Annotated in this window: 63 protein-coding genes and 1 riboswitch (2 of these 64 cut by a window edge); of the genes, 56 read left to right on the top strand and 7 right to left on the bottom strand. The window is 38.4% G+C overall.

Annotation, left to right across the window (positions count from 1 at the left end; all coding sequences use genetic code 11):
- The 4 genes from spoVAE to lysA form a co-directional block, all read left to right on the top strand.
- Positions 1-81, top strand: partial view of a stage V sporulation protein AE gene (gene spoVAE / locus WKH56_RS02630; RefSeq protein ID WP_013059069.1) — the end only. The gene continues 270 nt to the left of window position 1, outside the view; the window shows 81 of its 351 coding nt (coding positions 271-351); its start codon lies off the left edge, out of view; the stop codon is at positions 79-81.
- 6 nt (positions 82-87) lie between these two features.
- Positions 88-654 carry a stage V sporulation protein SpoVABEA gene (spoVAEA, locus tag WKH56_RS02625; RefSeq protein WP_014458304.1) on the top strand — a complete coding sequence of 189 codons (567 nt, stop codon included), beginning with the start codon at positions 88-90 and terminating at the stop codon, positions 652-654.
- Entirely contained in the window at positions 647-2,128 is a 1,482-nt protein-coding gene (locus WKH56_RS02620; protein ID WP_028411543.1) for a spore germination protein, read from the top strand. Before spoVAEA ends, WKH56_RS02620 begins: the two co-directional genes overlap by 8 nt.
- Positions 2,129-2,266: 138 nt before the next feature.
- Positions 2,267-3,586, top strand: coding sequence for a diaminopimelate decarboxylase (gene lysA, locus WKH56_RS02615; RefSeq protein WP_310884099.1), 1,320 nt, complete (start codon positions 2,267-2,269; stop codon positions 3,584-3,586).
- Between the two features lie 47 nt (positions 3,587-3,633).
- Here lysA and WKH56_RS02610 read toward each other — a convergent pair whose 3' ends face one another.
- Positions 3,634-4,509, bottom strand: coding sequence for a DUF1002 domain-containing protein (locus WKH56_RS02610; RefSeq protein WP_014458307.1), 876 nt, complete (start codon positions 4,507-4,509; stop codon positions 3,634-3,636).
- Positions 4,510-4,898: 389 nt separating this feature from the next.
- On the opposite strand from WKH56_RS02610, the gene WKH56_RS02605 reads away from it, so the two are divergent.
- A complete protein-coding gene (locus WKH56_RS02605) occupies positions 4,899-5,333 on the top strand; it encodes a peptidylprolyl isomerase (protein ID WP_013059064.1) in 435 nt (144 codons plus the stop codon).
- Between the two features lie 244 nt (positions 5,334-5,577).
- Positions 5,578-5,931, top strand: coding sequence for a GNAT family N-acetyltransferase (locus WKH56_RS02600; RefSeq protein WP_013059063.1), 354 nt, complete (start codon positions 5,578-5,580; stop codon positions 5,929-5,931).
- Positions 5,932-6,006: 75 nt separating this feature from the next.
- Here the strand turns inward: WKH56_RS02600 and WKH56_RS02595 are convergent, their stop codons facing one another.
- Both WKH56_RS02595 and WKH56_RS02590 read right to left on the bottom strand, forming a co-directional pair.
- Positions 6,007-6,528, bottom strand: a complete 522-nt coding sequence (locus WKH56_RS02595; protein ID WP_014458309.1) for a DUF309 domain-containing protein — start codon at positions 6,526-6,528, stop codon at positions 6,007-6,009.
- A 132-nt stretch (positions 6,529-6,660) separates the two neighbouring features.
- On the bottom strand, positions 6,661-6,759 hold the full coding sequence (locus WKH56_RS02590) for a YjcZ family sporulation protein (protein WP_170836726.1): 99 nt from the start codon (positions 6,757-6,759) through the stop codon (positions 6,661-6,663).
- Positions 6,760-6,957: 198 nt separating this feature from the next.
- On the opposite strand from WKH56_RS02590, the gene WKH56_RS02585 reads away from it, so the two are divergent.
- The 12 genes from WKH56_RS02585 (at position 6,958) to WKH56_RS02530 (ending at position 18,706) form a co-directional block, all read left to right on the top strand.
- Entirely contained in the window at positions 6,958-7,713 is a 756-nt protein-coding gene (locus WKH56_RS02585; RefSeq protein ID WP_013059060.1) for a segregation/condensation protein A, read from the top strand.
- Positions 7,710-8,282: an SMC-Scp complex subunit ScpB gene (gene scpB / locus WKH56_RS02580; RefSeq protein ID WP_310884098.1), complete on the top strand. Its 573-nt coding sequence runs from the start codon at positions 7,710-7,712 to the stop codon at positions 8,280-8,282. Before WKH56_RS02585 ends, scpB begins: the two co-directional genes overlap by 4 nt.
- Positions 8,283-8,399: 117 nt before the next feature.
- On the top strand, positions 8,400-9,548 hold the full coding sequence (locus WKH56_RS02575) for a D-alanyl-D-alanine carboxypeptidase family protein (protein ID WP_310884097.1): 1,149 nt from the start codon (positions 8,400-8,402) through the stop codon (positions 9,546-9,548).
- Positions 9,541-10,140 carry a nucleoside recognition domain-containing protein gene (locus WKH56_RS02570; RefSeq protein ID WP_013059057.1) on the top strand — a complete coding sequence of 200 codons (600 nt, stop codon included), beginning with the start codon at positions 9,541-9,543 and terminating at the stop codon, positions 10,138-10,140. The genes WKH56_RS02575 and WKH56_RS02570 overlap by 8 nt, the downstream gene beginning before the upstream one ends.
- Complete coding sequence (locus WKH56_RS02565; RefSeq protein ID WP_013084923.1) at positions 10,137-10,670, top strand: spore maturation protein; 534 nt, start codon at positions 10,137-10,139, stop codon at positions 10,668-10,670. The genes WKH56_RS02570 and WKH56_RS02565 overlap by 4 nt, the downstream gene beginning before the upstream one ends.
- A gap of 86 nt (positions 10,671-10,756) precedes the next feature.
- Positions 10,757-11,482, top strand: a complete 726-nt coding sequence (locus tag WKH56_RS02560; RefSeq protein ID WP_028411537.1) for a pseudouridine synthase — start codon at positions 10,757-10,759, stop codon at positions 11,480-11,482.
- Positions 11,483-11,680: 198 nt separating this feature from the next.
- Positions 11,681-12,202: a thiol-disulfide oxidoreductase ResA gene (gene resA, locus WKH56_RS02555; RefSeq protein WP_028411536.1), complete on the top strand. Its 522-nt coding sequence runs from the start codon at positions 11,681-11,683 to the stop codon at positions 12,200-12,202.
- 12 nt (positions 12,203-12,214) lie between these two features.
- On the top strand, positions 12,215-13,837 hold the full coding sequence (gene resB / locus WKH56_RS02550; protein WP_028411535.1) for a cytochrome c biogenesis protein ResB: 1,623 nt from the start codon (positions 12,215-12,217) through the stop codon (positions 13,835-13,837).
- Between the two features lie 11 nt (positions 13,838-13,848).
- Positions 13,849-15,027, top strand: a complete 1,179-nt coding sequence (gene ccsB, locus WKH56_RS02545; RefSeq protein WP_310884096.1) for a c-type cytochrome biogenesis protein CcsB — start codon at positions 13,849-13,851, stop codon at positions 15,025-15,027.
- A gap of 328 nt (positions 15,028-15,355) precedes the next feature.
- Positions 15,356-16,072, top strand: coding sequence for a response regulator transcription factor (locus tag WKH56_RS02540; RefSeq protein WP_013059051.1), 717 nt, complete (start codon positions 15,356-15,358; stop codon positions 16,070-16,072).
- Complete coding sequence (locus WKH56_RS02535; RefSeq protein ID WP_310884095.1) at positions 16,072-17,844, top strand: ATP-binding protein; 1,773 nt, start codon at positions 16,072-16,074, stop codon at positions 17,842-17,844. Before WKH56_RS02540 ends, WKH56_RS02535 begins: the two co-directional genes overlap by 1 nt.
- Positions 17,845-18,016: 172 nt before the next feature.
- Positions 18,017-18,706, top strand: coding sequence for a peptidoglycan DD-metalloendopeptidase family protein (locus WKH56_RS02530; RefSeq protein ID WP_048019799.1), 690 nt, complete (start codon positions 18,017-18,019; stop codon positions 18,704-18,706).
- Positions 18,707-18,737: 31 nt separating this feature from the next.
- Here the strand turns inward: WKH56_RS02530 and serA are convergent, their stop codons facing one another.
- The gene (serA, locus tag WKH56_RS02525; protein ID WP_275210733.1) at positions 18,738-20,312 is read right to left on the bottom strand and encodes a phosphoglycerate dehydrogenase; all 1,575 of its coding nucleotides are present in this window, start codon (positions 20,310-20,312) and stop codon (positions 18,738-18,740) included.
- 299 nt (positions 20,313-20,611) lie between these two features.
- Positions 20,612-20,755: riboswitch (FMN riboswitch) on the top strand.
- A gap of 154 nt (positions 20,756-20,909) precedes the next feature.
- Between serA and WKH56_RS02520 the strand changes: the two genes are divergently transcribed.
- Positions 20,910-21,485 carry an ECF transporter S component gene (locus tag WKH56_RS02520; protein ID WP_028411530.1) on the top strand — a complete coding sequence of 192 codons (576 nt, stop codon included), beginning with the start codon at positions 20,910-20,912 and terminating at the stop codon, positions 21,483-21,485.
- A gap of 81 nt (positions 21,486-21,566) precedes the next feature.
- On the opposite strand, the gene WKH56_RS02515 is transcribed toward WKH56_RS02520, so the two are convergent.
- Positions 21,567-21,815: a ferredoxin gene (locus WKH56_RS02515; protein WP_013059046.1), complete on the bottom strand. Its 249-nt coding sequence runs from the start codon at positions 21,813-21,815 to the stop codon at positions 21,567-21,569.
- A gap of 257 nt (positions 21,816-22,072) precedes the next feature.
- On the opposite strand from WKH56_RS02515, the gene WKH56_RS02510 reads away from it, so the two are divergent.
- The 10 genes from WKH56_RS02510 (at position 22,073) to WKH56_RS02465 (ending at position 31,497) form a co-directional block, all read left to right on the top strand.
- Positions 22,073-23,122 (top strand): YpbB family protein, encoded by a 1,050-nt coding sequence (locus WKH56_RS02510; RefSeq protein WP_048019801.1) that lies wholly within the window; start codon positions 22,073-22,075, stop codon positions 23,120-23,122.
- A 23-nt stretch (positions 23,123-23,145) separates the two neighbouring features.
- A complete protein-coding gene (locus WKH56_RS02505) occupies positions 23,146-24,663 on the top strand; it encodes a RecQ family ATP-dependent DNA helicase (protein ID WP_310884094.1) in 1,518 nt (505 codons plus the stop codon).
- Positions 24,663-25,268, top strand: a complete 606-nt coding sequence (locus WKH56_RS02500) for a CPBP family intramembrane glutamic endopeptidase (protein ID WP_047749868.1) — start codon at positions 24,663-24,665, stop codon at positions 25,266-25,268. The genes WKH56_RS02505 and WKH56_RS02500 overlap by 1 nt, the downstream gene beginning before the upstream one ends.
- Positions 25,269-25,356: 88 nt before the next feature.
- A complete protein-coding gene (locus WKH56_RS02495; protein ID WP_275210735.1) occupies positions 25,357-25,812 on the top strand; it encodes a DUF2663 family protein in 456 nt (151 codons plus the stop codon).
- A 54-nt stretch (positions 25,813-25,866) separates the two neighbouring features.
- Complete coding sequence (locus WKH56_RS02490) at positions 25,867-26,241, top strand: hypothetical protein (protein ID WP_028411525.1); 375 nt, start codon at positions 25,867-25,869, stop codon at positions 26,239-26,241.
- 20 nt (positions 26,242-26,261) lie between these two features.
- Positions 26,262-27,029: a metallophosphoesterase gene (locus tag WKH56_RS02485; protein WP_310884093.1), complete on the top strand. Its 768-nt coding sequence runs from the start codon at positions 26,262-26,264 to the stop codon at positions 27,027-27,029.
- Positions 27,030-27,136: 107 nt separating this feature from the next.
- On the top strand, positions 27,137-28,048 hold the full coding sequence (locus WKH56_RS02480) for a MerR family transcriptional regulator (RefSeq protein ID WP_028411523.1): 912 nt from the start codon (positions 27,137-27,139) through the stop codon (positions 28,046-28,048).
- 127 nt (positions 28,049-28,175) lie between these two features.
- Positions 28,176-28,778 (top strand): genetic competence negative regulator, encoded by a 603-nt coding sequence (locus tag WKH56_RS02475; RefSeq protein ID WP_025750420.1) that lies wholly within the window; start codon positions 28,176-28,178, stop codon positions 28,776-28,778.
- A 357-nt stretch (positions 28,779-29,135) separates the two neighbouring features.
- Positions 29,136-30,401 (top strand): Glu/Leu/Phe/Val family dehydrogenase, encoded by a 1,266-nt coding sequence (locus WKH56_RS02470; RefSeq protein ID WP_375166608.1) that lies wholly within the window; start codon positions 29,136-29,138, stop codon positions 30,399-30,401.
- Between the two features lie 124 nt (positions 30,402-30,525).
- Positions 30,526-31,497 (top strand): YpdA family putative bacillithiol disulfide reductase, encoded by a 972-nt coding sequence (locus tag WKH56_RS02465; protein ID WP_028411522.1) that lies wholly within the window; start codon positions 30,526-30,528, stop codon positions 31,495-31,497.
- A gap of 19 nt (positions 31,498-31,516) precedes the next feature.
- On the opposite strand, the gene WKH56_RS02460 is transcribed toward WKH56_RS02465, so the two are convergent.
- Entirely contained in the window at positions 31,517-32,488 is a 972-nt protein-coding gene (locus WKH56_RS02460; protein ID WP_028411521.1) for an asparaginase, read from the bottom strand.
- Between the two features lie 198 nt (positions 32,489-32,686).
- On the opposite strand from WKH56_RS02460, the gene prsW reads away from it, so the two are divergent.
- The 10 genes from prsW (at position 32,687) to WKH56_RS02410 (ending at position 42,026) form a co-directional block, all read left to right on the top strand.
- A complete protein-coding gene (gene prsW / locus WKH56_RS02455) occupies positions 32,687-33,337 on the top strand; it encodes a glutamic-type intramembrane protease PrsW (protein WP_028411520.1) in 651 nt (216 codons plus the stop codon).
- Between the two features lie 145 nt (positions 33,338-33,482).
- Entirely contained in the window at positions 33,483-34,415 is a 933-nt protein-coding gene (gene sleB / locus WKH56_RS02450; RefSeq protein ID WP_028411519.1) for a spore cortex-lytic enzyme, read from the top strand.
- Between the two features lie 17 nt (positions 34,416-34,432).
- A complete protein-coding gene (gene ypeB, locus WKH56_RS02445) occupies positions 34,433-35,782 on the top strand; it encodes a germination protein YpeB (RefSeq protein ID WP_014458333.1) in 1,350 nt (449 codons plus the stop codon).
- 154 nt (positions 35,783-35,936) lie between these two features.
- The gene (locus WKH56_RS02440; protein ID WP_310884091.1) at positions 35,937-36,602 is read left to right on the top strand and encodes a flagellar brake protein; all 666 of its coding nucleotides are present in this window, start codon (positions 35,937-35,939) and stop codon (positions 36,600-36,602) included.
- Between the two features lie 68 nt (positions 36,603-36,670).
- On the top strand, positions 36,671-36,847 hold the full coding sequence (locus tag WKH56_RS02435) for a YpfB family protein (RefSeq protein WP_013059030.1): 177 nt from the start codon (positions 36,671-36,673) through the stop codon (positions 36,845-36,847).
- 162 nt (positions 36,848-37,009) lie between these two features.
- Positions 37,010-37,684, top strand: a complete 675-nt coding sequence (cmk, locus tag WKH56_RS02430) for a (d)CMP kinase (RefSeq protein ID WP_028411517.1) — start codon at positions 37,010-37,012, stop codon at positions 37,682-37,684.
- Positions 37,681-38,268 carry a lysophospholipid acyltransferase family protein gene (locus WKH56_RS02425; protein ID WP_033579748.1) on the top strand — a complete coding sequence of 196 codons (588 nt, stop codon included), beginning with the start codon at positions 37,681-37,683 and terminating at the stop codon, positions 38,266-38,268. Before cmk ends, WKH56_RS02425 begins: the two co-directional genes overlap by 4 nt.
- 162 nt (positions 38,269-38,430) lie before the next feature.
- Positions 38,431-39,567, top strand: coding sequence for a 30S ribosomal protein S1 (rpsA, locus tag WKH56_RS02420; protein WP_028410732.1), 1,137 nt, complete (start codon positions 38,431-38,433; stop codon positions 39,565-39,567).
- A gap of 16 nt (positions 39,568-39,583) precedes the next feature.
- Positions 39,584-40,633, top strand: coding sequence for a type 2 isopentenyl-diphosphate Delta-isomerase (gene fni / locus WKH56_RS02415; RefSeq protein WP_310884090.1), 1,050 nt, complete (start codon positions 39,584-39,586; stop codon positions 40,631-40,633).
- A 178-nt stretch (positions 40,634-40,811) separates the two neighbouring features.
- The gene (locus WKH56_RS02410; protein ID WP_310884089.1) at positions 40,812-42,026 is read left to right on the top strand and encodes an MFS transporter; all 1,215 of its coding nucleotides are present in this window, start codon (positions 40,812-40,814) and stop codon (positions 42,024-42,026) included.
- 29 nt (positions 42,027-42,055) lie between these two features.
- Here the strand turns inward: WKH56_RS02410 and WKH56_RS02405 are convergent, their stop codons facing one another.
- Positions 42,056-42,193: a YpzI family protein gene (locus WKH56_RS02405; RefSeq protein WP_013059024.1), complete on the bottom strand. Its 138-nt coding sequence runs from the start codon at positions 42,191-42,193 to the stop codon at positions 42,056-42,058.
- 120 nt (positions 42,194-42,313) lie between these two features.
- Here WKH56_RS02405 and WKH56_RS02400 point away from each other — a divergent pair, with 120 nt between their 5' ends.
- The 17 genes from WKH56_RS02400 to trpE all read left to right on the top strand — a co-directional run.
- Positions 42,314-42,919 carry a YphA family membrane protein gene (locus tag WKH56_RS02400; RefSeq protein ID WP_028411513.1) on the top strand — a complete coding sequence of 202 codons (606 nt, stop codon included), beginning with the start codon at positions 42,314-42,316 and terminating at the stop codon, positions 42,917-42,919.
- Between the two features lie 297 nt (positions 42,920-43,216).
- The gene (der, locus tag WKH56_RS02395; RefSeq protein WP_014458340.1) at positions 43,217-44,527 is read left to right on the top strand and encodes a ribosome biogenesis GTPase Der; all 1,311 of its coding nucleotides are present in this window, start codon (positions 43,217-43,219) and stop codon (positions 44,525-44,527) included.
- Between the two features lie 17 nt (positions 44,528-44,544).
- Positions 44,545-45,576 carry an NAD(P)H-dependent glycerol-3-phosphate dehydrogenase gene (locus WKH56_RS02390; RefSeq protein ID WP_013059021.1) on the top strand — a complete coding sequence of 344 codons (1,032 nt, stop codon included), beginning with the start codon at positions 44,545-44,547 and terminating at the stop codon, positions 45,574-45,576.
- A 314-nt stretch (positions 45,577-45,890) separates the two neighbouring features.
- Positions 45,891-46,094 (top strand): DUF2768 domain-containing protein, encoded by a 204-nt coding sequence (locus tag WKH56_RS02385; RefSeq protein ID WP_028411511.1) that lies wholly within the window; start codon positions 45,891-45,893, stop codon positions 46,092-46,094.
- Positions 46,095-46,118: 24 nt separating this feature from the next.
- A complete protein-coding gene (locus tag WKH56_RS02380; protein ID WP_028411510.1) occupies positions 46,119-46,841 on the top strand; it encodes a hypothetical protein in 723 nt (240 codons plus the stop codon).
- 229 nt (positions 46,842-47,070) lie between these two features.
- On the top strand, positions 47,071-48,549 hold the full coding sequence (gene spoIVA / locus WKH56_RS02375; protein ID WP_013059017.1) for a stage IV sporulation protein A: 1,479 nt from the start codon (positions 47,071-47,073) through the stop codon (positions 48,547-48,549).
- 375 nt (positions 48,550-48,924) lie between these two features.
- Positions 48,925-49,197, top strand: coding sequence for an HU family DNA-binding protein (locus WKH56_RS02370; protein ID WP_013059016.1), 273 nt, complete (start codon positions 48,925-48,927; stop codon positions 49,195-49,197).
- A gap of 148 nt (positions 49,198-49,345) precedes the next feature.
- Entirely contained in the window at positions 49,346-49,912 is a 567-nt protein-coding gene (gene folE / locus WKH56_RS02365) for a GTP cyclohydrolase I FolE (RefSeq protein WP_013059015.1), read from the top strand.
- A gap of 25 nt (positions 49,913-49,937) precedes the next feature.
- Entirely contained in the window at positions 49,938-50,168 is a 231-nt protein-coding gene (gene mtrB / locus WKH56_RS02360; RefSeq protein WP_028411509.1) for a trp RNA-binding attenuation protein MtrB, read from the top strand.
- Positions 50,169-50,449: 281 nt separating this feature from the next.
- Positions 50,450-51,241, top strand: coding sequence for a heptaprenyl diphosphate synthase component 1 (locus WKH56_RS02355; protein WP_310884088.1), 792 nt, complete (start codon positions 50,450-50,452; stop codon positions 51,239-51,241).
- A gap of 4 nt (positions 51,242-51,245) precedes the next feature.
- Complete coding sequence (locus WKH56_RS02350; protein ID WP_013059012.1) at positions 51,246-51,950, top strand: demethylmenaquinone methyltransferase; 705 nt, start codon at positions 51,246-51,248, stop codon at positions 51,948-51,950.
- A gap of 81 nt (positions 51,951-52,031) precedes the next feature.
- Entirely contained in the window at positions 52,032-52,997 is a 966-nt protein-coding gene (gene hepT / locus WKH56_RS02345; RefSeq protein ID WP_028411507.1) for a heptaprenyl diphosphate synthase component II, read from the top strand.
- 115 nt (positions 52,998-53,112) lie between these two features.
- Positions 53,113-53,562 carry a nucleoside-diphosphate kinase gene (gene ndk / locus WKH56_RS02340; protein WP_013059010.1) on the top strand — a complete coding sequence of 150 codons (450 nt, stop codon included), beginning with the start codon at positions 53,113-53,115 and terminating at the stop codon, positions 53,560-53,562.
- Positions 53,563-53,773: 211 nt separating this feature from the next.
- On the top strand, positions 53,774-54,556 hold the full coding sequence (locus tag WKH56_RS02335; protein WP_033579750.1) for a CheR family methyltransferase: 783 nt from the start codon (positions 53,774-53,776) through the stop codon (positions 54,554-54,556).
- A gap of 134 nt (positions 54,557-54,690) precedes the next feature.
- Complete coding sequence (gene aroC / locus WKH56_RS02330; protein ID WP_310884087.1) at positions 54,691-55,863, top strand: chorismate synthase; 1,173 nt, start codon at positions 54,691-54,693, stop codon at positions 55,861-55,863.
- The gene (aroB, locus tag WKH56_RS02325) at positions 55,863-56,945 is read left to right on the top strand and encodes a 3-dehydroquinate synthase (protein WP_028411504.1); all 1,083 of its coding nucleotides are present in this window, start codon (positions 55,863-55,865) and stop codon (positions 56,943-56,945) included. The genes aroC and aroB overlap by 1 nt, the downstream gene beginning before the upstream one ends.
- 283 nt (positions 56,946-57,228) lie before the next feature.
- Positions 57,229-57,671: the start of an anthranilate synthase component I gene (gene trpE, locus WKH56_RS02320; RefSeq protein WP_028411503.1), read on the top strand. 1,072 nt of this gene lie beyond the right edge of the window; only the first 443 of its 1,515 coding nucleotides appear in the window; the start codon lies at positions 57,229-57,231; its stop codon lies beyond the right edge, outside the window.

Below are 57,671 nucleotides of genomic sequence, written 5' to 3'. Positions count from 1 at the left end.
TTTGAACTTACCTCCGCTGGAATTTCAGCAGCTATTTTATTTGCTTTTATTATCGCGTTAATCTTTAAACCGAAAGGATAAAAGATTATGAAAAAAAGAAGGATCATTATTGTAACCGATGGCGATGAATATGCGCGCAAAGCAATTGAGCATGTAGCTAAATCGGTTGGTGGCAGGTGCATTTCGAGGTCATATGGAAACCCTACTACGTTAACAGGTAGTCAAACGGTAGATTTAATTCTTCAAGCACCATATGATCCCGTCTTTGTGATGTTCGACGATAGCGGTTTCTTAGAGGAAGGACCTGGGGAAATTGCTTTGCTGCATGTAGCAAAGCATCCTCAAGTAGAAGTTCTTGGAGTGATTGCCGTTGCATCACGAACTCATCAAAGCGAATGGACAAGAGTGGATGTGACCATTGATCGTTTTGGGGAAATATCGCATTACGGCGTGGATAAAAGCGGAATTCAAGAGTTAGAAGTCGGACGAATTAATGGAGATACAGTTTACTGCTTGGATCAGCTCGATATTCCCTTAGTTGTAGGAATAGGAGATATCGGCAAAATGGCTAGGATGGATGATGTCAAACTGGGATGTCCTATTACTGAAAAAGCAGCAAGGCTTATTTTAGAAAGGAGCGGTTCGTTTGGGTAAGCTAGCAGAGAAGAAAACAGCTATTTTTTCAAAAGTGCAAAAAAACGATCAGTGGTTCAAGGAAAACGCTAGTATGAACACAAGCTTTGATGTGGGCGTACGTAAACTGCTTATTTTGGATCGAGAAGTTCATATTTACTACGTAACGGGGCTGTGTGATAGTTCATTTATTATTGAAATTGCAAAAGTACTCATTCAAATTAATGATAATGAAGTTGAACGGGCAAAGTTAAAGGATATTGTTGAAAACCGTCTTATTCATCAGCAAGTCAAGCCTTTAAAGACGCTGGATGATGGAATGGTATCGGTTTTATCAGGACTGCTATTCGTTTTAATTGACGGTGAAGAAGTTGGCTTTGAAGTCGATGTGCGTACATATCCTGGCAGATCCCCTGAAGAAGCGGATACAGAGAAAGTGATTCGCGGAGCAAGAGATGGATACACTGAAAACATCATTATCAATACAGCGTTAACAAGAAGACGAATTCGTGACGGAAGATTTCGTTTTGAAATTATGAAGGTAGGCGAACGATCAAAACTGGACGTAGCGATTGGGTACATAAATGGCGTAGCTGATCCAGGGCTGGTTAAACTGATAAAAGATGAACTGGAAGCAATTGATATAGATGGTTTGCCGATGGCTGACAAATCAATTGAAGAGTTCTTAGTCAAACAAGGAATTAATCCTTTTCCAATGGTACGCTATACAGAACGACCGGACACAGCAGCAGCTCATGTGCTAGAAGGGCATGTGATCATTATTACCGATACGTCTCCAAGCGTTATTATTACGCCAACTACGCTGTTTCATCACGTGCAGCATGCGGAAGAATACAGGCAGGCTCCTTCTGTCGGTACGTTTATCCGCTGGATACGGTTTTTAGGAATTCTTGCTTCTCTTTTCTTATTACCATTATGGCTGTTATTTGTACTTGAGCCAGACTTGCTGCCGTCAAAATTGCAGTTTATTGGACCAAACGAAGCAACAAATATTCCAACTGTTGTTCAAATTTTCCTAGCTGATTTTGGGATTGAATTTCTGAGGATGGCGGCCATTCATACGCCGACGCCGCTTGCCACGGCGATGGGCTTGATTGCCGCTGCGCTTATTGGGCAAATTGCTATTGATGTAGGTCTTTTTGTTCCGGAGGTTATTTTGTATGTAGCTATTGCAGCAATTGGTTCATTCGCGACGCCAAGCTATGAGTTAGCGGTAGCAAATAAAATGCTGCGATTGTTTCTGTTAATTTTTGTGGCGGCCTTTCATACTCCAGGGTTTCTTATTGCGACAACGTGTATCATTCTCTACATGGCGCGACTAAAATCATTAAATACGCCTTATTTGTGGCCGTTTCTTCCATTTAATCCGCAGGCTTTGTGGCAGATTCTCATCCGCACACCGGTTCCTGGAGCGAATCCGCGACCTAGTATTGTGCATCCGCAGGATAAAGACCGCCAGCCTGCAAAACCTTAAACAAAATATGTGGTTGAAACCTGTATGAAGATGTGATAGATTTGTTTTAAATATGGAGAATAATAAATATTTAGACAGTTAGCAGCGAATTGCCGTTAACTGTCTTTTTTACACTATACACAGGAACGGGGTCTAAACATGTTTTTACACGGAACAAGTCGCATAAATAAGCAGGGGCATCTGGAAATTGGTGGAGTTGATACGGTTGAATTAGCATCTAATTTTGGGACACCACTTTACGTATATGACGTGGCTTTAATTCGGCAGCGTGCTAGAGGATTTAAAGAAACATTTGAAAAGCATGGGGTGAAAGCACAGGTCGCTTATGCAAGCAAAGCTTTTTCGACAATTGCAGTGGTCCAAGTCGTTCATGAAGAAGGTCTTTCGTTAGACGTTGTTTCGGGGGGAGAACTGTATACGGCTTTAGCAGCTGACTTTCCAAAAGAACGGATTCATTTTCACGGAAACAATAAAAGCCGAGCAGAACTAGAAATGGCCGTCAAAGAAGATGTAGGATGCATTGTAGTTGATAATTTTTATGAAATTGCATTGCTTGAGGAAATAACGGAACAGTATCAAAAAAAGATGCCTGTTCTTCTCAGATTAACACCTGGAATTGAAGCTCATACACATGATTATATCTTGACAGGGCAAGAAGACTCGAAGTTTGGATTTGATCTTCAAAACGGTCAAGCAGACGAAGCTGTGCGTCTTGTGCAAAATAGCAAGGGGCTAGAACTTTTAGGGATTCACTGTCATATAGGATCGCAAATTTTTGAAACAACGGGATTTATTATGGCGACTCAAAAGCTTTTTGCAAAAATGAAAGAGTGGAAACAACGTATAAAATTTGTTCCGCAAGTATTAAATTTAGGCGGGGGTTTTGGCATTCGTTATACGGAAGAAGATCAGCCTATCCCTGTTTCTCAGTATGTGGAAGTTATTATAGAAGAGGTCAAAAAGCAGTCCAAACAGTTAGAAGTAGAAATTCCTGAAATTTGGATTGAGCCCGGGCGCTCTCTTGTAGGAGATGCTGGAACGACCCTGTATTCAATCGGTTCTCGTAAACACGTACCGAATGTACGTGAATATGTAGCGATTGATGGAGGCATGAACGACAATATTCGTCCCGCACTGTATCAAGCGAAATATGAAGCGGTCATTGCCAATCGAATGAATGATGAGAGTGATGAGCTCGTATCCATCGCAGGTAAGTGCTGCGAATCGGGGGATATGCTGATGTGGGATGTACATCTTCCAAAAGCAAACCCAGATGATTTATTAGCGATGTTTTGTACAGGCGCATACGGTTATTCTATGGCAAGTCACTATAACCGTTTGCCAAAGCCAGCTGTCGTGTTCGTAGAAGATGGAGAAGCACAGCTAGTCGTAAAACGCGAAACGTATGAAGACATTGTAAAAAATGACGTGAAATACAAAGTGACGGTAAAAAAGTAACGAGTGATTAACGTAAAAAAAGAGCCTCTTGTTCAAGAGGCTCTTTTTTATGAGAATAACGATTTAATAGCATCAATAATATCAACAAAGAATTGCTTTAATTTATCAAGAAATGATTGGCCTTCTTCTGACTGAAGAAATGTTGTTACTTTTTCCTTTGTCGCAGAAAGCTGGTCTTTTACTTGGTTCCAATCGATGTTCATATCTTTTAACCGATTGAAAAAGTCAACCAGTGTATTAAGCTCTGAATCTGTTAATTTAATACCTAAATCATCAGCCACGCGCTGAATTAACGTGCGTAAATCGTCCTTTGTTTGAGGATTTTCTTTAGCAATTTCTTCTTTAATCGTTGCCATAAACTGCGCTGCTTTTTCTTTACCGATTTTTTCACCAAGTTCAGATGTTTGGACCATCTCTTCGTTGGCTGCTTTTTTTACTTCTTCTGGGATTTTTTGATCTGTTTGAACTTCATATGCTTTCATAATACCTGTTAAAGCGGCTGTACCAGATACTTCAAATGGAGCAGTAATCTGGATTTTTGCATCTTTAACGCCGGCGGTCATTAAAGCATTAATATACATGTCATCTGTAATACCATTAATATTTTGAGTTGATACGCTTAAACCAGAATCTTTTGAGCCAAGGGTAATACTAGAAGATGAAATAGCACGAGATCCAATAGTAGCCTTTGGAATAAAGTCACCTAAGTATTCATGCTCTTCTTGGTTTGTCACGGTTACTGTTTGAGCATTGCTTGGTGCATCAAGGTCATTTAATACCTGTTGCTTCTGAGAGCTGGTTAAGTCCTGACCTAATGTAATAATCACATCGCCCGGAGCAGCATCTGCAAAACTTTTTAAGGGTGCGGTTAGGAATAGAAGAAGACCTAATGTCACCATCATTGCTTTTATCGTTAATTTCAAACCTTTTTCCTCCTTTAATCCCATACTTGCCCTATTATAATACGGGCAGGTCTGAAGTAACAGAGTCAATTCATCATTTTCCCATAAATCAGTCTAGAGGCGTAGATTTCTATATAAAATGAAATCTATGTATCTCCATCACTGTATTAGACGGATGATACTATAAAAAGTTTCATCTCACAACTACTATTTTTTATTTAGAGCCCTACGAGAAGAAAGTGAAAAAGTGCATTCATTGAATTCATGAGCTTGTTTGTAGTAGAATAGAGTGAGTTTATAAATGTAAGTGTTCTGCCTCTAGGTGGCATTTACAACTTTTACGTTTTGCCGCTTTGACGGGGAAGATAGAGCCTGTAGCGGTACTAATACATATATTGGAGGTCATTTATATGAAAAAAGCAAGTATTTTAATGGAAAATGGTGAAAAAATTCTAATCGATTTATTTCCGAACGAAGCACCAGGAACAGTAGAAAACTTTGAAAAATTAGCTAATGAAGGATTCTACAACGGCGTAACGTTCCACCGCGTTATCCCTGGATTTGTTTCTCAAGGAGGAGACCCAACTGGTACAGGTGCTGGCGGCCCTGGCTATTCAATTAAATGTGAAACAGAAGGAAACCCTCACAAACACGAAGCGGGTTCTCTATCAATGGCGCATGCTGGTAAAGACACAGGCGGCAGTCAGTTCTTTCTTGTTCATGAGCCACAGCCTCATTTGAACGGTGTTCACACTGTATTTGGAAAAGTAACAGAAGGACTTGATACAGTGTTGAAAATGAAAAATGGCGACGTAATGAAAGAAGTAAAAGTCTGGGAAGAATAAGAGCATACTGCTATAAATGGATATCAGCTAATAAAACGTCATAACAACCTTTTACAGGGGGTTACGGCGTTTTTTCTTCGCGCAACAGCTCAAAAAGCGTAATAGATTAGGTTTCTCATACACGCGTGACATATGACAAGCTTTTGTGTAATATTGCTATTTACTTATAAATTTTGTATGATAAAAGCAGTAAAAAACGCAGCGCATTAATTTGTAGGAAAGTTTGAGGACGAGGGAGAATCGTATGCTTATTCGCTATAAACGAAACTATGAAAAAATTGCCATGGGTCTTCTATCGTTTGTACCTACGGAAAAAGATTTAAAAAAACTTCAACAAACGATGAAAGAATATGAGCAAAACGAACATTGGCAGCTGTATCTTTGGAAGCAAGAAGAAGATATTATTGGAATTGTTGGCATTTCCATGCTCGATAAAAGTTTGATTGAGGTTCAACACGTCAGTGTAAACCCTTCACACCGCCAACAGGGCATTGGCAAAAAAATGATTAAAGCTCTTAAAGAAATGTATACGACTGCACAAATTAAGCCGAGTGAAATCATCGCTCCTTTTTATGAAAAGTGTCAGGCGGATGAATAAAGAAAAGCATGATTAGTTGAGGTGCGAAAGCGTCTTTCACATCTTAGTCATCATAAAACAACAGGTAGCTTCTAGCTACCTGTTGTTTTGTTTTGCCAATAAGTTCGCTTGTCTTTCCGCAATCACATCTGAACGATCTCGTGTACTGTGACGATGAACAATCGCATCATTTTGCAGATTAGAAGCTGATAACCAGACAAGCTGTTTATCAGTGCTTCTTTGTTTGCAAGCTCGTAATAATGCTGGATCTTCAATAGGTAAGTTAATGCTTTTATATGGCTGATAGGTATCGATTAAAGCTAATTGTTTGCGAAGAAGTTTAAGCAGTGAAGGATAATTAAGTCCAAGCTGTGCAATGTTTTCTTCTTCCTTCGTTAAAATTGCCAGCGCCTTTTGCATCGTTCTTTTGGCTCCGGCGAAATTTTGACGTCGATGATGATAGAGTGAAACAGCAATTTGAATAAGGCCAACCCAAATAATATTGCGGTGTCCTCTTTCGTCTTTTTTCCAGTGTTCTTCTAGCAGTTCATGACATTCAAAGTAATCCCGGTCGCCATGAAAATGAACTAAATAATCAATATAGGCTTGTGAATACAATCTTGTTCCCTCCTGGTAAGACTCTATATGTAGTGTATCACAAAAATTAGCTATTCATCAGCGCTGTGCCTTTAAAGAGACAAACGTGCTCAAGGTATGGCGAACACGTTTGTTTTTATTCAATATGTGTGGTTAGAAGCGTAAGCAAGAACAACCAACAATAATTAATAAAATAAACAGTACAACAATTAAAGCGAAACCGCTACCGTATCCACAAGATTTTTCACCCATGCGAGTTCCTCCTTCAGCCATTTGAAAATGTTATTACCTTGACATCATATGTATGTTTAAACTTTTTGTATGGGCAAATGACCTATTTTTACGTTAATTTGTATTGGACATGTGTCTATAATCCTCTATACTAATGATAGTAACGTTATATAAAGCAGCAGAAATGATAAGCAATTGAAAAGTGTTGGTGAGATAAAAGTGGAGTACAGTGTAAAAGTAGATGCGTTTGAAGGACCTTTAGATCTTCTTCTGCATTTGATTAACCGATTTGAAATTGATATTTACGATATCCCAGTAGCGACAATTACTGAGCAATATATGATGTTTATACATACAATGAATGAGCTTCAGCTAGACGTTGCCAGTGAGTATCTAGTCATGGCAGCAACTTTGCTTCAAATTAAAAGTAAAATGCTTCTGCCTACGTATGAAGAAGATATGGATGAAATTGAAATGGTCGATGAAGAAGATCCGCGTGAAGAATTGATGCAGCGCTTAATTGAATATCGAAAGTTTAAAGAAGCGGCAGTAGAGCTTCAAAAGCTGGAAGAAGACCAAAGTCATGTGTATACAAAACCTCCAAGTAATGTGCAAATAAATGCAGAAGAACGTACGCAGCCTCAGGACGAAGGATTGGATATATCACTGTATGATATGCTAAGTGCTTTTCAAAAGTTAATGAAACGAAAGCAAAACAAAAAGCCTATGCAGACGAAAATAGCAAGACAAGATATTCCAATTGACAAGCGCATGAGTGAAATTGTGAATGAATTAAAAGCCTTTAAAGGAAAAAAAAGTTTTTATCAGCTGTTTCCTTATCAAGAGCGTGATCATATTGTTGTAACGTTTTTAGCTGTGCTGGAATTAATGAAAGAAAATGAAATCGTTGTGGAACAGCAGCACAATCTAGACGAGCTTTATGTATCGTATCGAGAAAGGAATGAAGAGGAATGACAACGAATAATTTACAGGCTATTATTGAGAGCTTACTGTTTGTTTCTGGTGATGAAGGTCTGTCTATTAGCCGGTTAGCTGAGATTATAGAAAAGCCTCATGAAGACATTCAAGGTGCTTTGGAAAGCTTAGAGCAAGAGTGTAAGTCCAGAGGAGTTACACTTGTTGAAATAGGCGGGGCCTATCAGCTTGTTACAAAAAAAGAGCATGCACCATATATTGAGAAGCTCGTAGAAGCTCCTGCTAATCAATCATTGTCACAAGCAGCGCTTGAAACGTTAGCTATTGTAGCGTATAAGCAGCCAATTACAAGAGCTGAAATCGAAGAGATTCGCGGAGTGAAAACGGAAAGACCTCTTCAAACTTTAATTGGAAAGGTTTTGTTAAAAGAAGTGGGACGAGCGGAAGGCGCAGGGCGTGCCATCTTATACGGAACGACAATAGAATTTTTAGGCTATTTTGGGCTTAAAAGTATCGAAGAGCTGCCGCCGCTTCCAGAAGATTTGTTACAAGAAGGAACCGATCAAGAGGCAGATTTATTTTTTCAATCGTTTCAAGAAATGAAGTGAAACCGTAAAAGAACATAGAGTTTTTCTATGTTCTTTTTTATATGGACAAATCTTTTCATTCATAACCAAAAAAGACGAGCATAAACTTGTACAAACAGGTAGAGGGACGGGGATGACATGAAAAGAAGCAAAAAAAGTATCATCTATCTATTTATTGTATTGCTATGTCTCAGCGGTTGGCCTTCCGTATCATCTGCAGCAGGGAGTGTAAGTGCTCATAGTGCTATTTTGATGGAACAGAAGTCAGGAAGAGTGTTATACGCTAAAAATGCAGATCAAGTTAGCCGAATTGCTAGCATCACAAAAATTATGACAGCAATACTGGCGATTGAATCTGGCAAAATAAATAAAAAAGTTACCGTGAGCCACAACGCAGTTGGCGTTGAAGGTTCTTCTGTGTATTTAGTTGAAGGTGAAAAAATAAAATTAAAAGATTTAGTGTATGGCTTGATGCTTCGCTCAGGTAATGATGCTGCTGTAGCTATCGCAGAAGCCGTTGGAGGAAGCGAAGATGGATTTGTTTATTTGATGAATAAAAAAGCAGAAGAAATTGGCATGACGAATACAACATTTCAAAATCCGCATGGATTAGACGATCATGAAAATCATCGCTCAACAGCGCACGATATGGCTCTGCTTATGCGCTATGCAATGAATAATAAAATTTTCAAAGAGATTTCAGGAACAAAAGTCTATCGAATGAAGCACCCTGAAGAGAAATGGGATCGAGTGTGGAAAAACAAAAATAAACTGCTGACAACACTATATGCATACTGTACTGGCGGAAAAACAGGATATACAAAATTAGCAAAACGAACGCTTGTGACAACTGCTACAAAAGATGGAATGGATTTAATCGCCGTAACGATTAATGCGCCAGATGATTGGAACGATCACATTTCCATGTATGAAAATGCATTTGATAAATATGATATGACCAGTTTAGCTGCAAAAGGCGAATTGGCAGATATAAAAGATTCTTTCTATAAAGATCAGTTGTATATTAAACGAAATGTCGTCTATCCTCTTACAAAGAAAGAACAGAGCTCTGTAGAAGTGAAAACAACGTTAATTCAGCCTAAAAAGCAGTGGGAAGAAACAGGGAAAGTTCCCAATCTTGTAGGGAAGCTCGATATTTATAGAAGTGGAGAAACGATTGACAGTGTTCCTATTTATTTCGAAAAGCAGGCCGAGCAGCAAGAAGGTTTCTTTGATCGAGTGAAGCGATTAATGTTTATTCAGTCTGGAGCCAAAACAGATGGTTAATATTATTTGGATGTTGCTGACCATTATCGGAATTGTTTTTGCAATTATAAATGGGAAAATTGGTGATGTAAACAAAGCAATTTTTCAAGGAGCAGGCGAAGCGGTGACCATCAGCATTGGGTTAATCAGCGTGCTGGTCTTTTGGTTAGGTATGATGAATATTGCTCAAAGTGCAGGGCTTCTCGACAAGTTAGCGAAACTATTTCGACCCATTATTACTAGACTTTTCCCTGATGTTCCAAAAGATCATCCGGCCTTAGGATACATATTATCCAATATGATGGCGAATATGTTTGGGCTGGGGAATGCGGCAACTCCTCTTGGTATTAAAGCGATGGAGCAGCTTAAAAAACTGAACGGCGACAGAGACGAAGCAAGCCGTTCTATGATCACACTTTTAGCACTTAACACAACCAGTTTAACGCTTATACCGACCACAGTTATTGCCATTCGAATTACGTATAACTCGGCTAATCCTACTGAAATTGTGGGTACTACGCTTTTAGCAACTGTTGTAGCTACAATAGGAGCTATCATCATCGATCGCTTCTTTTATTATCGACGTACGCGAAAAGGAGGAAAACGAAAATGACGATGCTTAATCAAGTATCATTGATGTTTATTCCTCTTATCGTAGGATGTATTTTACTTTATGGAACCTACAAAAAAATTCCTACGTATGAAAAGTTTGTAGAGGGAGGGAAAGACGGATTACAAATTGCTTTTTCCATCATTCCTTACTTAGTCGGCATGTTAGTGAGCATCTCTATTTTTCGAGCTTCAGGAGCCCTTGATTTTTTCTTATCTGTTTTAAAACCTATGCTGCAAGCAGTCGGCGTTCCGGCTGAAATTGTACCTTTAGCTCTTATTAAACCGATATCTGGAACGGCTGCCCTTGGTATCACAACGGATCTAATTTCTACATATGGACCTGATTCTTTTATCGGTCGTTTGGCATCGACCATGCAGGGAAGTACAGATACCACGTTTTATATTTTAACGGTTTATTTCGGAGCAGTAGGTATTAAAAAAATGGGAGATGCGCTGAAGGTTGGTTTACTGGCGGATTTGGTAGGGATTATTGCATCAGTTGTGATCGTAATCCTTGTATTTGGCCGGTAAGAAATCGAAAATTCTACCTCTGTGTGGCAAATAGACTTGTGTATTACTTCGTAAACAAGTAAGATGTTACAAGAGGTGAAGTGTTAATGGAACGATTACAAAAAGTGATTGCTCACGCAGGTGTAGCATCAAGACGTAAAGCTGAAGAATTAATCGGCCAAGGCCGAGTGAAAGTAAATGGAAAAGTTGTAAAAGAATTGGGCACGAAAGTAGGTCCTAACGATAAAATTGAAGTAGACGAAGTGCCGGTAGAAAGCGAAGCGCCCGTTTATTTTATGCTATACAAACCAAGAGGCGTGATTTCAGCTGCTAACGACGACAAAGGAAGAAAAACAGTCGTTGACTTCTTTCCACATGTAGAAGAAAGAATTTACCCGATTGGACGTCTGGACTATGATACGTCGGGTCTACTTCTTTTAACAAATGATGGTGAATTTGCTAATCAGCTAATGCACCCGAAATTTGAAGTGGATAAAGTGTATGTGGCTAAAATTAAAGGAATCCCAAGTCGTGAAAGCATCAGACAGCTGCAGCGCGGAGTGATGCTTGAAGACGGAAAAACAGCACCAGCTCGTGCAAAAGTTCTTTCCATTGATAAAAGCAAGCAGACGGCAATCGTAGAACTGACGATTCACGAAGGGAAAAACCGTCAAGTACGTCGCATGTTCGATGCAATCGGACATTCTGTATTAAAGTTAAAACGTGAGCGCTACGGACCTTTAGACTTACGCGGATTAAATGCAGGAGAAGCACGCGAGCTTACGGCTCATGAAGTCAAACAATTATATTCAATGTCTCAAACAGGTAAGTAATTTTCACTTACCTGTTTTTTTTATGAAAAATGTCGTGAATTAGAAAATCAAGCAAGGTTTTTTGAAAAAATGTCGAACTTGTAGAATGAGAGGAAGACTTCACAGAAACGTCGAAATATTATCGGAAAGCCACTACCAAAAAAATGATATAATGGTAGAAAAAAAGCGTATTGAAAGCGGTTAAAAGGAGTTCGTGCTATGAAAAAAAAGCGCTTGATTATTCGAACAGTTATATTAGCAGTTTTACTGTGCGCGGTTGGATATACCCTTTATGCTCAATTTTTTGCTGATAAACAAAAGGTATCGGTAGGAGATGAGGCACCTGACTTTATATTAAGAGATATTAATGGAGAAACTCATCAGCTATCAGATTACAAAGGCAAAGGAGTTTTTTTGAATTTTTGGGGAACATGGTGCAAGCCCTGTAAACAAGAGATGCCGGCGATGGAAAAGCAGTATGCAGCATATAAAAAGCAAGGCGTTGAAATTTTAGCTGTTAACGTTGCAGAAACGAATATAGCGGTAGAGCAGTTTGCTAAACAGTATGGGCTATCTTTTCCAATTTTGATGGATAAAGATTCACAAGTGTTGGGTGCGTACGGGATAGATCCTCTTCCGACTACGTTTTTAATTGATAAAAACGGAAAGATTGTAGACAGCTTTATTGGCGGATTAGAAGAATCTAAAATAAAAGAATATATGGAAGAAATTAAACCATAGGGAGTGTTGACAATGAAACACGTAAAATGTGAATGTGGACACGTTAACCCGCATGGTACGATTTTGTGTGAAGCCTGTGGTAAACCAATTGCAGAAGAAACAACTGAAAAATTAGTAGATATGCGTTATGAAGGAAGCGCAAGGCGATCGCAAACGTACAATAAAACAGTTATCGATAAAATATGGAATTTTTTCTCTTCTGTAAAGGTAGGCATTTGGATCATTATTGTGACGCTTGTTGCGTCTGCAGTCGGAACCATTTATCCTCAAGAAGCTTACATACCTCCTAATGTGACAGCAGGTGAGTATTATCAAAAGGAATATGGATGGACAGGAGAGCTTTATTATAAGTTAGGTTTTCATCATCTCTATGAATCGTGGTGGTACTTGCTTTTAATTGCTGCTTTAGGAATGTCGTTAGTCATTTGCAGTTTAGATCGAGTAGTGCCTTTGTACCGAGCTCTAAAAAAGCAGAGCGTAACAAAACATCCAAACTTCTTAAAGAGACAGCGTTTATACAGCACTTCATCATCGTGGACGGATCAAGATTATGAACATGTAAAAAGCATGCTGAAAAAAAGAAGATACTCTATTCGCGAAGAAAAGGGCAATCTGCTGGCTGAAAAAGGACGCTTCTCAAGATGGGGTCCATACGTTAATCATATCGGTCTCATTATCTTTTTACTAGGTGCTATGCTTAGATTTGTACCAGGTATGTATATAGATGAAGTTCTTTGGATCCGTGAAGGTGAAACAAAAGTTATTCCTGGGACGAACGGAGAGTATTTTTTGAAAAACCATCGTTTTACTGTGGAAACGTATGATAAAGATAGCGAAAGCGCCGTGTTTCAAGAAGCAATTGATCGCGCAGGGAATAATAAAGTAGCCAAAAAATATGAAGCGGATGTTAGTCTGTATAAGCGCGAAGGAAAGCTTATACCGGGAGCAGATCCAAAGCTAAAAAAAATAAAAGATTCAGAGATTCGTGTGAATCAGCCGCTTAAGTTTGAAGGATATGCCATGTACCAAGTGGACTTCAAGTTAAATGAGTTTAGCTCTATGTCTTTCCATTTAACAGATAAAAATGCAAATAAAAACGTTGGTTCACTTACAGTAGATTTACATAATCCAAAAGCAACATATGATTTAAAAAACGGATATAAAGTCAAGCTCATGAGCTACTTTCCAGACTTTTTCTTTGATGATGAAGGAAACCCAAATACAAAAACAAGAGTGCCTAACAACCCGGCTTTTGTATTTAAAATGATTACGCCTCAGCATAAAAAAGGCGAAGTTGCTTTTGTTGGAATTAGAGAGAACTTGGAACCACTAGGAAATAACGATTATAAAATGACCTTTGCTGGTGTGGAAACGAAAAATGTAACGGGATTAACCGTTCGCAGAGACTATACGCTTTGGTTTTTAGGGATTGGCGGAGCCATCTTTATGATTGGTGTGATTCAAGGGATGTATTGGAATCATCGCCGCATGTGGATTCAAAAAGTCAATAATGAGATATGGTTGGCCGCACATACAAATAAAAACTGGTATGGTCTTAAAAAAGAATTAAATGGTTTATTAGAATCCACATCCCTCACACAGCTGAAGGACCAAAATGATAAAGAAACAAAATAGGAGGAAAAAGCATGGATTACGCGAGTATAAGTAGTAATTTACTGTATGTGGCGTTTATTGCTTATTTAGTTGCAACCTTTTTTTTCGGAGGAGCTATTCGAGATAAGCGAGCAGCTCAAAAGAAAACAAAGTGGGCAACGTTTGGAATTGCGGTTACCATCATCGGTTTTATTGCACAGATTGGCTATTTCATTACAAGATGGATTGCATCAGGCCACGCTCCTGTTAGTAATTTATTTGAATTTACGACGTTTTTTGGCATGATGCTTGTTGGCGCATTTATTGTTATTTACTTTATTTATCGTCTTAGCATGCTTGGACTTTTTGCCTTGCCGGTGGCTCTTTTAATCATTGCTTATGCAAGCATGTTTCCAACTGAAATTACGCCGCTGATACCAGCTCTCCAGACGAATTGGCTGCATATTCACGTTACAACCGCAGCTACGGGTGAAGCCGTGCTTTCCATTAGCTTTGTTGCAGGATTGATTTATTTAATCAAAAAAATTGATCAATCCAAGCGAAATAAAAAAGCATTTTGGCTGGAATTCATCCTGTATACGCTTATTAGTACGCTTGGGTTTGTAGCGGTGACGCTGGCTTTTAATGCGGCTCACTACGAGTCATCATTTAATTGGGTTAATAAAAGTGGCGAACAAGAGCAAGTCGTATATCATATGGTTCCGCTAGTGGGGCCTCATCAAAGTGAGTGGACAGACGGGAACGACATACAGCCGCTTGTTGATATGCCGGCTATTATCAATGCTAAAAAATTAAATACGGTTATTTGGTCGTTAGCCGGTGGGTTTGTCTTATATTGGCTGATTCGTCTTATTTTACGGAAGCGAATTGGAGCCGCACTGCAGCCGCTTGTGAAGCAGGTAAACAGCGACTTGCTTGATGAAGTAAGCTACAGAGCAGTGGCGATTGGATTTCCTATTTTTACATTAGGAGCACTTATTTTCGCTATGATTTGGGCTCAGATGGCCTGGACGCGCTTTTGGGGATGGGATCCCAAAGAGGTGTGGGCGCTGATCACCTTTTTATTTTATGCCGCTTTTCTTCATCTTCGGCTGTCTAAAGGGTGGCACGGTGAAAAATCAGCTTGGCTGGCAGTTGGCGGATTTGCCATCATCATGTTCAACTTAGTGGCCGTGAACCTAGTTATTGCAGGTTTACATTCATATGCGTAACCTTTAAAAATAGAATAGAGGCTGAAATAAAGATATTTTAGTTGAAGAAGATCCGAACGATGAGTTGAGATTCTTGATGGAGAATCACATTCGTTCGGATTTTTTTATTTGCATGGTGAACGGAGGCTTCATATATGTAGTTGCTTCTAGCTCCTGTATTTTATCTGTCCATCTGTAGATTGGATGGATTTCGATATGTCTCAACCTCTTTTTTGAGGAAAAAAGCTATTTTTCATAAAGGTGTTCACGAATTGTCACATTGTTTGGGTAACATAAGTAGAACTCGCCGGTTTTTTTTTGTACACTAAGACTAGGAGGTTGAAAATACATGCAAAACGAACAAAGATTACTGCTAGTAGACGATGAAGATCGCATTAGACGATTGTTAAAAATGTACTTAGAAAAAGAAGGATACATCATTGAAGAAGCAGCCGACGGGCATGAAGCAATCGAAAAAGCGTTACACATAGATTATGATTTGATTGTATTAGATTTAATGATGCCTGGCATAGACGGTATTGAGGTCTGTAAACAAATTCGCGAGAAAAAAGCAACTCCTATTATCATGCTTACAGCTAAAGGTGAAGAAGTAAACAGAGTCCAAGGGTTTGAAGTAGGTACAGATGATTACATCGTTAAGCCGTTTAGCCCAAGAGAAGTGGTTCTTCGCGTAAAAGCACTGCTTCGACGTTCTTCTCAAGCAACGTTTATTCAGCCAGAAACGAGCGTGAAAAACCTTATTGTCTTTGATCACTTAACGATTGATAATGATGCACATCGCGTTACAGCAGACGGAAAAGAAGTTAACTTAACTCCAAAAGAATATGAATTATTGTGCTACCTTGCAAAAACGCCAGATAAAGTATACGACAGAGAGCAGCTGCTGCGTGAAGTGTGGCATTATGATTTCTTTGGAGATCTTCGTACGGTAGATACGCACGTCAAGCGTTTGCGTGAAAAGTTAAATCGCGTATCGTCACAAGCGGCGAAAATGATCGTAACCGTTTGGGGAGTAGGGTATAAATTTGAGGTTGAAAATAACTGATGTTTTGGAGAAGTGTAGTTGGTAAACTATGGTTTACTATCCTATTGCTCGTTACGCTTGTTTTATTTATTTTGACCATTTTACTGCTTCAGTTTTTTGAAAATTATCATGTTGTAGACGCAGAAAACCGTTTAACTAAAACGGCTGCTAAAATCTCTACCATTGTGCAGGAAACAGAGGATGAAAAGCTAGGACTATCCATTGCTCGTGAACTTGCAGATCAAGCAAGTGTAGTTATTGTTCAGGATAAAGATTTCTATTGGCATTCCACACATCCTGATAAAGAAAATAAGAAAGCTATTTCGGCCATTGTTAAACAAAACGATCAGCTAAATCAAGTGGTTGAAAAAGGTAAAGTAATACGGGAAAAAATGTACATGACCACAAAGAAAGACACGAGTGATGAGCCTTTAATGTTTGTTGTCGGTGTACCTTTAATGAAAGATAATAAACCGACAGGCGGCGTTTATTTGTATCAATCTCTTTCTGAAATTGAAGAGCCCGCTCAATATACGACTAAGTTCATTTTATTGGCTGCAGGTATTGCTATTATTTTAACTACTATCTTTGCTTTTTTCTTATCCACTCGAATTACAGCACCTCTTAGAAAAATGAGGCAGGCGGCATTTGAAGTAACCAAAGGGAACTTTGATACAAAAGTACCTATTTTAACTCACGATGAAATTGGAGAGTTAGCGATTGCTTTTAATCAAATGGGCAGGCAGTTAAAGTTTAATCTCAATGCGCTCAATCAGGAAAAAGAACAGCTTTCAAGTATTTTAAGCAGTATGGCAGACGGTGTTATTACGTTTAGTAGAGACGGATCGATTTTAATTACCAATCCCCCAGCGGAGCATTTTCTTCAGACTTGGTATTACGAGCAGGATGTGAACAACCAGCAGGTGCCTGAGCTTCCAGCAAACGTCGTGCATTTGTTTCAAACGGTAGTAGAGACTGAAACGGAGCGAAGTGCAGAGTTGAAAATTCAAGGGAAAACGTGGGTCATTTTAATGTCACCGCTCTATAATCAAACGAAAATCCGCGGTGCTGTAGCTGTACTGCGAGATATGTCTGAAGAGCGTAAACTTGATAAATCAAGAAAAGATTTTATTGCAAACGTGTCTCATGAATTGCGTACACCTATTTCTATGCTTCAAGGTTATAGTGAAGCTATTATTGACGATATTGCAAGTACGGATGAAGAAAAGAAAGAAATTGCACAGGTGATTTATGATGAATCACTCCGTATGGGCCGGCTTGTAAATGAACTTTTAGATTTAGCGCGAATGGAAGCGGGACATGTGCAGCTTCACTTAGAATCTGTAGCAATGGTTGAATTTACAGAACGTGTTTTGCGCAAGTTTCAAGGGTTAGCTAAAGAAAAACATATTAAACTGTCTCTTAATGGAAAAATAGAAGATGAATTTGAAGCGATGATTGATTCAGACCGTATGGAACAAGTGCTGACAAACTTAATTGATAATGCCATTCGTCATACGGATGACTACGGAGAAGTAAAGCTGAATCTTGATAAAAGTCAATCCGAAATCCATCTTTCTGTTCAAGATACGGGAGCAGGGATTCCAAAAGAAGATCTTCCGTTTGTATTTGAGCGATTTTATAAAGCTGATAAAGCCAGAACGAGAGGAAAGTCAGGAACTGGTCTTGGGCTTGCGATCGCTAAAAATATCGTGGAGGCACACCAAGGGATTATTGCGGTTGAAAGTGAATTAAATGAAGGAACAACTTTCTTTATCAAACTGCCAAAGTAAACACATGCTAAATAACAGTTTGTCTTCGGCTGAAATAATAAGAATAGCAAAGAGATGTGATTCATTGGAGAATCACATCTCTTTATTTTTTTCTATAAACAAGTCTAAAAGAGAAGGAATTGGCATATAGTATGTTTTGTGTGCAATGATCTACATAGGAGGTTCTTTCTTCATGATTGACGTGTTAAGAAGAATATTGGTTGTATTAGTGATGGGATTGTGTATAGGTCTTTTATTTTTGGGCGGGCAAATGGTAAAGGCAGAAGAGAAGCAGTGGGAGTGGCCGGTTGAAGGAGTCTTAACTGATATATTTGGTTCTCGTCACGCCAAACACTTTGGAATCGATATAGCAGCACCTGTTGGTACACAGGTGTATGCTGTTGCAAAAGGAGTGGTGAGCCGCTCTTATTATTCAAATACATACGGGCAAGTTGTTTTTATCAAACAAACGAATGGATACGAAACGGTCTATGCTCATCTAGAGAAACGACTTGTTGCAGAAGGAAATTCTGTAGCCCCAGGTCAAAACATTGGATGGGTTGGCAATACAGGACGATCTTCAGGTGCACATTTGCATTTTGAAGTTCATCAAGGAAGTTGGAATCCGGATAAAACCAATGCGGTAAACCCACTCGCCAAATTGGACAAGCAAAAACTATCGGCATACGTAAAAAACGATTTAGCTGCCACGGTTTTTCAGCAGTTACATCAGGCTTCTGATAACTGTATTCTTATCCATCAAGGAGATACATTATCTGAACTTGCGGCCAAATATGAAGTCGATGTGGAGCAGCTAAGAAAGTGGAATCATTTAGAGAACACCGCTTTAAATGCAGGACAAGTGTTAAAAATAAGTCCATAAAAAAAGAGCCGCTAAGGCTCTTTTTTCAATGTCACAACTCAATGCGCTGTATGGTCACAATTTCGCTTGTTTGTTTTAATGAAGTGATGACAGAATCATCTAAAAGTTTATCAAACGTGAGCATCATAATGGCTTCTCCGCCTTTTTGCTTACGGCCCACTTGCATGGTAGCAATGTTAATACGTAAATCTCCAAGTACTTTCCCTACATTTCCAATAACTCCGGGCTGATCACTGTGACGGATATAAAGAAGATGTCCTTCTGGATAAAAATCAATATCAAACGAATCAATATTAACAATTCGAGGTCCATATCCTGCTATATAAGTGCCCGTAATCGTAAATGTACGCTGTTCGCCTGTTACTGTAACGTCAATTATATTAGAATATCCTTGCGTATCTTCCGATGTTTTTTCACCAAATGTAATTCCTCGTTCTTTGGCAATCATAGAAGCATTGACTTCGTTAACAGGTGAGTCAATACGATGGGTTAAAAAGCCTGATAACAAGCTCCGTGTAATATAAGTGGTTTCTAAATCCGTCACTGTACCTCCGTAGGAGATCGAGATATGCTGAACGGGTTCTCGCATGCATTGAGATAAAATAGCTCCCATTTGTTTAGTAAGGCTCGTAAACGGCTGAATTTTTTCAAAAACTTCTTTAGAAAGCGTTGGTAAATTAATGGATGAACTTACAGGATTACCTTCTAGAAAATGCAGAACGTCATGTGCCACGTCTTCAGCAACGTTAAGCTGGGCTTCTTTTGTAGAAGCTCCTAAATGGGGAGTTGTAATAACTTGATCAAAATGTAACAAAGGGTTATCAATCGGCGGTTCAACTTCAAATACGTCAATAGCTGCACCTTGAACATGGTCAATTTCTAAATAATGAACTAAGGCTTTTTCATCAATGATCCCGCCGCGTGCGCAGTTTAATAAAAATACACCCTTCTTTGTTTTGGCTAATGTTTCATGATTGAGCAATCCCTTGGTTTCTTTCGTAAGCGGAGTGTGTACGGTAATTACATCCGCTGCTGCTAGTAATTCATCCAGGGATAATAGTTCTACGCCTAGCTTTTCAGCTCGGGAAGAGGTTAAAAAAGGATCGTAAACGTGAACGCTCATATTGAAGGCTTTTGCGCGTTTAGCAAGCTCTGAGCCAATTCGTCCAAATCCGATAATGCCCAGGTGTTTGCGATTAAGCTCTGTTCCAACAAATGCTGAGCGGTTCCATTCGCGCGCTTTGACTGAAGCATTTCCTTGGGGGATATGCCGAAACAAGCTAGCCATCATAGCAAATGTATGTTCCGCCGTTGAAATGGTATTTCCGTTCGGCGCGTTAATAACGACAACCCCTCGTTTGGTTGAGGCTTCAATATCAATATTATCGACACCTACTCCAGCGCGAGCAACAATTTTTAAATTCGGCATTTTTGCCAGCAAATCCTCTGTAACCGTCGTAGCACTCCGTACTAAAAGCGCATCGTACGTATGCAAATCATTCTCAACTTCTTCAACTTTTTTTCGCGTAAGATTCACATGAGGAGCTTCAAGTAGTGGAGCAAGACCTTCATTGCTAATTGAATCAGCTACTAATACGTTATACATGACGTGAACATCTCCCTTGGATTTTACTATCATCAAATATTTGATAATTTACCATGTTAAAAAAATTCTGTCAATTATATTTTTTAAACTTTACAATTAGTTATCAAATACACAATTGTAAACGTAAAATTGAAACTATAAATATGTCATAATGTTGTTGGTTATGCACTTATTTCCTTATTTTACATATAAAACAGTAATGAAGTTTATAAAAGACATCAATTTAATAGGAATTAAAAAAACTTCTTTATTTACTTTTAATTCGAGATAACATATAATAAATTCATAATTAAATATTGGTCTATCTTCGGGGCAGGGTGAAATTCCCGACCGGCGGTAAAAAAACAAATTGTTTTGAGCCCGCGAGCTTATATGTAATACATACGAGCAGATTTGGTGAAATTCCAAAGCCGACAGTACAGTCTGGATGGGAGAAGGTGGAGGTTCAGCGTTCAAAACCTAATGTGATGAACGTTTATTAAATATGCCTGCCATGTCTCCTCTCAACGAATCATTTGTTGGGAGGTTTTTGCGTGGGGATATGAAGTTGAACCTTTCTTCTTTGAAGAGTGGATCACAAAGAAGGAGAGAGGCAAGATGCAACAAAGTAAGAAAACTCAAAAGCTGGTTATACTAGGAATGTTAAGCAGTATTGCTTACATTTTAATGATGATTAATTTTCCGATTCCTGGATTACCTCCGTTTTTAACAATTGATTTTAGCGAAATTCCTGCACTCGTAGCAGCACTTGTATTTGGACCTATGGCTGCTGTTATAGTAGAAGGAATAAAAAATTTATTGAATTATTTAATTCAAGGAAGTGCTACAGGGGTTCCGGTTGGTCAAGTGGCGAACTTTGTAGCTGGTTTACTGTTCGTTCTTCCTGTATCATATATGTTCCGTCGATTTAAAACAGCTAAAGGCGTAACGATAGGTTTGGTTACGGGTACGGTTGTAATGACGGTACTCATGGCTGTCTTAAATTATTATGTCTTTTTACCAGCGTATACAATCTTCTTACAATCGCCAGAAATGTCTAGTGAACAAGCGCGTCAATATATCGTTGCAGGTATTTTGCCGTTTAACTTAATAAAAGGAGCAGCAACAGGGGTTATTTTTGTCTTATTGTTTTCAAAAATGAAGCAATGGATCACGCGCCGCGTTGCTGTTTAATTCAATCGCTCTCCCGGGGAGAGCGATTTTTATATATAAAAAAACCTGCAGCATGTACTATACTACAGGTTTGTTCAATACTTATTCGAATTTATTAGCATCGCCTTCGAATTTTTCATCCGCTACGCGAATTGAATCCGTAGGGCAGCCTTCCATTGCATCCATCATATCATCTTCTAGATCTTCTGGAATTTCTACTACACCTTGGTTATCATCTAATGTTACGAATGCAATACCTTCATCATCATAATCATAAATGTCTGGTGCTGCTGCTCCGCAAGCGCCGCATGCGATGCAAGTATCTTTATCAACAATTGTATATTTTGGCATAACAAGACCTCCTGTAAAGTGTTCGAAAATTTCTTATTATATAATCTCTTCGCGAATCAAGAGTGAAATTTCTCCTTATTCATTGTAAAATGATTTATAAAACTTTTCAATAGAAAAGTCACTGAGAATGCTTATCAAATCAAGGTTTCTTCACTTATCCAAACGTTTTGATACATAAAGGAAAGAGCTAAAAAGCCTTTATCTCACATGCTATTGGTCACTTTTGGTACAATGAATGAGAAAGGAAGTTGACACCTTTGAATTATATTCAAGTTAGCATTTTATTTTGTATAAAACAGTTAAAAGGTGAGCGAACCGCCTATGGTATTTATCATTTATTAACAGGTAAAAAGTCAGCGCAAACAATTCAAGACGGAAAAATTTTTGGAATCTCTTTTCTTTTTCAGTCATTTCTTTACTTAGATAAACGGTCTTTTGAAACCTGCGTTGCATATTTAAAAGAACAGCAGTATATCGAAGAAACTGAAAATCAAAAGTATGTGATGACAGATAAGGGACGAACACGCCTTGAAGATGAACTGACGGCTCGGCCCTTTCATCCAGCTTTAGACGGATGGAAATTCGCAAGCAGTACTCAGTTATTTTTAGCAAGAATCACTTTGTTCATTCAGACCTTATCCAACCTACAGTATTTTCAAAAAGGGTTTTTACCCATCTCCAAAAATCCTGAGGTCATTCAATGGGTCAAAACGTATATTATGTCTCAAAAGCAAACGCGTCAAGAGTTAGCCGCCGAGCTATTCAAAGAGCTCCGAACGTGCTTGAAAGATTGTACGGAACGGGATGCGTCTCTTTTTGTTTTGCAACTGACTGGATACGAAAGAGTAGGCTTTACAAAAAATCAGTTAGCATATCAATATGAACTCGATGAGCATTATGTGCATATTCAACTTTTAGGGGTTATTCATCATATCATTGAAAAAGTGAGTCAAAATAATGAAAGCTTTCATGTACTTTCTTCTTTTTTGCATGATCTATATTTAGAATTGCCTTTGACAAGCTCGACGTTAAAAACGTATAGCTGGCTTCAAAAAGGAAAGGCGCTTGAAGAAATTGCTTATATAAGGCGTTTAAAAGAAAGTACAATTGAAGATCATATTGCAGAATTAGCTCTGTTTGTTCCATCTTTTTCAATCGATGCATACGTATCGCCTAAGCAGCAGGAAGAAATTATCTCGGCTTTTGAAAGTTTGCGTACAAATAAATTAAAGGCGATAAAGGAAGAAGTAAAAGACGACGTTACCTATTTTCAGATTCGTCTCGTATTAGCAAAACATTTTACCTGATACTAAAAAAAGTGGTGTTTGATGTGAAGATAGAACAACTTCTACAGAAACAATTTGGCTATAGCCAATTTCGACTAGGACAAAAAGAGATTATTCAAGATATTTTAACAGGTCATAATGTGTTAGCGGTTCTTCCTACAGGAACAGGGAAATCATTGTGCTATCAGCTCCCCGCTTATGTGTTGAACCGACCGGTGCTGATTGTATCTCCTTTAATTTCACTGATGGAAGATCAAGTTCAACAACTAAAGGCAAGTGGAGAAAAGAGAGTTATTGCCTTAAATAGTTTCCTACAACAAGAAGAAAAAAGACGGGCGCTAAAAGATTTAGCTTTTTATCGTTTTATTTATGTATCTCCTGAAATTTTGCAAAATGCTGTTGTGGTAGAAGCATTAAAACAGGCAAAGGTAGGCCTTTTCGTTGTGGACGAGGCGCACTGTATTTCTCAGTGGGGACATGATTTCCGTTTGGATTATCTTCAGTTAGGAGATATATGGAAGGAACTTGGCAGTCCGCTATGTCTGGCACTAACAGGAACTGCGACTAGGGAAGTAGTGGAAGATATTAAGCGCTACTTATCGCTGCCTGCTGTCAACGAGCACATCTATTCCATGAATCGAAGTAATATTGCGATGAAAGTTGATTTTGTTGCAAGTATTGAAGAGAAAAAAGAGAAGTTGCTGATGTACGTTAGTGAACTGCAAAGTCCAGGAATTATCTATTGTTCCAGCCGATCTTGGACAGAAGCATTAACACAGCTTCTAAAGGAAAATGGGATACAGCGAGTGCAGTATTACCATGGGGGAATGGAACCGAATGAAAGAATGCTTGTTCAACAGCAATTTTTAGAAAATCAGCTGGATATCATTTGCTGCACAAGTGCATTTGGAATGGGGGTTAATAAATCGAATGTTCGCTTTGTTATTCATTTTCATACACCTACGCAGCTAGAAGCATACGTACAGGAAATTGGAAGAAGTGGACGCGATCAGCAAAACAGTATTGCGATTTTGCTTTATGCTGAAGGAGACGATGATTTTGCTCATTCTTTACTTGAAATTGAGCTTCCTTCTTCAGATATCATCTTATACTGCCTGTCGTATTTACGAAATCATGATCAGGCCATTCCTTTAAAACAAGTAGAGTCTCATTTTCTTTATACAGTGGGTATTCAAGAAACACATTGGCGATTTATTCGTTATTATTTGTACAGAGAAAATGTAGTGGAAAATGAACATGTTGAACCTAGGAAAATCCCTGAATCGCTGCATGAAACGATTGTTGCAGCTGTAAATAAACGTCTTCGAAACAAACATGACAAGTACCGTGCGATGAAGGAGTTTATTGAGGCAAAAGAATGCCGTCGTCAGGTGCTGCTTGGCTATTTCAATGAGCTGGGAAAATCAGAGCTTCAGAATTGTTGCGATTGCTGCGGATTGGATTTAGAAGCCTATAAAAAAACAAATGGTGAGCAAGAGCAATGGACATTTCAAGGCTGGGAATTAGAATTAGCTCGTTTGCTTCGTCAAGGAGAGATATAATGGCAAAGTCACAGCAAGAGCTTATTTCATCCATGACGGATGCAGAGCTGGTTAAAAATTTATATGTAACGCAGCTGCTCATCTGCTTTATTGCTTTAGGCATCGGTTTTTTCACATTTGATTCGTGGCATTCCTTTTTACAGTTTTTTGAGCTGGATTGGGCTTCTATTTTATTGTACGGGGGAGGTACAGCTCTCTTGGTAGTAGGAGGAGATATGCTTCTAATGAAGTGTGTACCCGAGCATTTATATGATGACGGAGGGATTAATGAACGTTTATTTGCTAATCGTTCCATTCCTCATCTAGCCCTTATTTGCCTAATCGTTGCATGTTCAGAAGAAATATTATTTCGAGGGGTTATACAAGTTCAGTTCGGCCTTTTTTGGGCGAGTATCGTATTTGCACTCGTTCACATTCGATATTTAAAAAAGTGGTTTCTTTTTATTTCGGTTGTGGTTTTAAGCTTTTTAATAGGGTTGCTGTTTTGGTGGACTGAAAATTTGTATGTCACGATTTTCACTCATTTTCTCATTGATTTTTTATTAGGCCTGCAGATACGAAAGTCAAAAGGGAAATCTGTACAGCCAGAAGAACTCATGCAGTAAAGGTTAAGGAAACAGCCATTATTTTCAGTGTTATCCACATAATCTTTTATATTCACTCATATGTTGTACTAGCATACGAGGGGGTGGAATGTTGGAAAACAAGTTGATAGACTTTGAAAGCGATGAAACACTTCAATATATATTAGCGAGCGTTATCAAAAGAAAAGAGACGGTTAATAAGCTGAAAGCTAAAGAGAAAAGATGGAAGCTTTTGTTTTTAGCCAGCTTAACGGCTGTTATTAGCTACTTTTTTTTCATATTTCAAAGCGGTTTTTTTACGACGTTTAGCGAATTTTTCTCATTTTTGTTGGGTAACATAGGGCATTTGATGTTTCTATTGTTCACCGTCTCCCTTTATTTTTATACTGTACAGCTGCAGAAAAAAAGCGAGAAAGCGGAAAAGACTTTTCAAGACTTGCGCTGTGAGATTATTAAAAGAAGCAAAGAGCTATGGGCGACGCCTGAAACATGGGAGAACCGAAAAGAAACGTTCCGCTGGATGCAGTCCACTTATGGAATTAATTTATATCATGAAAATAAATAGAATCGCATGAAAAAGCCTCTTTTTACATAGAAGTTTAGTGAAGGGGGTTTTTTTGTGAGAGATTGGTTTAACTTGCTGGCTGCGTGGTTATGCAGTTATTATATCAGCAGTTTAACGGCTGTAGGCTCAAAAGCTTCGTTAACCTATTTACTTATTCAAATGATTTTACATCCGTTAGATGTGTTTGGTATTATAATCTTATTTTTCACGGCTCTTTTTTGTCTGTCGGCGGCAGTTCGTAAAGTGTTTCTGCAAAGTCGGTTGTTTCTAAAAGGTTATAAGGTAAAATGGCATGAATATCTTGTTTCATGTCTATGTGTGATAGGAGTTTTATCGTTAAGTACAGTTGCGCTTTATCAAGTAGTAGGTTTGTTAACAATTGCGACAATTTATGCCCTTTCTTCTTTAACAGAAACACACCGTGTATAAAATGAAAAGAAGGAGAATATATGGTTATTTCTTTAATTATTTTAGCGTTAGGCATAGGCCTGCTGATTTTTATGTTTTCGGAAGCCCATCGTACATATGTAGAAGAAAGAACAATTCATTTATCAACATTTCCCGGAAATCAGCAGCCTTTACGCCTGTTTTTTATATCGGATGTACATAAGCGAACAGTTTCGTCGAAGCTGTTGGAAAAAATACCTGGTGAAGTAGATTTTGTGATCATAGGCGGTGACTTACTAGAAGGAGGAGTACCTTTATTGCGTGCTCGTCAAAATATTCAAAAGCTTAAAACGCTTGGACCGGTCTATTTTGTATGGGGAAATAATGATTACGAAGTAAGTCAAGTGCAACTGAAGCAGATGCTTAAGGATGAGGGAGTTATTACCCTTAAAAACGAGCATGTCTCTGCAGTTTCTAAACATGGTACTACATGCAATTTTGCGGGAGTAGATGATTTATCCGAAGGTGAGATGGATCTAAAGCTAGCTGTTTCTTCCATTGAACCTGACCAGCTTACCATTCTTCTAAGCCACAATCCTGATGTTATCTATTATGTAGATGAAGAATCAAAAGTAGATTTAATTTTGAGCGGACATACACACGGAGGACAGATACGCTTATTTAATTTTGGTATGTATGAATTAGGAGGGCTGAAAGAGAAAAGACAGATTCCTCTTTTTGTTAGTAATGGATATGGTACAACCTCCCTGCCTCTCCGTTTACAAGCTAGAGCACAAACGCATTATATCACTTTAAAAAGGAAAGAATAGCCTTGAACAAACTCTTTACATAGCATATACAAATTTTACACACAGGATAACTTATCCTATAATTCAATTAATAGAAACAGTTCACGAAGAGTAGTTGGAGGTTACGTATGGCTCACGAAGGGAAGTATAATATTAAAGCCATCTCAAATATGGTCGGGATCCAGCCGGGAACTTTGCGTGCATGGGAACGACGCTATCAAATTTTAAATCCTGTCCGCAATGAATCGGGGCATCGGTTATATACAGAGGAAGATTTGCGGAAATTAAAATGGCTCACGGAAAAAGTGAGCGGAGGTTTTACGATTAGTCAAGCGGTTTCGTTATTAGAAACGGAAAGTAGTACAGTAGGAGCGTTTGAAGAAGAAGGAGAAGTAGATTCCCCTCAGAAAATTAGGGATGAGCTGTTAACGATGCTTCTATCTTTTGAAGAAGGAAAAGCACAGGATTTAATTAATCATGCGTTTAGCCTGTATTCGGTAGAAAAAGTGGTTATTGATATTTTGGGTTCTCTACTCGTGACGGTTGGAGATATGTGGGAAAAAGGGCAAATCACAAGTGCTCATGAGCATTATACGACTCAAGTATTAAAAACGCGTATCAGCATGATTTTTTATTCGCTGCCTTCAAATGGCTTATTGCCTAAAGCGATTGCTGTATGTGGGCCTAATGAGACACATGAAGTTGGACTTCTAGTCTTTACGCTATTTTTACGCCGTAAAGGGTTTGAGGTTATTTATTTAGGAAGCAGCATTGAAGATAAAGATGTTGAGCTAATTGTTAAAGAAGTAGACCCAACGTTTTTATTTATGTCATGCACAATGATGGAAAATGCCGAGAAAACACTGAATTTGACGAACCAAATGATAAAGAAATTCCCGCATCTTAAAGTAGGATTAGGCGGTTATGTGTTTGATGGTTTAGATAGCAAAAGAAAAGGCGAGGCTCAGCCGTTTATTTTAGGAAATACAAAAGAAGAGTGGAACAGCTGGCTAACAAAAAAATTAGCAGAAATTGATTGAGAATAGCTTGTCTTTCCTTTCATAAACCTGTAAACTCGTAAGTAAACATCACGAACCGTTTTCCAAAAAATACATATACTGCATTATCGAACCATGTGGTTATGAGTGCAAGCGGGGAGGGACGCTAATGAGGCTTGAACGATTAAACTATAATAAGCTAAAAGTTTTTTTGACCTACGATGATTTAAAAGAAAGAGGGTTAACAAAAGAAGATCTATGGACAGATACATTCAAAGTAAAACAGCTCTTTCGTGAGATGATAGAGCAAGCTTCTCAAGAACTGAACTTTGAACCTACAAATTCTCTTTCGGTAGAAGTTTTTTCACTTCAAGCACAGGGAATGGTTGTATTTGTGACAAAGCAGTATGAAGAAGAAACCAGCTACGGTGAGTTCGATGAAGACGAGTTCGAGGACTTCATTGAAATGCAGGTCATGCTAGATGAAAGCGAAGACATGTTTTTTGAGTTTGATTCATTTGAAGATGTCATTCAGCTGACCAAGCGCATGTCAAACTTTTACGATACGGATAGCGTGCTCTATTCATTCGAAAAACGTTTTTACGTGCTGTTGGATTATCACATGCTGTCACCGGCTGAAGTTGGGAATATGATTGCGGTTTTGGCGGAGTATGGAAATCCCTCTACAATTACAAAGCACCGCGTAAATGAATATGGAAAAATATTAGTAGAAAAGAGAGCTCTGGAGTATATTAACTCTGTCTTTTCTTAACTGTTTAATTGAAATAATTACACCCGTGAAGGATAAAGCACTTTTATTAAAATAAGAGTGGCTGCACTTTCAGCTTGTACAAAGTTGTTGAAAGTGCTCTTTATCACCGGGTGTTTTTTATTTTTTTAAGACGATTAACGCATACTAGGAAAGAGGCAGACTTAAAACATTGTAGCATACCTTGTAAAGTTATTGGAAGCGTTTTCTTAGAAGAACACAAAAAATACTAAAAGTTCGATATTTTCCTTTGCAATGTAAAACTAAGGGTGTATACTATGTCATGAAAGAAGCACCATTCAATTAAAAACGAATAATTTTCGATACATTTTAGGAGGTTTACAGATGGTAGCCGACAAGATGCAAGACAGTAAAAATAGTCAAGAAGAGAAGCATAATGTTTTAAAATCTACACAAACAGTGATACATAAAGCGTTAGAAAAACTAGGCTATCCTGATGAAGTGTATGAACTATTAAAAGAGCCATTACGAATGATGACAGTAAAAATTCCTGTTCGTATGGATGACGGATCAGTTAAAATTTTTACAGGTCACCGAGCGCAGCATAACGATGCAGTTGGTCCTACGAAAGGTGGAATTCGTTTTCACCCAAACGTAACTGAAAAAGAAGTAAAAGCTCTATCTATATGGATGAGTTTAAAATGTGGAATCGTTGACCTTCCTTACGGTGGAGGAAAAGGTGGAATTGTTTGTGATCCTCGAAATATGTCTTTTGGAGAATTAGAGCGTTTAAGCCGCGGATATGTTCGTGCGATTAGCCAAATTGTTGGACCAACAAAGGATATTCCAGCGCCGGATGTGTTTACAAATTCACAAATTATGGCTTGGATGATGGATGAATACAGCCGGATTGATGAATTTAACTCGCCTGGCTTTATTACTGGAAAGCCCCTTGTCTTAGGTGGTTCGCACGGCCGTGAAACAGCGACTGCAAAAGGAGTAACTATTTGTATTCGTGAAGCAGCGAAAAAACGAGGCATTGAATTACAAGGTGCACGGGTAGTAGTACAAGGATTTGGAAATGCAGGAAGTTTTTTAGCTAAGTTCATGCACGACGCTGGTGCTAAAATTGTAGGGATATCTGATGCATACGGAGCGCTGCATGATCCTAATGGTTTAGACATTGATTATTTATTAGATCGACGCGATAGCTTTGGTACAGTAACGAAATTATTCAATAATACTATCAGCAACAAAGAGCTGCTTGAACTTGACTGTGACATCCTAGTTCCAGCTGCGATTGAAAATCAAATTACAGAAGAAAATGCCCATAACATTCAAGCGAGTATTGTGGTGGAAGCAGCAAATGGACCAACAACTCTTGAAGCAACGCGCATCTTGTCAGAGAGAGGGATTTTATTAGTTCCAGACGTTTTGGCAAGTGCGGGCGGTGTAACAGTCTCTTATTTTGAATGGGTGCAAAATAACCAAGGTTATTATTGGACGGAAGAAGAAGTAGAAGAAAAGCTTGAAAAAGTAATGGTGAAATCATTTAATAACATCTACGAAACTTCTACAACTCGAAAAGTCGACATGCGTCTAGCTGCTTATATGATAGGCGTAAGAAAAATGGCAGAAGGCTCTCGCTTCAGAGGCTGGATTTAAAAACAGAACAGCAGAACAATTGCGTAAATAGAAAAAATCTCCTATCATTAATGAGGAGATTTTTTTGTTTTACACTGCGTTAAAATAAAAAAAAGGTGCGTTTACAACTGAAGGAGTGAAAGGCATGAAGAAAGAAAAAGTAATTATTGTTGGCGGAGGACCATGCGGGCTTTCAGCAGCTATTGAGCTTCAACATACAGGTATTGATGCCCTTGTAATTGAAAAAGGCAATATTGTGAATGCAATTTATAACTATCCGACCCACCAAACGTTTTTTAGTTCAAGTGAAAAACTAGAAATTGGGGATGTCCCTTTTATTACCGAAAATCGTAAGCCTGTGCGCAACCAAGCTCTTGCTTACTACCGAGAAGTGGTGAAGCGCAAGCAAGTTCGAATTCAGCCGTTTGAACGTGTCTTGCAAGTAGACAAACAAGCGGAAAACCAAATTATTGTCACAACATCCAAAGAGACATATGAAGCGGAGAATGTCATTATAGCTACAGGCTATTACGATCATCCTAATTATATGAATGTTCCTGGTGAAGATTTATCAAAGGTATTTCATTATTTCAAAGAAGCGCATCCGTATTTTGATAAAGATGTAGTCGTTATAGGCGGAAAAAACTCTAGCGTCGATGCAGCTCTGGAATTGGTGAAGTGTGATGCAAGGGTGACGGTTATTTATCGTGGCTCAGATTACTCCCCTAGCGTAAAACCTTGGATATTGCCTGAATTTGAAGCGCTGGTTCGAAATGGAACGATTGGGATGCATTTTAACGCTCATGTAACAAAGATAACGGATGAAGCAGTAACATATGAGCAGGAAGGGAAAGAATTTACGATTAGTAACGATTTCGTTTTTGCCATGACTGGCTATCACCCTGATCACTCGTTTTTAACAAAAATGGGTGTGGAATTAGATGATGAAACAGGCCGCCCTTCTTTTACCGAAGAGACGATGGAAACAAACGTGGAAGGAATTTATATCGCTGGTGTGATTGCTGCAGGAAACAATGCTAATGAGATTTTTATTGAAAATGGACGTTTTCATGGGAAATCAATCGCTTCCCATATTATCAACAAAAACAACGCATAGGCTTCTATGCGTTGTTTTACTAATGATTAAATAGCTGCTGCAGCTCATCATGATTCGTTGTTACTTGGAGAGCAACCAACAGTTTAATGCGTGCTTTAGGACCATTTAAGCCATTTGAAAAAATAACGCCCATCTCTTTTAACAGCTTGCCACCGCCTTCATACCCATATACATCTTGAGCAATTCCATTAAAACAGCGAGAAACGAGCACGATGGGTATCTTTCGCTTCAAAAGCAATTGAATTCCTGGAATGGTGAGAGGAGGCAGATTTCCTTGACCGAGGGCTTCAATTACAAGTCCGTCAACATTCATTGAAGCCACTGCTTGAAATAAATGGTCGTCCATTCCTGCATAAGCTTTTAATAAAGTGATTTGTTTATCTATTTGATTAACAGGATAAAATTCATGTTCTGTAGGCATGTGGTGAAAAGATACGCCGCGTTTTGTGATTAATCCTATTGGCCCGTACTGAGGGCTTTGAAATGTCGCCACGTTGCTTGTGTGGGTCTTGGTCACATTTTCAGCGGTATGAATTTCATCGTTCATCACAACTAAGACACCTTTTCCTTTTGCCCCGTCACTAATAGCCACCCGAACCGCAGATATAAAATTATAAGGACCGTCTGAACCGATTTCATTGCTTGATCTCATAGCTCCAGTTAAGACAATTGGAATATCTGTATGCACTGTTAAATCTAAAAAATAAGCGGTTTCTTCCAGCGTGTCCGTGCCGTGGGTTAACACGACTGCATCAATTTTGCCTTCATTAATTTTATCGCGTATTTTTTTTGAAAGTATAAGCATTTCCTTAGGAGTAATGTGAGGAGAAGGCAGATGAAATGCTTCTTCTACGATTACATTGGCCATACCTGAAACAGATGATGTTGAGCGGTGAAGGGGGTTTTGAATATCTGGTGCTACCGCTCCAGTTGCCATGTCTTCTTTCATCGAGATTGTGCCACCGGTGTGAAGAATATAAACAGTTTTCATAGAGAGCTCCTTTCAATTTTTCGTATAAGTATGATACATTTTTTGGTATACTTGTTTAAGGTCTTTGTTAGGCTTTGTAAATTGACAGCAAGTTATGTGAGCATTTACATATAAAGATAAGGACATTATAGACGGAGATTTTCATCCTAAAGATAACATGTTACTATTAAAAAAAATAGAGGAGATGAGGCGCTATTTATGTTGGCGATTGTATCTGCAGGCATTGCGCCAGGATTGGCATTGTTAAGTTTTTTTTATTTGAAAGATGAATATGAAACTGAGCCTATTTCAATGGTATTAAAAACATTTATTTTTGGAGCAATGCTTGTTTTGCCAATTATGTTTATTCAATATGTATTTGGTGAAGAACACGTTTTTCAATCACCTTTTCTTGAAGCATTTTTTACGACAAGCTTTTTAGAAGAATTTTTCAAATGGTTCATTTTATATTTCACGATTTATCAGCATGTGGAATTTGATGAGCATTACGATGGAATTGTTTACGGGGCAGCTGTTTCATTAGGTTTTGCTACCGTTGAAAATATTTTATATTTATTTGCAAATGGTTTAGAATCAGCGCTAGGAAGAGCCATTTTACCCGTATCTAGTCATGCTTTATTCGGCGTCATTATGGGGTATTATTTAGGGAAAGCAAAGTTTTCTGAAGGAAAGGAAAAAACGAAGTGGACGCTGTATTCCGTATTTGCGCCGCTCATTTTACATGGAACATATGATTATATTTTAAAAACAATGGATCATTGGGTATTTATTATTATTCCATTTATGATTTATTTATGGTGGCTGGCATTAAGAAAAGTAAAAAAGGCCAAACAGCCATCGATTGTCTAGGCTCAGCTTGTAAATCTTTTTTGAGAGATTTACGAGCTGAGTTTTTTCATTTCGGTAAATTTTGCGCATCTTGTATAAAAAAACAACCTTTACAAAAAATACTCCTATCATCTTATCAGTTACATACGATGTAGGAGGTTTTGTCATGTTATCATTTCGATGTTTTAAAAAGTATGCATGTCTCATATGCATATGTTCATTTATTGCAGCGTCCGTTGTGAGTCCAAAGGCCGCTCACGCGTTTTCAAATCAAGTCATTCAACACGGAGCAGTTGGAGATGACGTTATTGAGCTGCAGTCGAGACTTCAGTATTTAGGTTATTATAACGGGAAAATTGACGGTGTATTTGGATGGAGCACATACTGGGCACTGCGCAATTTTCAATATGAATTTGGCATTAAAAAGATTGACGGTTTAGCAGGCTGGCAAACAAAGATTAAATTAGCTAACGCCACAAAATATCACGAAAGCTATGTGAAAAATCAAATTAGAAAAGGCAATAAGTTTACGCACTATGGCGGTAAGCCTCTTGATCAGCAGTCTAAAGGAAGCGGTAGCAGTGGAAAAAGCAGCGGAAACAATGGTCAGCAAAAAGCACAAAGCGGATCTTCTCAAGCAAAAAAACCTGCCAGTCAGCCGCAGCGTAATACGTCTAAAGGAAATTCTGAACAACAGAAAGAAAAAGCACAAAAGCCAACAGCGGTGAATGTACCGAGCGGGTTTTCACAAAATGATATTCAGCTCATGGCAAATGCTGTGCATGGTGAAGCACGGGGTGAACCATATAATGGCCAAGTAGCCGTAGCGGCCGTTATTTTAAACCGAGTTAACAGTCCGTCATTTCCAAATACAGTCGCTGGAGTTATTTTTGAACCGCGTGCATTTACTGCCGTAGCAGATGGGCAAATTTGGCTTGAACCCAATCCAACATCTAAAAAAGCGGTTATGGATGCGATTAACGGATGGGATCCTACTGGGAATGCTATTTATTACTTTAATCCGGATACAGCAACAAGCGCATGGATTTGGTCACGTCCTCAAATTAAGCAAATCGGGAAACACATTTTCTGTCGATAAAGAGAGGTGAAGGAAACATGATTCGAACAATTTTAATTGTATTATTAGCTATTGGTGTTGTAGGTGTAGGGTATTGGGGGTACAGCGAACATCAAGAAAAAGATGCTGTGCTGCTTCAAGCGGAGAATACGTATCAACGAGCATTTCATGATTTGTCATATCAGCTAGATTTATTAAATGATAAAATCGGTGGCACGCTTGCCATGAGTTCGAGAGATCAGCTTTCGCCCGCGCTTGCAGAAGTATGGCGTTTAACTTCTGAAGCTCATAACAATGTAGGACAGCTGCCTTTATCGCTTTTACCGTTCAATAAAACAGAAGAGTTTCTTTCAGATGTTGGTGACTTTACGTACAAAGTGGCGGTAAGGGATTTAAGCAAATCTCCCCTAACAGATAAAGAGTATAAAACGTTAAATTCGCTTTATGATCAGTCAGGCGAAATTCAAAATGAAATGCGCCAAGTACAGCATCTAGTCATTGATAATAACTTGCGCTGGATGGATGTTGAGCTAGCTCTAGCCACAAAAGAAAAGCAAGGGGACAATACGATTATTGACGGATTAAAAACCGTTGAAAAAAGTATGGATTCTTTTGCCGAAACAGATTTAGGCGTTATGAATGCAACGAATGAACAGGAAAAAAACGCTTTTCATCAATTAAAAGGTAGAGAAGTTAGTGAAGATGTTGCCAAACAAGTGGCGCGTTCGTTTTTGAATTTAAAAGGAAATGAACAAATTCATATTGTAAAGAGCGGAAAAGATGCCGACTATGAGGTGTACAGCTTAACCATTACAGATCCAAAGACTAAACAAGAGACGTATATGGATATTACCCAAAAAGGTGGATATCCGCTTTGGGTGCTCGAAGATCGAGATATTAAAAAACAAAATATTAGTTTAAACGATGCTATGAACAAAGCGACTAAGTTTTTAAAAGATCATCGTTTTGAAAGCCTAGTGATGGCTGAAAGCGCTCAATACGATAACATGGGAGTCTTTACATTCGTAGAGCAAACGGAAAGTGGAGTTCGGATTTATCCGGATTCAGTTAAAATGAAAATGTCTTTAGAAGATGGATCTGTGATTGGCTTCTCAGCTAAAGACTTCTTATTAAAACATCGTACAAGAGATATTCCAAAACCTAAAATTTCGAAAGAACAGGCAAAAACCAAGCTGAACTCGAATGTAAAAGTGATGGAAGACCGCTTGGCAATTATTACAAACGATTTAAACGAAGAAGTGCTATGCTATGAGTTTTTAGGGACAATTAAAAATGATACGTATCGTATTTTTATCAATGCCGATACGGGTTTTGAAGAGAAAGTCGAAAAACTGCAAAACTCAGAACCTTTATATAATGAAGTATAAAGCTGAGAAATCGGTGTCTATAGACACCGGTTTTTTTGTGTTGTATAAGTTTTTTTGAATCTAAATGACTAATTTTCATTTACAAAATAAATATATTTGACTATGTTTAAATAAAGGGAAAAAGTGTATATAGTGGAACTGAAGGAGAGAGAAGATGATAAAAGCGGGAATGAGGTTGACGTTAGAGAGCGGGCACAGAGAGTCTACCTTACAACAAACGTATCGATGTAAGGTAGTTGAGTTTACGGAAGACGTGATTTATATTAGCTATCCGCTAAATGAAGAAACGCAGCGAAGTGTTTTTTTACTAAAAGGTACAAAATTGCTGGCTACGTTTATTGGATATAATCAAAATGTATATACCTTTCCAACTGAAGTAACAGGACGCGAAATAAAAGGCATGCCTGTTGTGAAGCTCTTTTACCCGGGCGATAAAAAGTTAAAGTCCATCCAAAGAAGAAATTTTTTCCGTGTGCCGCTTACAGTGAAGGCGGTGATAGAAAGTGAACAAGAACAGCAGGCCGTAATGGAAATCATGACTAAAAACATCAGTGCAGGTGGAGTAGCCGGCTCCTTCCATCATTCGCTGCTTTTTAATGAGAAAGATTCCGTTGTTGTACGATTAAGTCTTCCTAATCGTGAGGGAACTTTGCAGCATCTTGAATTAAAAGGGGAAGTTGTACGAATTACCGCCCCGACTTCCTGTAAAGTAGGTCAGCTATCTATTAAATTTATGGACCTTGAAAAACAAACGAAAGAAATGATGATTCGTTATACCTTAAAGCGTCAGCTCGACCTAAGGAGAAAAGGTCTTCTTTAGCGTATAAAAAAAACTTCTCTTTCCTAAACTGTAAGCAAAGGTATTACTTCTTACAAAAGGAGAAAAAGATGAATCGAATAGAACGAATTTTAATTAAATTAGTGGTTATTCAATTTGTGTTTTTAATAATTGCCCAATGTATTTTACTATCTAGCAGTCACAGTACATATTTCTCAAAGGTCATTCAGTATGAGGGAGTTAGCAAAAATAATTTTAATAAAATTATTGAAACATTCGACCAGTAGTCGGACGTATGGTAGAATAACTAGGAAAGAAACATGCAGTGAACACCAGGCAGGAGAAGACCCCCTGCTCTTTTTTTCGTTTATAAACGTTTCATATAAAATGGCTCATTGTATAAAAGATGAAAGTGGTTTGTTCCTGTTTTGAAATTAAGGGAGGCACTTATGGAAAAACAAATTTCAATCGCAATTGACGGTCCTGCAGCTGCTGGGAAAAGTACAGTGGCAAAGATTATAGCAGAAACCTTATCATATATTTATGTTGATACAGGAGCGATGTATCGTGCTCTAACGTATCAAGCGCAGAAAAACCAGGTGGATTTGCAAAATGAAGAAGAGCTATTGCATTTGCTTAATGAAACAGTAATCGATTTAAAACCGTCTGAATCTGGACAGGTAGTCATCTTAAATGGACAGAATGTTACAAGTGAAATTCGTTCCGCAGAAGTAACTAACTCTGTATCCATCGTCGCGAAACATCGTGCAGTTCGCGAAGAGATGGTAGCGAGACAGCAGGGCCTTGCTAAAGATGGAGGCGTTGTAATGGATGGACGTGATATCGGTACACACGTGCTTCCTCAGGCAGAAGTTAAAATCTTTTTATTAGCGTCTGTGGATGAAAGAGCACAGCGACGCCATGATGAAAACATAAAAAAAGGTTTTGAATCAAATTTAGAGCGTTTAAAAGAAGAAATTGCCCGCAGAGACAAGCTGGATTCTGAGCGTGAAGTAGCACCTCTTAAAAAAGCTGAAGATGCAATTGAAATCGATACAACTTCCTTATCGATTGAAGGAGTTGTAGAAAAAATACTTTCTATTACAAACGAAAGGATTGGATGATTTTGAGCTTTTATATGTTTGCACGTGGCATTGTAAAAGGTATTTTAACACCAGTTTACCGTTATGAGGTAATCGGTGCAGAAAATATCCCTTCAGAAGGCGGAGTTTTGCTTTGTTCAAATCATATTGACAACTTAGATCCGCCTACGGTAGGTGTGACATGTCCAAGGCCTATTTCGTTTATGGCAAAAGCAGAGCTGTTTAAAGCACCTTTTCTGAAGACGGTTCTGCCAAAGTTAGAAACGTTCCCTGTAAAGCGGGGGATGGCAGATCGTGAAGCTTTGCGCCAAGGGTTAAAGATTTTAAAAGAAGGAAAAGTGCTTGGATTATTTCCAGAAGGAACAAGAAGTAAAGATGGAAAATTAGGAAAAGGAATGGCTGGAGTAGGCTTTTTTGCTTTGCGTTCAAAAGCAGCTGTTGTTCCTTGTGCTGTTATTGGTCCATATAAGCGTTTTGCAAGGTTAAAAGTAGTGTACGGACCGCCAATTCAGATGGATGAACTTCGTGAACGAAAGGCATCAGCCGAGGAAGTAACCGAAGTTATTATGAAAAGCATTGGTGAATTAATTGAAAAATATCAATAGTTTGTAACCTTATGACTTGACAAAAGATTCTATTTATTAGAAGTTAGTAACAAAGAGAGTTTTTTCTATACAGAGCTATATACAATAATGATGAGCTAAAAGAGTGAAGAACTCTTACAAGGGAATACATATTGTAGATGGATATTGGAGGAGGAAAAGACGATGACAGAAGATATGAATCAAGTAGAGGTAACGTCATTAGAAGTAGGAGAAACAGTAAAAGGTACTATTACAAAAGTAGAAGAAAAGCAAGTGTATGTAGATGTGCCTAACAGCAAACTAGACGGTATTATTCCAATTAGTGAATTAGCGAGCTTACATATTGAAAAAGCAGGGGATGTAATCCAAGAAGGTGCCGAAGTCGAAGCGAAAGTAATTAAAGTGGAAGACGATGTGCTTGTGTTATCTAAACGGGCTGTAGATGCTGAAAAAGCATGGGACGGTTTAGAAGCAAAACTTTCTTCAGGTGAAGTGTTTGAAGCGGTAGTCAAAGAAATTGTCAAAGGCGGATTAGTAGTAGACATTGGTGTAAGAGGGTTCATTCCAGCTTCTCTTGTTGAAACTCATTTCGTGGATGATTTCGCAGAATATCAAGATCAAACTCTTACAGTCAAAGTAGTGGAATTAGATAAAGAAAAAAATCGCGTAATCCTTTCGCATCGTGCAGTTGTAGAAGAAGAGCTTGTACAACAAAAAGAAAATGTTCTTGAGTCATTAAAAGAAGGTCAGGTTTTAGAAGGAACCGTTCAGCGCTTAACAGACTTTGGTGCGTTTGTAGATGTAGGCGGAGTAGATGGGCTAGTGCATATCTCTCAGCTTTCACATACGCGTGTAGAAAAGCCTTCAGACGTAGTAGCTGAGGGAGATACTGTGAAAGTCAAAGTATTATCTGTTGACAAATCAACGGGTCGTGTTTCATTATCTATTAAAGATACGTTAGAAGGTCCATGGTCCAACATTTCTACGAAGCTTCGCCAAGGTGATGTAGTAGATGGAACTGTTAAAAGACTTGTATCTTTTGGAGCTTTTGTGGAAGTTCTACCTGGAGTAGAAGGACTTGTACACATTTCTCAAATTTCACATAAGCATATCGGGACACCTCATGAAGTGCTTTCTGAAGGCGAAAAAGTGACGGTAAAAGTACTTGATGTGAATGAACAAGAACGACGCGTTTCGTTAAGCATTCGTGACCTTGAGGAAGAAGAGCAAGAAGATTACGGTGACTATGAATTACAAGAAGAGTCAAAAGGCTTCCAATTAGGTGATATGATTGGGGATCAATTAAAAAAATTAAGATAAGTAATGGTGATGATTTGTGAGCAGAGCAAAACGTAAAATTGATCACATTCATCATGCGATTCAAACGGGACAGCATCGGCTGCACGGGCTAGATGATATTCGCTTCGTTCATAATAGCTTACCAAATACAGGCGTGCACGATGTTCATATTGATACAAAAATTGGCGAACTTTTGTTAAGTTCGCCAATTTTTATAAATGCTATGACGGGTGGAGGCGGACAAGAAACGGAACGGATTAACCGTTCGTTTGCTCGAATTGCTCATCATGGTCAATTAGCAATGGCCGTTGGATCGCAGATGGCTGCGATTAAAGATGAAAAGGAAGAACAATCATACAGAGTAGTGCGTCAAGAAAACCCTAACGGAATTATTTTTGCCAACCTAGGCAGTGAAGCTACAGTTGAACAAGCTAAAAAAGCGGTTGATATGCTTGAAGCAAATGGACTTCAAATTCATTTAAATGTTATACAAGAACTGGTCATGCCAGAGGGAGATCGTGATTTTACCGATGCATTACGTCGTATTGAACGAATTGTCCGAGAAGTAACCGTTCCTGTAATTGTCAAAGAAGTAGGTTTTGGGATGAGCGCTCAAGCAGTGCAAAAACTTAAAGATGTTGGTGTTGAAATCGTTGATATTGGTGGGTACGGTGGTACCAATTTTTCGAAAATCGAAAATGAAAGACGAGCAAAACATTTTCACTTCTTTAATGATTGGGGAATTTCCACAGCAGCTTCTTTAGCGGAAGTATCTCAGCACGTAGAAGGTATATCCATTATTGGTTCAGGAGGTATTCAAACCTCTATGGATGTTGCTAAGTCCATTGCGTTAGGAGCTTCTGCAACGGGAATGGCAGGATATTTTCTATCCATTTTAATGACGTCTGGTTTAGAAGCAGTCGTAGAAGAGATAGCCGAGCTGCATGAGGAGTTAACGTTTATCATGGCTGCATTAGGAGCAACTTCTATTGCTAAGCTTCAGCAAATGCCTCTAGTTATTACAGGGGATACCCATAGCTGGCTGACTCAGCGAAATGTATCTATAGAAACATTTAATAACAGATGATAAAAAAGCAAGCAGTTAACTGCTTGCTTTTTTATTTCCTTAGAAGATGAATGATCGCGTTTTCATTAAAAAAACAAAAAATATTGGCAGAAGAAGTGACAAAAAGCATGAAATCCCAAACGTTAGCCACTTATAATAAGTTAAATAAACAGAAAAATCAGAAAAAAGAGGTGACGTAATGAAAAAGGGACATCCTATATTTACAATTTTTCTTTTCTTTTTAGGCTGGGTTTTCATGTATGCAGATCGTAATATTTTATCTCCAGTTATGGGAGATATCGGTGCGCAGTGGGACCTTAATAAAGCTGAACTTGGTCTAATGTCTACTGTGTTTTTTGCAGCGTATGCAGCTATGCAGATTCCAACGGGTTTTTTGGCAGATCGATTTGGTCGCGTTAAGATCTTAGTAGCTGGATACATTTTGTTTGGAGTTGCCACATTCTTTACAGGACTTACGACTACTTTCGGTATGTTCTTACTCATGCGGGCGCTGACAGGACTTGGAGAAGGAACGTATTATGGTTCACAATACGGAATTTCTTCAAGCATCACGTCTGAACGATACCGAGGTCTAGTGTCTGCGCTCATCAATAGTGGAATGGCTTTTGGTATATCGCTTGGTTTTATCGGTTCTACATACATTACATATACGTTAGAAAAAGACTGGCAGTTTACTTTTTACTTATTTGCTATTCCGACTATAGTAATAGCTATTTTAATAGCTTTCTTTGTAAAAGATAAGCAAAGGGATCAGGAAAAAAATTCGCTAAATAAAGAAACAAAGCAGTCGCTAAAAGTATTATTTACAAAAAATCATATTTTCGTATACATTTTAATCTTCTGCTCTCTTTACGGATTTTTTGGGATGCTGACGTGGCTTCCTTATTATTTGCAGCACTCGCGCGGCTTAGAAGGGTCTCAAACAGGCATCATAGCATCTTTAGTACCGTGGGCGTCTATTCCAGGAGCAATCTTCTTTGGATATATATCGGATCGAATTGCAAATAAAAAAGCATTAATTGTGAGTTTGTCAGTAGCGGGCGCTTTATGTCAATTTTTTATTCCCTATACAGAGAGTTATTCTTGGCTATTACTCGGCTTAATTGTGTACGGTCTGATAGGGAAATTAGCATTAGATCCGATTTTAATTTCGTATATGGCGGATATTACCCCCTCTTCCATGTACTCTAAAGTGTACGGTTTTTTTAACTTCAGCGGCATGCTGTCATCGATCTTTGCACCATACATTACCGGATATTTTGCAGATAAACTTGGAAGTATGGAATTCGGATTTTATTTGTCAGGAGCACTATTGTTAGTGGGAGGAGTTCTCTTTTTGTTTACAGGAAAGAAAGAACGTTCCTATCCTGTTTCACATCCAGTTTTAAAATAAAAAATGCGCTGACTTAGTCAGCGCATTTTTTATTTATGCTCATTTAATTCGCGCGCTTCTTCAGGACTTTGCAAGCTAGTTGCTCCCGGATAGTGAAGTCCTTGATCACGGTCAGATTCAACTCGTTTTGATTCCTTTAATTTTTTCTCTTGACGATCTTTTCCCATTTTATATTCCCTCCTTTTTTCTGATAGGTTGTCCAAAATAAGCGGTTCTATTCTAAAACCCCGATTAAGTTTTCCAAAATTGATACATACTGATGACAGATAGGGGAGGTGCCATATTCAGTGGACGGAATTTTCTTTTATTGGCTTTCGTGGATGGGATGGATTGTTGCGACTTTTCTTATGCCCAAAACAGCTAGGCGTTGGAAGGTAGCAGCCATTATATTAATCAGTATACTCCTAAGCGGAATGAACATGCATATGACTCAGTTTTCATGTAGCTACACCGCTTTGTTTTTAGTGGGAGTAGCGTGTGTGTATGCTTCAGGCTACAGCCGATTTCAGCAGTTATATTATGTTATTGTATGCGGCATTATAATAATTGCCTATGCTAGTTTTTGTTTACTTGAGCTCTATGATCCTGTCTGGATTTTTATTGATCGTAAGTGGATTTTGACTGGACTTATCTTATATATTTGCTTTATGGTGGTTAAAGATGCTGAAAAAAGATTCGCAGCGATCATTTTAGGTGTAGTTGGAGGAGACTTTTTATACGCAGTTGTCATTCGGGATATCGCATCTTATGAAATAGGGTCTCTTCGTACACTCGACGTTTTAGCCACAGCAGTAGGAGCGATGTTTATTTGGGAGATGCTGGTTTATTTCTCTGCTTATTTAGATTTGTACGTGCTGAAGTCTCACAGGCAAAAGCAAAGTACTTACAAATAGAAGAAGAGATTTCGTAAAATTATATTGTTGTTACCGGTGATTTTTGATAAAATTGTTTGATTGAAAGAGTAATGCTTATTCAGCGGATAGGCAGTTAATTAGTTCAGTGTAAGAAAGAGCTGATAAAAATCCTGCTTTATCGCTTATGATCGATTAGTAGAGGTCATGCCACGCTGCATGGCCTCGATTTTTGAAAAAAGAATGATCTTATTTATTTGTACATGTAGATAAATACCTTTAGTCGATTAAAGACTGGTTGCCGATACATAAAAAAGATCAAGGAAAGGGAAGAATCGTATGCCAAAACCAATTATTGCGATTGTTGGTCGTCCCAACGTAGGAAAATCAACAATTTTCAACCGAATTGTAGGAGAGCGAGTATCTATTGTAGAAGATATTCCGGGTGTAACTCGTGATCGTATCTATAGTTCAGGTGAGTGGCTGAATTTGGACTTTAACATTATTGATACTGGCGGTATTGATATTGGAGATGAGCCATTTTTAGAACAGATCAAACAGCAGGCAGAAATTGCAATTGATGAAGCGGACGTAATCATTTTTCTAGTGAATGGACGCGATGGAATTACTGCAGCTGATGAAGAAGTGGCGAAAATTTTATACAAATCCAAAAAGCCCGTCGTCCTAGCCGTTAATAAAGTAGATAATCCTGAAATGAGAGAATTAATCTATGATTTCTACGCACTAGGATATGGAGAACCGTTCCCAATCTCAGGAACCCATGGTTTAGGTTTAGGTGACCTGTTAGACGAGGCAGCTAAGCATTTTCCAAAAGAAAAAGACGAAGACTACGGAGAAGAAGTCATTAAATTTTCATTGATTGGTCGTCCTAACGTAGGGAAATCTTCATTAGTTAATGCTCTTCTAGGTGAAGATCGTGTTATTGTCAGTGATCTTGCCGGTACGACACGCGATGCTATTGATACGAAGTTTACAAAAGAAGATCAAGAATATGTTGTTATTGATACAGCTGGAATGAGAAAGCGTGGAAAAGTGTACGAGAGTACTGAAAAATACAGCGTACTTCGCGCATTAAAGGCAATTGAACGCTCAGACGTTGTCTTAATTGTATTAAATGCTGAAGAGGGTATTATTGAACAAGATAAGAAAATTGCTGGCTATGCACAAGAAGCTGGAAAAGCTGTCGTCATTGTTGTGAACAAATGGGATACAGTAGAAAAAGATGAAAAAACAATGAAAAAATTTGAAGAAAATATACGCGAGCATTTTCAGTTCTTAACATATGCTCCAATTGTATTCCTTTCAGCTAAAACGAAAAAACGTACGCATACGCTATTGCCAATGATTGATCTTGCAAGCGAAAGCCATGCTGTACGTGTAGAAACAAGCATCTTAAACGATGTAATTATGGATGCAGTAGCAATGAACCCTACGCCTACTCATAACGGCAACCGCTTAAAAATCTATTACACAACTCAAGTAGCAATCAAGCCGCCAACTTTTGTTGTGTTTGTAAATGATCCTGAGCTAATGCATTTTTCATATAAACGTTTCTTAGAAAATAAGCTTCGTGAAGCTTTTGGATTCGAAGGAACTCCAATTAAAATTATTGCAAGACCAAGAAAATAACAGAGGATGTGATCGGCGTGGAAAGAATAGCTGTACTAGGAGCAGGGAGTTGGGGAACTGCATTAGCTTTCGTATTGGCGGAAAATGGACACGATGTTCGCATTTGGGGACATAGACAACAAGTCATTGATCAAATCAACGAGACGCATCAGAATGAAAAATATCTGCCTGGTGTAGAGCTTCCTCATCAGATTAAAGGTTTTACGTCATTAGAAAAGGCAATAGAGGGTGTTGAAACCCTTATTTTAGCTGTTCCAACGAAGGCCATTCGTGAAGTGTTGCAACAGCTAAAATCCCTTACCGATGAACTGTTTACAATTGTTCACGTAAGTAAAGGAATTGAACCGGATTCTCTTTTACGTATATCTCAAATGATTCAACAAGAAATTGATACAAAAGACATCGTTGTCTTATCAGGCCCGAGTCATGCTGAAGAAGTAAGTAGAAGGCAGCCGACAACCGTGACGTCAGCTTCAACAAATATACAAGCAGCAGAAAAAGTACAGGATTTATTTAATAATCAACAGTACTTCCGTGTTTATACAAATCCTGATGTGATTGGTGTGGAAATTGGGGGAGCGTTAAAAAATATTATTGCTCTTGCTGCTGGTATTACGGATGGACTTGGATATGGTGACAATGCGAAGGCCGCTCTTATGACTCGTGGCTTAGCTGAAATCGCTCGTTTAGGTACGGTGCTTGGCGCCAATCCTCTGACGTTCTCAGGTTTAACCGGGATTGGAGACTTGATTGTAACGTGTACAAGCGTTCATTCTCGAAATTGGCGCGCTGGTAATCTTCTTGGAAAAGGCAAAAATTTAGACGAAGTATTAGAAAATATGGGAATGGTTGTAGAAGGTGTACGCACGACGAAAGCAGCTTACCAGCTATCTCAAAAATACGACGTGAAAATGCCGATTGCTGATGCTTTATATAATGTACTGTTTAATGATGTGAAGGCAAAAGATGCAGTAGACGCGCTTATGTCTCGTACTAAAACACATGAAATGGAAGATTTAGCGAATGTTTTAGGAGAAAAATTAAATTAAGTGCAAAGAAATATGAAAAAATAGGCAATTGGTGATACCCAAAATCATTTACTTGCATAAAATAACGTGTAAATAAAGATGAGTAGAACTGTTAGTATGGGAATATTTAGTTACGGTCGAAGCGAAGAGCCCCCTTCGCTTCGATTTTTTTATGTGAAAAAGCAGGAATTTGTCAATTTAATAGGAAAGTAATTACTATAGAGCGTAAATCAATGGAAGGTAAATAAATATTAAATTTAGAATGTTCTATTAATATCCGTCTTAACTATAAGTCCTTATGTTATAATAACGGTGAAAAAAGGAGTGGATGCAATTTGTCGCCAGGTTTGTTAAAGATGTGGATTTCATTGGGTTCCATTGTATTTATGTTTATTGCGGTATTTTCTATTTACTTTAGTCGTTATAAAATCACGAACCGCGTTGGTAAAATTGTACTCGCTTTCATTGCCTATTCGCTCATGATTGTAGCAGGTCTTATTATGGTAATTGTTGTATTCAGCGGTCCGACAGATGCTTAATGTACATATGGTAGGGTGAGGAAAATGAAAAAATTCATGCTAACGTCTATTGTTGGGTTAACCATTTTTGTATTATCCGGTTGTTTATACCCGACGGAAAGAATGTCTCAAAATCAAGTTCCTTATAAAGATCAAGTTGCTTCCGTACAAACGGCCGTTGATCAATTTAAAGAAGAAAGCGGAGGCTTATTGCCGATAAAAACGAAAGATATGGACACGCCGATTTATCAAAAATATCCGATTGACTTTACAAAAATTGTTCCTAGATACATGCAAGACGCACCTGGGAATTCGTATGAAAGCGGAGGGATATTTGCGTACGTGCTTGTGGATGCAGAAACAAAGCCCACGGTTAAATTATTAGACTTACGGATGGCGGATACGATTCAAGATGTTAATGTACATTTGAATATATACCGTCAAAACCATAAAGGATACGTACCGTTTAAAGACGTCATCGCTCCCGGCGTATTCTCTATTAACTATAAGAAATTGAATATGAAAGAACCCCCTGTCGTTACTAGCCCGTATACAGGGAATAGTCTTTCTTTAATTGTTAATGGGCAGGGAGATGTATTTGTAGATTATCGTCCTGATTTGTATGATGCCATTCAAAAGCATAAAAGCTCCTACAAACCGGGTGAAGATATCCGAAAGCTCCTTGTGGAAAACAGTGATTTTGTACCTGCTTACTCTCTTCCTTATACAGTTAACGATAAGAATGAACCAATATTTTTTAAAAAATAAGTCATGAACCCCTTCTCCTTGAATAATATTCAGAGAGAAGGGGTTTTCTCTTTCTTGTACACCAATAATGAAAATCAGAATGACTAAGTCAGCATGTGCATGAAAAAAATCATAAATTTTTCTATCAAAAGTCATATTTTAATAGGACAACGTCATAACTATATAGTGTCCTAATTTACTCTCGCAATGGATGTCATATTCCATGAACTCATAGATCGGAGGGGATCTTTTGGAAAAGGTGGATGTATTTAAAGATATCGCTGAACGTACAGGAGGCGATATATATTTAGGTGTGGTGGGAGCAGTTCGAACAGGAAAATCTACATTTATTAAAAAGTTTATGGAGCTGGTGGTCCTGCCTCACATCGAGAACGAGGCAGAAAGAGCTCGCACACAAGATGAACTACCACAAAGTGCAGCTGGAAAAACGATTATGACAACTGAGCCGAAATTCGTACCGAATCAAGCAGTCAATGTTTTGGTAGATGACGGGCTAGAAGTTAACATACGGTTAGTAGATTGTGTAGGATATACAGTGCCAGGCGCTAAAGGATACGAAGATGAAAATGGACCTCGAATGATCAATACACCTTGGTATGAAGAACCAATTCCATTTCACGAAGCGGCTGAAATTGGAACGAGAAAGGTCATTCAAGAACACTCAACGATTGGTGTCGTCATTACAACAGATGGCTCAATTGGAGATATACCTCGTCAAGATTATGTGGAAGCAGAAGAGCGCGTCATTAATGAGCTAAAAGAAGTAGGCAAACCCTTTATCATGGTTATTAATACCGTACAGCCATATCATCCCGATACAGAAAAGCTTCGTGCAAAGCTTAATGAAAAATATGATATCCCAGTATTAGCGATGAGTGTGGAAAGCATGCGCGATACTGATGTGATGAATGTATTAAGAGAAGCACTATACGAGTTCCCTGTATTAGAAGTCAACGTTAATCTACCAAGCTGGGTAATGGTTTTAAAAGATAAACATTGGCTGCGTGAAAGCTATCAAGAAGCCGTTAAAGAAACGGTAAAAGATATTAAGAGACTGAGAGACGTTGAACGGGTAGTAGAGCAATTTAGTCAGTTTGAGTTTATCGATCAGGCTCGATTAGCCGGAATTGAGATGGGGCAGGGGATTGCCGAAATTGACTTATACGCTCCAGATGACTTATATGATCAGATTTTGAAAGAAATCGTGGGAGTAGAAATTCGCGGAAGAGATCATTTGCTGCAGTTAATGCAAGACTTTGTGCATGCAAAAACCGAGTATGATCAAGTCTCTGATGCACTTCGCATGGTTAAGCAAACGGGTTATGGTGTAGCTGCACCTTCGCTTTCAGATATGAGCCTTGATGAACCTGAAATTATTCGCCAAGGATCGCGTTTTGGAGTTCGTTTAAAAGCAGTGGCACCTTCTATACACATGATTAAAGTGGATGTAGAATCAGAATTTGCGCCGATTATCGGAACGGAGAAGCAAAGCGAAGAATTAGTTCGTTATTTGATGCAAGACTTTGAAGATGATCCGCTCTCAATTTGGAATTCAGATATATTTGGCCGCTCTCTAAGTTCAATCGTAAGAGAAGGGATTCAAGGAAAGCTGTCGCTGATGCCTGAAAATGCGCGATATAAGTTAAAAGAAACGCTAGAACGGATTATTAACGAAGGATCTGGAGGTTTAATCGCGATTATTTTATAAGAATATAACGTTAGGCTCCTCATAAAGGAGCCTCTTCTTTTTTTGGATAGATCATACAAAACTTTACATATATTGTGATAGATAGCGTGGTTATCCTATTCCTGCGTTATTTTCTGCTTGCTATGCCTTGTTCAATATGTTAATCTTTTAACAGAAATCGATCGATCATACTGTTTTCACTACATACATACGGCAGACGAATGAAAAACATTGAATTATTTAGTTCAATCGTTTATGATTAGGCTTGTCGATACATAGGTTATGTATAATATCCATTTGTTTTGTTAAAGAATGAGATATAACGAATTACTAGATTCCTTTTCTAACAAGGTTTTTAGTTATTATATGATCCGATTTTGGGAGGAGGTGAATGGCATGAACAAGACAGAATTAATTAATGCTGTTGCAGAAGCAAGTGAGCTTTCAAAAAAGGATGCTACAAAAGCAGTTGATGCTGTTTTCGATACAATTTTAGAAGCTTTAAAAGCTGAGGACAAAGTTCAACTTATCGGTTTTGGTAACTTCGAAGTACGTGAACGTGCTGCTCGTAAAGGACGCAATCCACAAACTGGCGAAGAAATCGAAATTCCTGCTAGCAAAGTTCCTGCATTCAAACCAGGTAAAGCTCTTAAAGATGCTGTAAAATAATATCTACATAAAATGGCTTTATTCATAGCCGTTGATGAAGAGCTTTGAAAGGTCGCACATTTGCGACCTTTCTTTTTTGCCTTTGGTATATACATATGCTAGAATTTTTTTCATAAAGTCGTAATGCAACGAATTGGAGGGCAACAACATGTCATCTGTAAATAAACCACAGATCGAACAAGCTGTGAGACTAATTTTAGAAGCAATTGGCGAAGATCCAAACCGTGAAGGATTATTAGATACACCAAAGCGAGTAGCTAAAATGTATGAGGAAGTCTTTTCCGGGTTGAATGAAGATCCAAAAGAGCATTTTAAAACAGTTTTTGGAGAAGATCATGAAGAGCTAGTGCTTGTAAAAGATATTCCTTTTTACTCTATGTGTGAACACCACTTAGTGCCTTTTTACGGAAAAGCTCATGTTGCGTATATTCCAAAAGGCGGACGAGTGACCGGTTTAAGTAAGCTGGCAAGAGCGGTAGAGGCTGTTGCGAAACGTCCTCAGCTTCAGGAGAGAATTACATCTACAGTGGCGGATTCTATTGTAGAAACATTAGAGCCGCACGGGGTAATGGTAGTAGTGGAAGCAGAGCACATGTGTATGACCATGCGAGGCATTAAAAAGCCTGGGGCTATGACAATCACTTCTGCTGTGCGTGGAGTGTTAGAACACGATGCAAGTTCTAGAGCTGAAGTTTTATCATTGATTAAATCATAATGTGGATGATGAAGGAGAAGAGAATATGACACAAAAAGGAACGCCAGAGTATATTGTCATTAAAGCGGTCGAAGATGGAGTTAACGTAATTGGCTTAACGCGAGGAGCAGATACGCGATTTCATCATTCAGAAAAACTAGATAAAGGCGAAGTGATGATTGCGCAGTTTACTGAGCATACATCCGCAATTAAAATTCGTGGCAAAGCCGTCGTTCAGACTGTTCACGGAGAAATTGAATCCGATACGAAAAAATAAGCAGGGATTTTCCTGCTTTTATTTATATTTAAAATAAATGAATAAGAACAGGAAAAACATGGTGAAACTAAAAGCAATATCTTAAATTACTGTCTAAGAAATCAAGATGGTATGTAGATGAACGGTGTTCAAGCGGATGAGCAGCTAAAGGATTTAAACCGTGAAAAAGCTTCAAAAGAATTTAAAGGATATTTTATAATGTAATTATGTTATAATTGACACTATCGATTTGGAGTTGAAAGAACTTTAAACAAATAGTGATGGAAAGGGAGACAAGGATGATGAGCGTAAAAACCATCTATGATATTGTGGCCAACATGAAAGAACAGCTTCATGTTGAATTAAGTCATCCATATGTAAAAAAATATATTCATCATCCGCGTATTGATGAAAATAGATTACTGTACATGTGTTCGTTCTTAGATACTCTTTCAATGGAAGAAGAAAAAAAGAACAGCTCTGTGCTATCTGTGATGCTCGTTCAAACCGCACTTGATACCCACGATCTAGTCTCCACTCAAAATGTTAGCGGAAATGAAGGGAAGCTGCATGAGAGGCAGCTGGTAGTTTTGGCCGGAGATTATTACAGCGGCCTGTACTATTACTATTTAGCTCAAAGCAGCCAGCTGAATTTAATGAAAGTTATAGCATCTGCTATTAAAGAAATTAATATTGCTAAGATACACATTTATAACAATCGCTCTACTAATCCACACGACGTTATGAATAGTTTTTTAGCAGCAGAATCATCGTTTGTAAGATGCTTATGTGACTATTTTGAACGTGAAGAGTGGAAAGAACTTTTAAAACATGCAGCGTATTTGAATGGGATATTAAAGCAATTAAAGTCATTACAGCATAAAGAGCCTACTCTCTTGCTAAACTATTGCAAACAAATTGGCATGAATCAAGAACAAATAAAAGAATACCTTTATTCGTATACTCAACGGTCTGTAAATATTGTTAGAGGGTACTTACGAAGTGAATTTGCGATGAATGAGTTTTTAAGAGAGCACTTAGATGAACTTACATCTAGCTTAGAAGTGTTGAAAAATGTCGTAGGAGAAGGATAGAGATATGCAGCAATCAAAAGAACAGCGTGTCCATGGCGTATTTGAAAAAATATACAAAAATTATGATCAAATGAATTCTGTTATTAGTTTTCAGCGTCATAAGGCATGGCGCAAAGATACGATGAAGCGAATGAATGTTCAAAAAGGAACAAAAGCTTTAGATGTTTGTTGCGGAACTGCGGATTGGACGCTAGCTATGGCTGAAGCAGTTGGAGAAACAGGAGAGGCAGTTGGCCTGGATTTTAGTCAAAATATGCTAAAGATTGGTGAAGAGAAAGTAAAAAACTCACCTTTTTCAAATATTACTTTACTACATGGCAATGCAATGGAGCTTCCTTTTGAAGATAATTCATTTGACTATGTAACGATTGGATTCGGACTGCGCAACGTGCCCGATTACCTTCAAGTTTTAAAGGAAATGCAGCGCGTCGTGAAACCTGGCGGAAAAGTGGTTTGCCTTGAAACCTCTCAGCCAACGATGATTGGTTACCGACAAATGTACTTGCTTTATTTTAAGTATATTATGCCTGCGCTTGGAAAGATGGTCGCTAAAAGCTATGATGAATATTCATGGCTTCAAGAGTCAGCTAGGGACTTTCCAGGTCAAAAGCAATTGGCTGATATGTTCCGTGAAGCCGGTTTGACAGATGTTGAAGTGAAATCTTACACAGGTGGAGTAGCGGCGATGCATCTAGGGTACAAACGATAAAAGAGAAAAAGCTTGTCCTACAGGTGCAACAGCCTGTAGGATAAGGAGTAAAGAATGAATATATAATGCAAGGTGAGTCCAATGAAACTAAAAATGATGTACGCTTTTTTGAATACGGATATTACCCTTATTGAGAAAGAACTTGAACAAACTGTTCATACCGATGAAACACTTATCACAGATGCTTCTCTTCACCTTTTACAAGCAGGGGGGAAACGAATTCGCCCTGTATTTGTTTTGTTGGCAGCTAAATTTGGGCATTACAATATCGACCAAATCAAACATGTGGCAGTAGCGCTTGAGCTGATTCATATGGCGTCTCTTGTTCATGATGATGTTATTGATGACGCTGATAAGCGACGGGGAAAACCAACAATTAAGGCAAAATGGGACAATCGTATTGCTATGTATACAGGGGATTACATCTTTGCTCGTGCACTTGAAGTTATGAGTGAGGTTAAAGATGTGGAAGCACATAAAATTTTATCTAATACGATGGTGGAATTAACGCTCGGTGAAATTGAACAGATTAAGGACAAATACAACCTAAACCAAAACTTACGCGTGTATCTGCGTAGAATTAAACGTAAAACGGCACTGCTAATTGCTGCAAGCTGTCAGTTAGGCGCAATTGCAGCGGGAGCTCCTGAAGATATACATAAACGTTTATTTTGGTTTGGATATTACGTGGGAATGTCATTTCAAATTACGGATGACATTTTAGATTTTATCTCATCAGAAGAACAGCTTGGGAAACCAGTTGGCAGCGACTTACTGCAAGGAAATATTACGCTGCCAGTTTTGTATGCCATTGAAAATGCTGAGTTTCGAGATAAAGTAGAACAGCTTTTCGAGAGGGAATATGAGCAAGAGCTGATCGATGAAATTATTTCTGATATTAAATCTTCTAACGCCATTGAACGTTCATTTGAAATGAGCGATCGTTATCTGCAAAAAGCGATGAGCATTTTAGAAGAACTGCCGCCAAACAAGGCGAAAAAAACGCTGCATCAAATTGCGAAGTACATTGGAAAACGGAAATTTTGATTTATTTACTTTCATAAGTTGTAAACTGCTCGAAACAATGTTAATATCTTCATGAGGTGTGATTGCGCTTTCAAAACTTGTTTACATATCATGAACTTCAGGGGTGGAGAGTAAAATGATACAAAAAACGTTTTTAATGGTCAAACCAGACGGGGTACAAAGAAGCATTATTGGTGAGGTTATTTCTCGCTTTGAGAAAAAAGGTTTTCAATTAGTTGGAGCTAAGCTTATGCATATTTCGCAGGAATTAGCTGAAACACACTATGGTGAACATAAAGAGAAACCTTTCTTCGGTGAGTTAGTGAAATTTATCACATCAGGTCCAGTTTTTGCTATGGTATGGGAAGGTGAAAACGTGATTTCAGTATCACGTCAAATGGTGGGGAAAACTAACCCTCAAGAAGCGCTTCCTGGAACTATTCGAGGTGATTATGGACTGATTGTGGATAAGAATATTATTCACGGCTCAGATTCACCAGAAAGTGCGGAGCGTGAAATCAGCTTATTCTTTGAAAGTGAAGAGCTGACTTTCTATAAAAAAGACGCAGACGCTTGGATTTACTAATTTAGATAGCGCAAAAAGACGAATGAATTTTCATTCGTCTTTTTTATTGTGTGTATAAACAAGCTTCTAGGCTATTAAGTGCAAAGATTTCCCCGCATAAACATTTTCATAATGTATTCCGATATATTAATAAGAAGATAAGCGTATATAAAGGTTTTATTTCTTTATACGTCTAACATAAACGTATAGGAATGAGAAAGGAGAGTCAAAAATGATAGATGAATACGACGCGTTTGTGGAGAAAATAAAAACAAAAACAGGCATTGATTTATCACTATATAAGCAGTCTCAAATGCACCGCCGCCTCACCTCGCTGTATGAAAAAAAAGGTTTTTCTAGTTTTTTTGAATATTATCGAGCAATGAACAGTAACAACGAACTGCTTGAGGAGTTTTTAGATCGGATGACGATTAACGTGTCAGAGTTTTATCGCAACTATCAGCGGTGGGATATATTGGAGCAAAAAATTTTACCGACTCTTGTAAAAGGAAAATCAGATCTGAAAGTGTGGAGCGCTGCCTGTTCAACAGGGGAAGAGCCGTATACACTAGCGATGGTTTTATCAACATTTTTTCCGCTTTCGCGTATTTCTATATTGGCGACCGATCTGGATGAAAAAGTGATAGAAAAAGCAAAAATAGGCTTTTATGATGAACGTTCACTTCAGGAAATGCCTGTTTCGATGAAAAATAAGTACTTTCAACAAAGAGGAACCGGGTACTTATTAGATGAAAAAATCAAAAAAACAGTTATTTTTCAAAAACATAACTTACTGTCAGACTCTTTTCCTAAAAACGTTGACTTGATTGTTTGTCGAAACGTGCTTATTTATTTTACCGATGAAGCAAAGCATGCTTTATATGAAAAGTTTAGCAGAGCTTTAGCACCTGGAGGCATCTTATTTGTAGGGAGCACAGAGCAGATTTTCACTCCGCAAAAGTATGGGTTTGAAACGGCTGATACGTTTTTTTACAGAAAAGTAAAGACCATTTAATAGAGATAACCTGAAGCGATTTCTTACAAGCTGAGGTGAAACTTTTTATATATTCTTATGTTATAGTATGGTATAGTCATATTTAAAAATGGAAAAATTCTGACGAATAATACATATTAAGCGGAGGTACGATTATGCGATATTTAACAGCAGGAGAATCACATGGTCCACAGTTGACTACTATTTTAGAGGGTGTTCCCGCAGGGCTTCCTTTAACAGCCGAAGACATCAATACAGATTTAGCGCGAAGACAAAAAGGTCATGGTCGCGGAAGACGTATGCAAATTGAAAAAGATCAAGCGGAAATTTTAAGCGGTGTTCGCCACGGCTATACGCTAGGATCTCCTATTACGTTAGCGGTAGAAAATAACGACTGGAAACACTGGACAAAAATTATGAGCATCGAGCCAATTTCTGAAGAAGAATCAGAAGAAGTAAAGCGTAAAATCTCAAGACCAAGACCAGGGCATGCCGATTTAAACGGCGCTATTAAATATGGTCATCGCGATATGAGAAATGTATTAGAACGTTCTTCAGCTCGTGAAACAACTGTAAGGGTAGCAGCAGGTGCTGTGGCTCGTCAAATCCTTGCTCAGTTCGGGATTTCTGTAGCTGGACATGTATTAGAAATTGGCGGCGTACAGGCAAATCCTCCTCAATACAAAAGCTTAGAGGAACTTCAAGAAGTCACTGAAGCTTCTCCAGTAAGATGTTTTGACTCAGCTGTTGAGAAAGACATGATGCAAGCAATCGATGATGCTAAGAAAAACGGCGATTCGATCGGAGGCGTAGTAGAAGTTATTATTGAAGGCGTGCCAGCAGGAGTGGGCAGCTATGTCCATTACGATCGTAAATTAGATGCGAAGATTGCTGCAGCTGTTATGAGCATTAATGCATTTAAAGGCGTTGAGTTTGGGATTGGATTTGAAGCGGCTCGCAGACCAGGAAGCGAAGTTCATGACGAAATTCTATGGGATGAAGAGAATGGATATACCCGTAAAACAAACAACTTAGGCGGCTTTGAAGGTGGCATGACAACAGGTATGCCAATTGTAGTACGCGGTGTAATGAAACCTATTCCAACGCTTTACAAGCCGTTAAAAAGTGTTGATATTGAAACAAAAGAAGCCTTCGAGGCAAGCATCGAACGTTCAGACAGCTGTGCTGTGCCGGCAGCAAGCGTTGTAGCAGAAGCCGTTGTAGCTTGGGAATTGGCTGATGCGCTAATCGAACAGTTTGGACAAGACCGAATTGATTTAATTGCTGAAAATATTGAGAAAATGCGTGTACATGCGAGGGAGTTTTAATGTTGCAAATTGATATTCAAACTTTATCCAAAACATATCCTCTTTATTTAGGAAATGGATTAATTGAAAAGCTGCCTTCTATTATTGAGAGTGTAAAACCTAATCTGTCGTCGGTGTTAATCATCACTGATTCAGCTGTAGATTCATATTATGGAGAAGCGGTTGTAAAAGCGATTGAGACGCAGTTTAAAGTGGCTAAATACGTAGTACCAAGCGGTGAACACGCAAAGTCATTTCAACATTACTACGATTGTCAGACTTTTGCACTCGAGCAGCAGCTTGACCGCAATGCGCTCGTTATTGCTTTCGGCGGAGGGGTAGTTGGCGATTTAGCTGGATTTGTAGCCGCTACATACATGAGAGGGGTTTCGTTTATTCAAGTGCCAACGACGCTTCTTGCTCACGATAGTGCTGTAGGCGGTAAAGTAGCCATTAATCATGAGCTTGGAAAAAATATGATTGGCGCTTTTTATCAGCCTGAAGCGGTTGTTTATGACATTGATCTTCTTAAAACGCTTCCTGAAAGAGAGTGGCGTTCTGGTTTTGCAGAAGTGATTAAACATGCTTTTATTCACGATGAAGCATTTTATGAATGGCTTCAGCAAAATATACAATCGCTGACTGATTTACAAGATGAAAAATTAATTTATGCTATTCAAAGCGGTATTTTAGTCAAAGCATCTGTTGTAAAAGAAGATGAGACAGAAGCTGGCGTTCGCGCTCACCTGAACTTTGGACATACGTTAGGTCATGCGATCGAAGCAGAGTGCGGCTATGGACAAATCAGTCACGGAGAAGGCGTAGCCATTGGGATGCTGTTTGCTATGAAAGTCAGCAATACGCTTGGGAAAAGCGAGTTCCCTGTAGCTGAAATTGCGAAATGGTTTGAAAAATTTGGCTATGAGACGTCTGTTCCAAACCACCTTTCAGCTGAAAAGCTGCTCGTGAGAATGAAAGCAGACAAGAAGTCCAAATCAAGCAATGTTCATATGGTACTGCTTGAAGGCGTAGGAAAACCTTTTGTTCAACAAGTAGAAGATGAAGTGATTCTTAAGCTGCTGAATGAAGAGCTTCAAGCGTAGTTTCTTCAAAAGCCAAGTAGATAGTAGTTGACAAATGAATTTGAAACGTACTACAATTGGTAACAAGTTAGTTTAGAGATTTTAGTTATGAGAAAAAAATAGACAGTTTAGTTGAGATTAGGGTAGACGAGAATGAGACAGTTGAGCAGAGTTTAGTTGAGTGAATTTTACCATTCGTATACCCAAAGGCCCATTTTTGATGTGTCTTTGGGTTTATTTATTATATCCTCTTTTATATAACCTCATCTATTCTCATTCTCCATGAAATGGAGGATTGAAAGATATGACGAACACGTATACTTCTTTTTTAGAAGACTCTACAAAGTATTTAACCATTCCAATCATAAAAAAAATATTTATCGATAGCATGACACCTGTTGATCTTTTTCAGCAAGTAAAAGATGAAGCTGTATATTTGCTTGAAAGCAATGATGAATCATCACCATGGTCCAATTATTCTTTTATTGGCTTGAATCCGTTTTTGTATGTAGAAGAAGAGAACGGAACCTATCTAGCAAAAAACAAGCAGCTTCAACCTGTGCTGCAAGGAGACAGCTTTAAAGAGGTATTTTGTAAAATTCAGCAAGAGCTGAAAGTGAAAGTACCAGACCTTGCACTTCCTTTTAAAGGAGGAGCAGTAGGATTTATCAGCTACGACGCAGTATCGCAAATTGAAAAAGTAAACGTACATGCCCAAAACGATTTGAACATGCCTACTTTTCACTT

It is taken from the genome of Priestia sp. SB1 (assembly GCF_038898415.1).
This window is presented reverse-complemented; position numbering and strand designations above follow the sequence as displayed.

What these genes read in the sequence shown, in the direction of transcription:
- WKH56_RS02540 (WP_013059051.1), top strand. Translation starts at nt 15,356, where the DNA reads ATGCAAAACGAACAAAGATTACTGCTAGTAGACGATGAAGATCGCATT.
- WKH56_RS02560 (WP_028411537.1), top strand. Translation starts at nt 10,757, where the DNA reads ATGGAACGATTACAAAAAGTGATTGCTCACGCAGGTGTAGCATCAAGA.
- WKH56_RS02530 (WP_048019799.1), top strand. Translation starts at nt 18,017, where the DNA reads ATGATTGACGTGTTAAGAAGAATATTGGTTGTATTAGTGATGGGATTG.
- ypeB (WP_014458333.1), top strand. Translation starts at nt 34,433, where the DNA reads ATGATTCGAACAATTTTAATTGTATTATTAGCTATTGGTGTTGTAGGT.
- WKH56_RS02470 (WP_375166608.1), top strand. Translation starts at nt 29,136, where the DNA reads ATGCAAGACAGTAAAAATAGTCAAGAAGAGAAGCATAATGTTTTAAAA.
- WKH56_RS02485 (WP_310884093.1), top strand. Translation starts at nt 26,262, where the DNA reads ATGGTTATTTCTTTAATTATTTTAGCGTTAGGCATAGGCCTGCTGATT.
- WKH56_RS02370 (WP_013059016.1), top strand. Translation starts at nt 48,925, where the DNA reads ATGAACAAGACAGAATTAATTAATGCTGTTGCAGAAGCAAGTGAGCTT.
- aroC (WP_310884087.1), top strand. Translation starts at nt 54,691, where the DNA reads ATGCGATATTTAACAGCAGGAGAATCACATGGTCCACAGTTGACTACT.
- sleB (WP_028411519.1), top strand. Translation starts at nt 33,483, where the DNA reads ATGTTATCATTTCGATGTTTTAAAAAGTATGCATGTCTCATATGCATA.
- cmk (WP_028411517.1), top strand. Translation starts at nt 37,010, where the DNA reads ATGGAAAAACAAATTTCAATCGCAATTGACGGTCCTGCAGCTGCTGGG.
- WKH56_RS02380 (WP_028411510.1), top strand. Translation starts at nt 46,119, where the DNA reads ATGAAAAAATTCATGCTAACGTCTATTGTTGGGTTAACCATTTTTGTA.
- der (WP_014458340.1), top strand. Translation starts at nt 43,217, where the DNA reads ATGCCAAAACCAATTATTGCGATTGTTGGTCGTCCCAACGTAGGAAAA.
- ndk (WP_013059010.1), top strand. Translation starts at nt 53,113, where the DNA reads ATGATACAAAAAACGTTTTTAATGGTCAAACCAGACGGGGTACAAAGA.
- WKH56_RS02480 (WP_028411523.1), top strand. Translation starts at nt 27,137, where the DNA reads ATGGCTCACGAAGGGAAGTATAATATTAAAGCCATCTCAAATATGGTC.
- WKH56_RS02605 (WP_013059064.1), top strand. Translation starts at nt 4,899, where the DNA reads ATGAAAAAAGCAAGTATTTTAATGGAAAATGGTGAAAAAATTCTAATC.
- WKH56_RS02535 (WP_310884095.1), top strand. Translation starts at nt 16,072, where the DNA reads ATGTTTTGGAGAAGTGTAGTTGGTAAACTATGGTTTACTATCCTATTG.
- WKH56_RS02355 (WP_310884088.1), top strand. Translation starts at nt 50,450, where the DNA reads ATGAGCGTAAAAACCATCTATGATATTGTGGCCAACATGAAAGAACAG.
- WKH56_RS02495 (WP_275210735.1), top strand. Translation starts at nt 25,357, where the DNA reads ATGTTGGAAAACAAGTTGATAGACTTTGAAAGCGATGAAACACTTCAA.
- WKH56_RS02590 (WP_170836726.1), bottom strand. Translation starts at nt 6,759, where the DNA reads ATGGGTGAAAAATCTTGTGGATACGGTAGCGGTTTCGCTTTAATTGTT.
- WKH56_RS02600 (WP_013059063.1), top strand. Translation starts at nt 5,578, where the DNA reads ATGCTTATTCGCTATAAACGAAACTATGAAAAAATTGCCATGGGTCTT.
- aroB (WP_028411504.1), top strand. Translation starts at nt 55,863, where the DNA reads ATGTTGCAAATTGATATTCAAACTTTATCCAAAACATATCCTCTTTAT.
- lysA (WP_310884099.1), top strand. Translation starts at nt 2,267, where the DNA reads ATGTTTTTACACGGAACAAGTCGCATAAATAAGCAGGGGCATCTGGAA.
- serA (WP_275210733.1), bottom strand. Translation starts at nt 20,312, where the DNA reads ATGTATAACGTATTAGTAGCTGATTCAATTAGCAATGAAGGTCTTGCT.
- resA (WP_028411536.1), top strand. Translation starts at nt 11,681, where the DNA reads ATGAAAAAAAAGCGCTTGATTATTCGAACAGTTATATTAGCAGTTTTA.
- prsW (WP_028411520.1), top strand. Translation starts at nt 32,687, where the DNA reads ATGTTGGCGATTGTATCTGCAGGCATTGCGCCAGGATTGGCATTGTTA.
- WKH56_RS02570 (WP_013059057.1), top strand. Translation starts at nt 9,541, where the DNA reads ATGGTTAATATTATTTGGATGTTGCTGACCATTATCGGAATTGTTTTT.
- WKH56_RS02440 (WP_310884091.1), top strand. Translation starts at nt 35,937, where the DNA reads ATGATAAAAGCGGGAATGAGGTTGACGTTAGAGAGCGGGCACAGAGAG.
- WKH56_RS02500 (WP_047749868.1), top strand. Translation starts at nt 24,663, where the DNA reads ATGGCAAAGTCACAGCAAGAGCTTATTTCATCCATGACGGATGCAGAG.
- WKH56_RS02335 (WP_033579750.1), top strand. Translation starts at nt 53,774, where the DNA reads ATGATAGATGAATACGACGCGTTTGTGGAGAAAATAAAAACAAAAACA.
- rpsA (WP_028410732.1), top strand. Translation starts at nt 38,431, where the DNA reads ATGACAGAAGATATGAATCAAGTAGAGGTAACGTCATTAGAAGTAGGA.
- spoVAEA (WP_014458304.1), top strand. Translation starts at nt 88, where the DNA reads ATGAAAAAAAGAAGGATCATTATTGTAACCGATGGCGATGAATATGCG.
- WKH56_RS02520 (WP_028411530.1), top strand. Translation starts at nt 20,910, where the DNA reads ATGCAACAAAGTAAGAAAACTCAAAAGCTGGTTATACTAGGAATGTTA.
- WKH56_RS02460 (WP_028411521.1), bottom strand. Translation starts at nt 32,488, where the DNA reads ATGAAAACTGTTTATATTCTTCACACCGGTGGCACAATCTCGATGAAA.
- WKH56_RS02465 (WP_028411522.1), top strand. Translation starts at nt 30,526, where the DNA reads ATGAAGAAAGAAAAAGTAATTATTGTTGGCGGAGGACCATGCGGGCTT.
- WKH56_RS02575 (WP_310884097.1), top strand. Translation starts at nt 8,400, where the DNA reads ATGAAAAGAAGCAAAAAAAGTATCATCTATCTATTTATTGTATTGCTA.
- WKH56_RS02515 (WP_013059046.1), bottom strand. Translation starts at nt 21,815, where the DNA reads ATGCCAAAATATACAATTGTTGATAAAGATACTTGCATCGCATGCGGC.
- folE (WP_013059015.1), top strand. Translation starts at nt 49,346, where the DNA reads ATGTCATCTGTAAATAAACCACAGATCGAACAAGCTGTGAGACTAATT.
- ccsB (WP_310884096.1), top strand. Translation starts at nt 13,849, where the DNA reads ATGGATTACGCGAGTATAAGTAGTAATTTACTGTATGTGGCGTTTATT.
- WKH56_RS02475 (WP_025750420.1), top strand. Translation starts at nt 28,176, where the DNA reads ATGAGGCTTGAACGATTAAACTATAATAAGCTAAAAGTTTTTTTGACC.
- WKH56_RS02405 (WP_013059024.1), bottom strand. Translation starts at nt 42,193, where the DNA reads ATGGGAAAAGATCGTCAAGAGAAAAAATTAAAGGAATCAAAACGAGTT.
- WKH56_RS02435 (WP_013059030.1), top strand. Translation starts at nt 36,671, where the DNA reads ATGAATCGAATAGAACGAATTTTAATTAAATTAGTGGTTATTCAATTT.
- WKH56_RS02565 (WP_013084923.1), top strand. Translation starts at nt 10,137, where the DNA reads ATGACGATGCTTAATCAAGTATCATTGATGTTTATTCCTCTTATCGTA.
- resB (WP_028411535.1), top strand. Translation starts at nt 12,215, where the DNA reads ATGAAACACGTAAAATGTGAATGTGGACACGTTAACCCGCATGGTACG.
- WKH56_RS02425 (WP_033579748.1), top strand. Translation starts at nt 37,681, where the DNA reads ATGATTTTGAGCTTTTATATGTTTGCACGTGGCATTGTAAAAGGTATT.
- WKH56_RS02410 (WP_310884089.1), top strand. Translation starts at nt 40,812, where the DNA reads ATGAAAAAGGGACATCCTATATTTACAATTTTTCTTTTCTTTTTAGGC.
- scpB (WP_310884098.1), top strand. Translation starts at nt 7,710, where the DNA reads ATGACAACGAATAATTTACAGGCTATTATTGAGAGCTTACTGTTTGTT.
- hepT (WP_028411507.1), top strand. Translation starts at nt 52,032, where the DNA reads ATGAAACTAAAAATGATGTACGCTTTTTTGAATACGGATATTACCCTT.
- WKH56_RS02350 (WP_013059012.1), top strand. Translation starts at nt 51,246, where the DNA reads ATGCAGCAATCAAAAGAACAGCGTGTCCATGGCGTATTTGAAAAAATA.
- mtrB (WP_028411509.1), top strand. Translation starts at nt 49,938, where the DNA reads ATGACACAAAAAGGAACGCCAGAGTATATTGTCATTAAAGCGGTCGAA.